Annotated in this window: 51 protein-coding genes (1 of these 51 running past the window's edge); 29 read left to right on the top strand and 22 right to left on the bottom strand. The window is 75.8% G+C overall.

The annotated features are described in order from the left end of the window. Positions 1-1,307, top strand: the 3' portion of a protein-coding gene (locus tag ACYVO2_RS10815; protein ID WP_461007460.1) for an acyl-CoA dehydrogenase family protein. The gene continues 358 nt to the left of window position 1, outside the view; the window shows 1,307 of its 1,665 coding nt (coding positions 359-1,665); the start codon falls outside the window, past its left edge; the stop codon is at positions 1,305-1,307. 64 nt (positions 1,308-1,371) lie between these two features. Here ACYVO2_RS10815 and ACYVO2_RS10810 read toward each other — a convergent pair whose 3' ends face one another. Beyond that, the gene (locus ACYVO2_RS10810; RefSeq protein WP_461007459.1) at positions 1,372-2,331 is read right to left on the bottom strand and encodes a carbohydrate kinase family protein; all 960 of its coding nucleotides are present in this window, start codon (positions 2,329-2,331) and stop codon (positions 1,372-1,374) included. A 357-nt stretch (positions 2,332-2,688) separates the two neighbouring features. Here ACYVO2_RS10810 and ACYVO2_RS10805 point away from each other — a divergent pair, with 357 nt between their 5' ends. The 11 genes from ACYVO2_RS10805 to ACYVO2_RS10755 all read left to right on the top strand — a co-directional run bounded on the left by ACYVO2_RS10805 (position 2,689) and on the right by ACYVO2_RS10755 (position 12,441). Further along, entirely contained in the window at positions 2,689-2,772 is an 84-nt protein-coding gene (locus ACYVO2_RS10805) for a putative leader peptide (protein WP_461007568.1), read from the top strand. A gap of 163 nt (positions 2,773-2,935) precedes the next feature. Then, the gene (locus tag ACYVO2_RS10800; RefSeq protein ID WP_461007458.1) at positions 2,936-4,720 is read left to right on the top strand and encodes a nitrite/sulfite reductase; all 1,785 of its coding nucleotides are present in this window, start codon (positions 2,936-2,938) and stop codon (positions 4,718-4,720) included. Further along, the gene (locus tag ACYVO2_RS10795; protein ID WP_461007457.1) at positions 4,717-4,917 is read left to right on the top strand and encodes a hypothetical protein; all 201 of its coding nucleotides are present in this window, start codon (positions 4,717-4,719) and stop codon (positions 4,915-4,917) included. Before ACYVO2_RS10800 ends, ACYVO2_RS10795 begins: the two co-directional genes overlap by 4 nt. Further along, positions 4,914-5,618, top strand: coding sequence for a phosphoadenylyl-sulfate reductase (locus ACYVO2_RS10790; RefSeq protein ID WP_461007456.1), 705 nt, complete (start codon positions 4,914-4,916; stop codon positions 5,616-5,618). Before ACYVO2_RS10795 ends, ACYVO2_RS10790 begins: the two co-directional genes overlap by 4 nt. 35 nt (positions 5,619-5,653) lie before the next feature. Continuing rightward, positions 5,654-6,205: an adenylyl-sulfate kinase gene (cysC, locus tag ACYVO2_RS10785; RefSeq protein WP_461007455.1), complete on the top strand. Its 552-nt coding sequence runs from the start codon at positions 5,654-5,656 to the stop codon at positions 6,203-6,205. Continuing rightward, positions 6,202-7,158 (top strand): sulfate adenylyltransferase subunit CysD, encoded by a 957-nt coding sequence (gene cysD, locus ACYVO2_RS10780; RefSeq protein WP_461007454.1) that lies wholly within the window; start codon positions 6,202-6,204, stop codon positions 7,156-7,158. The genes cysC and cysD overlap by 4 nt, the downstream gene beginning before the upstream one ends. Positions 7,159-7,160: 2 nt before the next feature. After that, positions 7,161-8,465 (top strand): sulfate adenylyltransferase subunit 1, encoded by a 1,305-nt coding sequence (locus tag ACYVO2_RS10775; protein ID WP_461007453.1) that lies wholly within the window; start codon positions 7,161-7,163, stop codon positions 8,463-8,465. Positions 8,466-8,701: 236 nt separating this feature from the next. Beyond that, positions 8,702-9,841: an aliphatic sulfonate ABC transporter substrate-binding protein gene (locus ACYVO2_RS10770; protein WP_461007452.1), complete on the top strand. Its 1,140-nt coding sequence runs from the start codon at positions 8,702-8,704 to the stop codon at positions 9,839-9,841. Between the two features lie 92 nt (positions 9,842-9,933). Further along, entirely contained in the window at positions 9,934-10,734 is an 801-nt protein-coding gene (locus ACYVO2_RS10765) for an ABC transporter ATP-binding protein (RefSeq protein WP_461007451.1), read from the top strand. Then, complete coding sequence (locus ACYVO2_RS10760; RefSeq protein ID WP_461007450.1) at positions 10,721-11,644, top strand: ABC transporter permease; 924 nt, start codon at positions 10,721-10,723, stop codon at positions 11,642-11,644. Before ACYVO2_RS10765 ends, ACYVO2_RS10760 begins: the two co-directional genes overlap by 14 nt. 11 nt (positions 11,645-11,655) lie before the next feature. Beyond that, complete coding sequence (locus ACYVO2_RS10755) at positions 11,656-12,441, top strand: sirohydrochlorin chelatase (protein ID WP_461007449.1); 786 nt, start codon at positions 11,656-11,658, stop codon at positions 12,439-12,441. Between the two features lie 134 nt (positions 12,442-12,575). Here the strand turns inward: ACYVO2_RS10755 and ACYVO2_RS10750 are convergent, their stop codons facing one another. After that, positions 12,576-13,370 (bottom strand): S1 family peptidase, encoded by a 795-nt coding sequence (locus ACYVO2_RS10750; protein WP_461007448.1) that lies wholly within the window; start codon positions 13,368-13,370, stop codon positions 12,576-12,578. 729 nt (positions 13,371-14,099) lie between these two features. Here ACYVO2_RS10750 and ACYVO2_RS10745 point away from each other — a divergent pair. Together ACYVO2_RS10745 and ACYVO2_RS10740 are read left to right on the top strand one after the other, a co-directional pair. After that, the gene (locus ACYVO2_RS10745; RefSeq protein ID WP_461007447.1) at positions 14,100-14,951 is read left to right on the top strand and encodes a SecDF P1 head subdomain-containing protein; all 852 of its coding nucleotides are present in this window, start codon (positions 14,100-14,102) and stop codon (positions 14,949-14,951) included. Between the two features lie 194 nt (positions 14,952-15,145). Then, positions 15,146-17,215 carry a PhoX family protein gene (locus tag ACYVO2_RS10740; protein ID WP_461007446.1) on the top strand — a complete coding sequence of 690 codons (2,070 nt, stop codon included), beginning with the start codon at positions 15,146-15,148 and terminating at the stop codon, positions 17,213-17,215. Positions 17,216-17,266: 51 nt separating this feature from the next. Here ACYVO2_RS10740 and ACYVO2_RS10735 read toward each other — a convergent pair whose 3' ends face one another. Genes ACYVO2_RS10735 through ACYVO2_RS10725 form a run of 3 tightly spaced genes read right to left on the bottom strand, consistent with a single transcriptional unit; the run spans position 17,267 to position 20,336 of the window. Continuing rightward, positions 17,267-18,583 carry an ABC transporter substrate-binding protein gene (locus tag ACYVO2_RS10735; protein WP_461007445.1) on the bottom strand — a complete coding sequence of 439 codons (1,317 nt, stop codon included), beginning with the start codon at positions 18,581-18,583 and terminating at the stop codon, positions 17,267-17,269. Further along, entirely contained in the window at positions 18,580-19,422 is an 843-nt protein-coding gene (locus tag ACYVO2_RS10730) for a carbohydrate ABC transporter permease (protein ID WP_461007444.1), read from the bottom strand. Before ACYVO2_RS10730 ends, ACYVO2_RS10735 begins: the two co-directional genes overlap by 4 nt. After that, a complete protein-coding gene (locus tag ACYVO2_RS10725; protein ID WP_461007443.1) occupies positions 19,419-20,336 on the bottom strand; it encodes a carbohydrate ABC transporter permease in 918 nt (305 codons plus the stop codon). Before ACYVO2_RS10725 ends, ACYVO2_RS10730 begins: the two co-directional genes overlap by 4 nt. A gap of 97 nt (positions 20,337-20,433) precedes the next feature. Here ACYVO2_RS10725 and ACYVO2_RS10720 point away from each other — a divergent pair, with 97 nt between their 5' ends. Continuing rightward, positions 20,434-21,306: a phosphotransferase enzyme family protein gene (locus ACYVO2_RS10720; RefSeq protein WP_461007442.1), complete on the top strand. Its 873-nt coding sequence runs from the start codon at positions 20,434-20,436 to the stop codon at positions 21,304-21,306. A gap of 30 nt (positions 21,307-21,336) precedes the next feature. Here the strand turns inward: ACYVO2_RS10720 and ACYVO2_RS10715 are convergent, their stop codons facing one another. The 4 genes from ACYVO2_RS10715 to ACYVO2_RS10700 all read right to left on the bottom strand — a co-directional run bounded on the left by ACYVO2_RS10715 (position 21,337) and on the right by ACYVO2_RS10700 (position 25,088). After that, positions 21,337-21,732, bottom strand: a complete 396-nt coding sequence (locus ACYVO2_RS10715) for a RidA family protein (protein WP_461007441.1) — start codon at positions 21,730-21,732, stop codon at positions 21,337-21,339. 294 nt (positions 21,733-22,026) lie between these two features. Further along, positions 22,027-22,512, bottom strand: coding sequence for an RrF2 family transcriptional regulator (locus ACYVO2_RS10710; protein ID WP_461007440.1), 486 nt, complete (start codon positions 22,510-22,512; stop codon positions 22,027-22,029). Positions 22,513-22,736: 224 nt separating this feature from the next. Then, positions 22,737-23,465, bottom strand: a complete 729-nt coding sequence (locus ACYVO2_RS10705) for an exonuclease domain-containing protein (RefSeq protein ID WP_461007439.1) — start codon at positions 23,463-23,465, stop codon at positions 22,737-22,739. Positions 23,466-23,855: 390 nt separating this feature from the next. Then, positions 23,856-25,088 carry an SAV2148 family HEPN domain-containing protein gene (locus ACYVO2_RS10700; RefSeq protein ID WP_461007438.1) on the bottom strand — a complete coding sequence of 411 codons (1,233 nt, stop codon included), beginning with the start codon at positions 25,086-25,088 and terminating at the stop codon, positions 23,856-23,858. Positions 25,089-25,483: 395 nt separating this feature from the next. Here ACYVO2_RS10700 and glgX point away from each other — a divergent pair, with 395 nt between their 5' ends. From glgX to treZ, 4 genes are all read left to right on the top strand, one after another. After that, positions 25,484-27,607 (top strand): glycogen debranching protein GlgX, encoded by a 2,124-nt coding sequence (gene glgX, locus ACYVO2_RS10695; RefSeq protein ID WP_461007437.1) that lies wholly within the window; start codon positions 25,484-25,486, stop codon positions 27,605-27,607. 63 nt (positions 27,608-27,670) lie between these two features. Further along, positions 27,671-30,133, top strand: a complete 2,463-nt coding sequence (treY, locus tag ACYVO2_RS10690; RefSeq protein ID WP_461007436.1) for a malto-oligosyltrehalose synthase — start codon at positions 27,671-27,673, stop codon at positions 30,131-30,133. A 98-nt stretch (positions 30,134-30,231) separates the two neighbouring features. Continuing rightward, on the top strand, positions 30,232-31,197 hold the full coding sequence (locus ACYVO2_RS10685) for an alpha/beta hydrolase (protein WP_461007435.1): 966 nt from the start codon (positions 30,232-30,234) through the stop codon (positions 31,195-31,197). A gap of 26 nt (positions 31,198-31,223) precedes the next feature. After that, complete coding sequence (treZ, locus tag ACYVO2_RS10680) at positions 31,224-33,038, top strand: malto-oligosyltrehalose trehalohydrolase (RefSeq protein ID WP_461007434.1); 1,815 nt, start codon at positions 31,224-31,226, stop codon at positions 33,036-33,038. A gap of 18 nt (positions 33,039-33,056) precedes the next feature. On the opposite strand, the gene ACYVO2_RS10675 is transcribed toward treZ, so the two are convergent. Both ACYVO2_RS10675 and zapE read right to left on the bottom strand, forming a co-directional pair. Next, positions 33,057-34,427 (bottom strand): alkaline phosphatase PhoX, encoded by a 1,371-nt coding sequence (locus ACYVO2_RS10675; protein WP_461007433.1) that lies wholly within the window; start codon positions 34,425-34,427, stop codon positions 33,057-33,059. Between the two features lie 189 nt (positions 34,428-34,616). Next, complete coding sequence (zapE, locus tag ACYVO2_RS10670; RefSeq protein WP_461007432.1) at positions 34,617-35,786, bottom strand: cell division protein ZapE; 1,170 nt, start codon at positions 35,784-35,786, stop codon at positions 34,617-34,619. On the opposite strand from zapE, the gene ACYVO2_RS10665 reads away from it, so the two are divergent. From ACYVO2_RS10665 to msrB, 4 genes are all read left to right on the top strand, one after another. Next, a complete protein-coding gene (locus ACYVO2_RS10665) occupies positions 35,785-36,558 on the top strand; it encodes a pyrimidine reductase family protein (RefSeq protein WP_461007431.1) in 774 nt (257 codons plus the stop codon). The two genes, zapE and ACYVO2_RS10665, sit on opposite strands and share 2 nt — an antisense overlap. A 178-nt stretch (positions 36,559-36,736) precedes the next feature. Next, entirely contained in the window at positions 36,737-37,201 is a 465-nt protein-coding gene (locus ACYVO2_RS10660) for an indole-3-glycerol phosphate synthase (protein WP_461007430.1), read from the top strand. Between the two features lie 154 nt (positions 37,202-37,355). Continuing rightward, the gene (gene murC, locus ACYVO2_RS10655; protein ID WP_461007429.1) at positions 37,356-38,750 is read left to right on the top strand and encodes a UDP-N-acetylmuramate--L-alanine ligase; all 1,395 of its coding nucleotides are present in this window, start codon (positions 37,356-37,358) and stop codon (positions 38,748-38,750) included. 10 nt (positions 38,751-38,760) lie between these two features. After that, the gene (msrB, locus tag ACYVO2_RS10650) at positions 38,761-39,171 is read left to right on the top strand and encodes a peptide-methionine (R)-S-oxide reductase MsrB (protein WP_461007428.1); all 411 of its coding nucleotides are present in this window, start codon (positions 38,761-38,763) and stop codon (positions 39,169-39,171) included. On the opposite strand, the gene ACYVO2_RS10645 is transcribed toward msrB, so the two are convergent. Beyond that, a complete protein-coding gene (locus ACYVO2_RS10645; protein WP_461007427.1) occupies positions 39,150-40,928 on the bottom strand; it encodes a cholesterol oxidase substrate-binding domain-containing protein in 1,779 nt (592 codons plus the stop codon). The two genes, msrB and ACYVO2_RS10645, sit on opposite strands and share 22 nt — an antisense overlap. 153 nt (positions 40,929-41,081) lie before the next feature. Here ACYVO2_RS10645 and ACYVO2_RS10640 point away from each other — a divergent pair, with 153 nt between their 5' ends. Further along, complete coding sequence (locus tag ACYVO2_RS10640; RefSeq protein ID WP_461007426.1) at positions 41,082-41,792, top strand: peptidyl-tRNA hydrolase; 711 nt, start codon at positions 41,082-41,084, stop codon at positions 41,790-41,792. Between the two features lie 63 nt (positions 41,793-41,855). On the opposite strand, the gene ACYVO2_RS10635 is transcribed toward ACYVO2_RS10640, so the two are convergent. From ACYVO2_RS10635 to ACYVO2_RS10610, 6 genes are all read right to left on the bottom strand, one after another. Then, complete coding sequence (locus tag ACYVO2_RS10635) at positions 41,856-43,013, bottom strand: ARPP-2 domain-containing protein (protein WP_461007425.1); 1,158 nt, start codon at positions 43,011-43,013, stop codon at positions 41,856-41,858. Next, a complete protein-coding gene (locus ACYVO2_RS10630; protein ID WP_461007424.1) occupies positions 43,010-44,470 on the bottom strand; it encodes a hypothetical protein in 1,461 nt (486 codons plus the stop codon). Before ACYVO2_RS10630 ends, ACYVO2_RS10635 begins: the two co-directional genes overlap by 4 nt. Positions 44,471-44,686: 216 nt before the next feature. Further along, the gene (locus ACYVO2_RS10625; protein WP_461007423.1) at positions 44,687-45,832 is read right to left on the bottom strand and encodes a spore photoproduct lyase family protein; all 1,146 of its coding nucleotides are present in this window, start codon (positions 45,830-45,832) and stop codon (positions 44,687-44,689) included. A gap of 136 nt (positions 45,833-45,968) precedes the next feature. Further along, positions 45,969-46,316, bottom strand: coding sequence for a DUF3140 domain-containing protein (locus ACYVO2_RS10620; RefSeq protein ID WP_461007567.1), 348 nt, complete (start codon positions 46,314-46,316; stop codon positions 45,969-45,971). Continuing rightward, positions 46,313-46,543 carry a hypervirulence associated TUDOR domain-containing protein gene (locus ACYVO2_RS10615; protein WP_461007422.1) on the bottom strand — a complete coding sequence of 77 codons (231 nt, stop codon included), beginning with the start codon at positions 46,541-46,543 and terminating at the stop codon, positions 46,313-46,315. The genes ACYVO2_RS10620 and ACYVO2_RS10615 overlap by 4 nt, the downstream gene beginning before the upstream one ends. Before the next feature lie 100 nt (positions 46,544-46,643). After that, complete coding sequence (locus ACYVO2_RS10610; RefSeq protein WP_461007421.1) at positions 46,644-47,051, bottom strand: cupin domain-containing protein; 408 nt, start codon at positions 47,049-47,051, stop codon at positions 46,644-46,646. A gap of 90 nt (positions 47,052-47,141) precedes the next feature. Here ACYVO2_RS10610 and ACYVO2_RS10605 point away from each other — a divergent pair, with 90 nt between their 5' ends. The 4 genes from ACYVO2_RS10605 to ACYVO2_RS10590 all read left to right on the top strand — a co-directional run bounded on the left by ACYVO2_RS10605 (position 47,142) and on the right by ACYVO2_RS10590 (position 51,267). Next, positions 47,142-47,627, top strand: coding sequence for a MarR family winged helix-turn-helix transcriptional regulator (locus ACYVO2_RS10605; protein WP_461007420.1), 486 nt, complete (start codon positions 47,142-47,144; stop codon positions 47,625-47,627). Between the two features lie 332 nt (positions 47,628-47,959). Then, positions 47,960-48,697: a DUF4142 domain-containing protein gene (locus ACYVO2_RS10600; RefSeq protein WP_461007419.1), complete on the top strand. Its 738-nt coding sequence runs from the start codon at positions 47,960-47,962 to the stop codon at positions 48,695-48,697. A gap of 57 nt (positions 48,698-48,754) precedes the next feature. Further along, positions 48,755-49,561 carry a TIGR04222 domain-containing membrane protein gene (locus ACYVO2_RS10595; RefSeq protein ID WP_461007418.1) on the top strand — a complete coding sequence of 269 codons (807 nt, stop codon included), beginning with the start codon at positions 48,755-48,757 and terminating at the stop codon, positions 49,559-49,561. A gap of 119 nt (positions 49,562-49,680) precedes the next feature. After that, a complete protein-coding gene (locus tag ACYVO2_RS10590) occupies positions 49,681-51,267 on the top strand; it encodes an alpha/beta hydrolase (RefSeq protein ID WP_461007417.1) in 1,587 nt (528 codons plus the stop codon). Between the two features lie 22 nt (positions 51,268-51,289). Here ACYVO2_RS10590 and ACYVO2_RS10585 read toward each other — a convergent pair whose 3' ends face one another. The 4 genes from ACYVO2_RS10585 to hemE all read right to left on the bottom strand — a co-directional run bounded on the left by ACYVO2_RS10585 (position 51,290) and on the right by hemE (position 55,681). Continuing rightward, positions 51,290-52,126 (bottom strand): alpha/beta fold hydrolase, encoded by an 837-nt coding sequence (locus ACYVO2_RS10585; RefSeq protein WP_461007416.1) that lies wholly within the window; start codon positions 52,124-52,126, stop codon positions 51,290-51,292. Positions 52,127-52,224: 98 nt separating this feature from the next. Next, a complete protein-coding gene (hemQ, locus tag ACYVO2_RS10580; RefSeq protein ID WP_461007415.1) occupies positions 52,225-52,956 on the bottom strand; it encodes a hydrogen peroxide-dependent heme synthase in 732 nt (243 codons plus the stop codon). Between the two features lie 30 nt (positions 52,957-52,986). Further along, a complete protein-coding gene (gene hemG, locus ACYVO2_RS10575; RefSeq protein ID WP_461007414.1) occupies positions 52,987-54,462 on the bottom strand; it encodes a protoporphyrinogen oxidase in 1,476 nt (491 codons plus the stop codon). Positions 54,463-54,628: 166 nt separating this feature from the next. After that, a complete protein-coding gene (hemE, locus tag ACYVO2_RS10570; RefSeq protein ID WP_461007566.1) occupies positions 54,629-55,681 on the bottom strand; it encodes a uroporphyrinogen decarboxylase in 1,053 nt (350 codons plus the stop codon). A gap of 151 nt (positions 55,682-55,832) precedes the next feature. Here hemE and ACYVO2_RS10565 point away from each other — a divergent pair. Then, on the top strand, positions 55,833-56,471 hold a 639-nt coding region (locus ACYVO2_RS10565; RefSeq protein WP_461007413.1), incomplete at its 3' end, for a DUF3000 domain-containing protein.

Genomic DNA, 56,471 nt, shown 5'->3' with positions numbered 1-56,471 from the left:
CGGAGTTCCTGGTGTGGACGCAGGCGGAGGCGGGGCACGGCTGCCCGGTGTCGATGACGCACGCGGCCGTCCCGGCGCTGCGCACCGACCCGGAGCTGGCCGCCGAGTGGGAACCCAGGCTCACCTCCCGGGTCTACGACCCGCAACTGCGCGACCCGGCCGCCAAGGGCGGGTGCCTGGCCGGGATGGGCATGACGGAGAAGCAGGGCGGCTCCGACGTGCGGGCCAACACCACCCGGGCGGTGCCCCTGGCGGCGGACGGCGAGTACCTGCTGACCGGGCACAAGTGGTTCTGCTCCGCGCCGATGTCGGACGTGTTCCTGGTGCTGGCCCAGGCGGGCGGGCCCGGCGGGGGGCGGGGCCCGACCTGCTTCCTGGTGCCGCGGGTGCTGCCGGACGGCACCCGCAACGTCTTCCGCATCCAGCGGCTGAAGGACAAGCTCGGCAACCGCTCCAACGCCTCGGCGGAGGTGGAGTTCGACGGCACCTGGGCGCGGCGGGTCGGCCCCGAGGGGCGCGGGGTGGCGACGATCATCGAGATGGTGTCGGCGACCCGCATGGACTGCGTGCTCGGCTCGGCGGCCGGGATGCGCCTGGCGGTGGCGCGGGCGGTGCACCACGCCCACCACCGCCACGCGTTCGGCGGGCCGCTCGTCGACAAGCCGCTGATGCGCAACGTGCTGGCGGACCTGGCGCTGGAGTCGGAGGCGGCCACCACGGTGGCGATGCGGCTGGCGGCCGCGTTCGACTCCGGCGGCGAGCAGGACCGGGCCTTCCGGCGGCTCGGCGTCGCGGTCGCCAAGTACTGGGTGACCAAGCGCTGTGCGCCGCACGCCGCCGAGGCCCTGGAGTGCCTGGGCGGCAACGGCTACGTGGAGGAGTCGGGCATGCCCCGGCTGTTCCGGGAGTCCCCGCTGAACTCGATCTGGGAGGGCTCGGGCAACGTCAACGCGCTGGACGTGCTGCGGGCCATCCAGCGCGAGCCGGAGTCGCTGAACGCGTTCCTCGCCGAGGTCGGCGCGGCCCGGGGCGCCGACCACCGGCTGGACGGCGCGGTGAAGGACCTGCTCGGCGAGCTGGCCGACCTGGAGGGCGTGGAGGCGCGCGCCCGGCGCCTGGTGGAGCGGATGGCGCTGGTGCTCCAGGGCTCGCTGCTGGTGCGGTACGCCCCGCCCCAGGTCGCGGACGCGTTCTGCGCCTCCCGGCTGGGCGGGGACTGGGGCGCGTCGTTCGGCACCCTGCCGGGCGGCCTGGACCTGAAGGCGATCGTGGAGCGGGCCCGCCCGGTGGAGCGGCCGGCGGCCTGACGGGCGGGCCGCGGACGCGCGGGTCCGCGGCGCCGCCCCGCGGCGTCCCCCTCACCCCACCGGCTCACCCCACCGGCAGCCGCTCCACCTCCTCCGCGCTCGGCGGGTTGGCCCCGCTCACGGTGCAGGTGAGGGCGGACACCCGCACGGCGAGGCGGACGGCCTGCTCCACCTCGTCCGCGGTGAGGGCGTCCAGGCGGCCGCCGAGGCGGTCGTGGCGGTGCAGCCAGTGCAGCAGGCCCGCGGTGAACGCGTCGCCCGCGCCCACCGTGTCGGCGACCTCGACCCGCGGGGCGGGCACCTTCACCCGCTCCCCGGCCAGCGAGGCGACCGCGCCCCGCGCGCCGCGGGTGACCACGACCAGGCCGACCCCGGCGGCGTGCCAGGTGTCGCACGCCTCCTCGAGCGGCATCCCCGGCCGCACCTGCGCCAGGTCGTCCTCGCTGAGCCGGAGGATGTCCGCCAGGGCGCACCAGCGCGGCAGGCCGGTGCGGTAGACCTCGGGGGGCACCAGGTGCGGGCGGACGTTGGGGTCGAGGCAGACGGTGACGCGGGGCCGCACCTCGGCCAGCAGGTCCTCCACCCGGGCGCCGCCCGGCTCGCGGACCAGCGCCAGGGACCCGGTGTGCAGGCACACGGCGCCGTCCGGCAGCCCGGCCCGCAGTTCGCCCGGCGTCCACTGCCAGTCCGCGGTGCCCTCGGCGTGGAAGGAGTAGCCGGCCCGGCCGTCGTCGTCGAGGTCGGCCACGGCCAGGGTGCTGGGCTCCGCGGCGCGGGGGCAGCCGCCCAGGTCCACGCCGGAGGCGGTCAGGTGGGCGCGGAACAGGCGGCCGAACACGTCGTCGGCCAGCCGCCCGAGGTAGTGGGTGGGTGTGCCGAGGCGGGCGAGGGCGACGGCGGTGTTGGCCGGGCCGCCGCCGGGCAGGACGCGCAGGCCCAGTTCACCTGGCCGCCCCCAGGCGGGTTCGACGAACGCGTCGGCGACGGCCTCGCCGAGTACGGCGACCGGGCTGCTCGAGGTCATCAACTGGCCTTTCTCGCGGGGACGGGACGTGGGCTGAGCTGCCTCAACTCTGCCCGATCCGTTGTCCGTCCGCCGAGGGGCCCGGCTTCCGGACGACGGCGGGCGGGCGCGGGCGCCCACCGGGGGCGGCGGCGGGCGGGGGTGGTGGCCCGCCGAGCGCGCGGGTACTGTCGAACCGGCTTTTGACCGCGGGCGCGGGGGCGCGCGGACCCGGCCGGGGCGCTGTTCCCACCCGGTTCCGGGGCTATTCCCGGGGCCCGGGTGATCCTCCCCACACCGTCTCACCATCCGAGCCATCTTTGTCCGGATGGCGGACATTAGTGGACTCCTTCAAGACCCGCGTGCGACGCTTTCGGCATGTCTCGCGCCGGTACTGCCTTGGTTGGGCGACTCCACGTCGATCTCGGCCGCATGTCCAGCGCCATCTGTCGGGCTTCGTAGAGCCCTTCGGCGCCCCCTCGCCATCCCCGACGACGCGGATGCGCGGGCACCGGTACCCCACGCGAGCAACCCGAGCGAGCCGCTCCCCCTTCGTGCCGCGACGGTGACGGGTGCCCTGCTTCCCTCCGCCCACCTGCCTTTTTGCCTCCTGAAGGACCCCGCCATGGCCGCCAGCCCAGATCCGACAAGCGACCCGAGCACGCCGCGCCCCGCCGCCGGGGACCGCGCCGCCGCGCGGCCGTCCGGCGCGTCAGGCGGCGGCGCGGCTCCCGGCGCCGCCCCGGCGCGGGGCCGCAAGCCCGGGCGGCACCGGGGCGAGGGCCAGTGGGCGACGGGCCACTACACGCCGCTGAACGCCAACGAGCAGGTCAAGAAGGACGACGACGGTCTCAATGTGCGGACACGCATTGAGACGATCTACGCGCACCGCGGCTTCGACTCCATCGACCCCGCCGACCTGCGCGGACGGATGCGCTGGTGGGGTCTGTACACCCAGCGCAAGCCGGGCATCGACGGCGGCAAGACGGCCGTGCTGGAGCCCCACGAGCTGGACGACGAGTACTTCATGCTGCGGGTCCGCATCGACGGCGGCCGGCTGACCGTCGCCCAGTTGCGCACCATCGGCGAGATCTCCCAGGAGTTCGCCCGCGGCACCGCCGACATCACCGACCGGCAGAACATCCAGTTGCACTGGATCCGCGTCGAGGACGTGCCCGAGATCTGGCGCCGCCTGGAGGCCGTCGGCCTGTCCACCACCGAGGCGTGCGGCGACACCCCGCGCGTGGTGCTGGGCTCGCCGGTCGCCGGGATCGCCGAGGACGAGATCATCGACGGCACCCCGGCCGTCGAGGAGATCAGCCGCCGCTTCATCGGCTCCAAGGAGTTCTCCAACCTGCCGCGCAAGTTCAAGACGGCGGTCTCGGGATCGCCGCTGCTGGACGTCGCGCACGAGATCAACGACGTGGCGTTCGTGGGCGTGCGCCACCCCGAGCTCGGCCCCGGCTTCGACCTGTGGGTCGGCGGCGGCCTGTCCACCAACCCCAAGCTGGGGGTGCGGCTCGGCGCCTGGGTGCCGCTGGAGGACGTGCCGCAGGTGTGGGCGGGCGTGGTCGGCATCTTCCGCGACTACGGCTACCGCAGGCTGCGCAACCGGGCCCGGCTGAAGTTCCTGGTCGCCGACTGGGGCGCGGCCAGGTTCCGCGAGGTGCTGGAGACCGAGTACCTCATGCGCGCCCTCGCCGACGGCCCGGCCCCGGAGCAGCCCGCCGAGCTCTGGCGCGACCACGTCGGTGTGCACCGGCAGCGGGACGGCCGCTACTACGTGGGCTTCGCCCCGCGCGTCGGCCGCGTGGACGGCACCACCCTGACCAAGATCGCCGAGCTGGCCGCGGCGCACGGCTCCGACCGGCTGCGCACCACCGTCGAGCAGAAGATGCTCGTGCTCGACATCGAGCAGGACAAGGTGGAGTCGCTGGTGGCCGGCCTGGAGGCGCTCGGCCTGAAGGTGAACCCCTCCCCGTTCCGGCGCGGCACCATGGCCTGCACCGGCATCGAGTTCTGCAAGCTCGCCATCGTGGAGACCAAGGGCCGCGGCCAGTGGCTCATCGAGGAGCTGGAGCGCCGCCTGCCGGACTTCGACGAGCCGCTGACCATCAACATCAACGGCTGCCCCAACGCCTGCGCCCGCATCCAGGTGGCCGACATCGGCCTGAAGGGCCAGTTGGTCACCGACGCGGACGGCCGGCAGGTCGAGGGCTACCAGGTCCACCTCGGCGGCGCGCTCGGCCTCGAGCCGGGCTTCGGCCGCAAGGTGCGGGGCCTGAAGGTCACCGCCGCCGAGCTGCCCGACTACGTCGAGCGCCTGCTGCGCCGCTACCGGGCCGGGCGCCAGGACGGCGAGCGCTTCGCCCAGTGGGCGGCGCGCGCGCCGGAGGAGGCCCTGTCATGAGCGAGCGCGCCGCCCCGTTCCACTGCCCGTACTGCGGCGAGGAGGACCTGCGCCCCTCCGAGCTGGGCCACGGCGCCTGGGAGTGCCGGGCCTGCGCCCGCGCGTTCCGGCTGTCGTTCCTCGGTCTGCTGGCCGCGGGCGCGGCCCGGCACGGCGACGGCGCCCCGCACACCGACCGGGAAGGGACCACCGCGTGAGCACCGCATCCCGCACCGAGGAAGAGCTGAGGGAGCTGGCGCTGCGCGCCGGCCGCGAGCTGGAGGACGCGCCCGCGGAGGAGATCCTGCGCTGGGCCGTCGAACGGTTCGGCGACCGCTTCTGCGTCACCTCCTCCATGGAGGACGCCGTCGTCACCCACCTGGCGTCCCGGGTCCGCCCCGGCGTGGACGTGGTGTTCCTCGACACCGGCTACCACTTCCCGGAGACCATCGGCACCCGGGACGCGGTCGCCACCGTGTACGACGTCAACGTCATCACCCTCACCCCGCGGCGGACCGTCGCCGAGCAGGACGCCGAGCACGGGCCGCGGCTGCACGACCGCGACCCGGACCTGTGCTGCGCCCTGCGCAAGGTCCGGCCGCTGGAGGAGGGCCTGGCGGGCTACGACGCCTGGGCCACGGGCCTGCGCCGCGAAGAGTCCCCCACCCGGGCGAACACCCCCGTCGTCGGCTGGGACGAGCGGCGCCGCAAGGTGAAGGTCGCCCCCATCGCCCGCTGGACGCAGGAGGACGTGGACGCCTACGTCGCCGAGCACGGGGTGCTGGTCAACCCGCTGCTGACGGACGGCTACGCGTCCATCGGCTGCGCGCCCTGCACCCGCAGGGTGGCGGCCGGGGAGGACGCCCGCGCGGGCCGCTGGGCGGGCCGCGCCAAGACCGAATGCGGGCTGCACGGATGACCGGCCGGGACACGACCACCCACCAGGAGCCGCACATGGACCGCACGGCGCTCGGCCGTGGAGCCACGATCTGGCTCACCGGCCTGCCCAGCGCGGGCAAGACCACCATCGCCCGGGCGCTCGCGGACCGGCTGCGCGGCGAGGGCCACCGCGTCGAGGTGCTGGACGGCGACGAGATCCGCGCGTTCCTCTCCGCCGGGCTCGGCTTCTCCCGCGAGGACCGGCATGTGAACGTGCAGCGCATCGGCTTCGTCGCCGAGCTGCTCGCCTCGCACGGGGTGAAGGTGCTGGTGCCGGTGATCGCCCCGTACGCCGACAGCCGGGACGCGGTGCGCAAGCGGCACGAGGCCGAGGGCACCGCCTACCTGGAGATCCACGTGGCCACGCCCGTGGAGGTGTGCGCGGACCGGGACGTGAAGGGCCTGTACGCCCGCCAGCGCGCGGGCCAGATCGCGGGCCTGACGGGGGTGGACGACCCGTACGAGGCGCCGGAGCGGCCCGACGGGCGCATCGAGGCGCACACCCAGACGGTGCAGGAGTCCGCCGCGGCGCTGTACGCGCTGCTCGCCGGAAAGGGACTGGTATGACGACCGCGGCTTCCGCCACCGGCGCGACCGGCCAGGCGCACGACGGGCCGGGCAACCCGTACGCCCTCAGCCACCTGGACGCGCTGGAGTCCGAGGCGGTGCACGTCTTCCGCGAGGTGGCGGGCGAGTTCGAGCGCCCGGTGCTGCTGTTCTCCGGCGGCAAGGACTCCATCACGATGCTGCACCTGGCGCTGAAGGCGTTCCGGCCCGCGCCGGTGCCGTTCGCGCTGCTGCACGTGGACACCGGGCACAACTTCCCCGAGGTCATCGAGTACCGCGACCGGGTGGTGGCCGAGCACGGCCTGAACCTGGTGGTGGCGAGCGTGCAGGAGTACATCGACTCCGGGAAGCTGCGCGAGCGCCCCGACGGCACCCGCAACCCGCTCCAGACCGTCCCGCTGCTGGACGCCATCGAGTCCGGCCGCTTCGACGCGGTGTTCGGCGGCGGGCGCAGGGACGAGGAGAAGGCCCGCGCCAAGGAGCGGGTGTTCTCGCTGCGCGACGAGTTCGGCGCCTGGGACCCGCGCCGCCAGCGCCCCGAGCTGTGGCAGTTGTACAACGGCCGCCACGCGCCGGGCGAGCACGTGCGCGTCTTCCCGCTGTCCAACTGGACCGAGCTGGACGTGTGGCAGTACGTCCTGCGGGAGAAGGTGGAGCTGCCCTCCATCTACTTCGCGCACGAGCGCGAGGTGTTCCGGCGGGACGGGATGTGGCTGGCGCCCGGCGAGTGGGGCGGGGCGAAGGACGGCGAGCCGGTGGAGCGCCGCACCGTGCGCTACCGCACCGTCGGCGACATGTCCTGCACCGGCGCCGTGGAGTCCGACGCCACCACCATCGAGCAGGTCATCACCGAGATCGCGGCCAGCCGCCTGACCGAGCGCGGCGCCACCCGGGCCGACGACAAGCTGTCCGAGGCCGCCATGGAGGACCGCAAGCGCGAGGGGTACTTCTAAGCATGAGCACGACCACCGACCTGGCGCAGGTCTCCGCGACCTCCCTGCTGCGCTTCGCCACCGCGGGCTCCGTCGACGACGGCAAGTCCACGCTGGTGGGGCGGCTGCTGCACGACTCGAAGTCGGTGCTGGCCGACCAACTGGAGGCCGTCGAGCACGCCTCGCGCCGCCGCGGGCAGGACGCCCCCGACCTGGCGCTGCTCACCGACGGGCTGCGGGCCGAGCGGGAGCAGGGCATCACCATCGACGTGGCGTACCGCTACTTCGCCACGCCGCGCCGCCGGTTCGTCCTGGCGGACACCCCGGGCCATGTGCAGTACACCCGCAACATGGTGACCGGCGCGTCCACCGCCGAGCTGGCCGTGGTGCTGGTGGACGCGCGCAACGGGGTGGTGGAGCAGACCCGCAGGCACGCCGCGGTCGCCGCGCTGCTGCGGGTGCCGCACGTGGTGCTCGCCGTCAACAAGATGGACCTGGCGGACTGGTCGGAGCGGGTCTTCCAGGACATCGCCGGCGAGTTCACCGCGTACGCGGCCTCCCTCGGCGTGCCCGACGTGACCGCGATCCCGATATCCGCGCTGGCCGGCGACAATGTGGTGGAGCCGTCCGCGCACATGGACTGGTACGGCGGCCCCACGCTGCTGGAGCACCTGGAGACGGTGCCGGTCGGCTCGGACCCGTCCGCCGAGGCGGCCCGCTTCCCGGTGCAGTACGTGATCCGGCCGCAGACCCCCGAGCACCGCGACTACCGCGGCTACGCGGGCCAGATCGCCGCCGGGGTGCTGCGCGTGGGCGACGCGGTGACGGTGCTGCCGTCCGGGCTGTCGTCCACCGTCGCCGGGATCGACCTGCTGGGCGAGCCGGTGGACGTGGCGTGGGCGCCGCAGTCGGTGACGGTGCGCCTCGCCGACGACCTGGACATCGCCCGCGGCGACCTGATCGCCCCGGCGGGCCGCGCGCCCGAGCCGGTCAAGGACGTCGAGGCGACCGTCTGCCACCTGAACGAGCGCGAGCTGCGCGTCGGCGACCGGGTGCTGCTCAAGCACACCACCCGCACGGTGCGGGCCGTCGTCAAGGACATCCCGTACCGGCTGGACATCGACACCCTCCAGCGGCGTCCCGCCCCCGGCGCCCTCGGCGTCAACGACATCGGCCGGGTGGTGCTGCGCACCGCGGAGCCGCTGGCGCTCGACCCGTACGCGGACTCCCGCCGCACCGGATCGTTCCTGCTGATCGACGCCGCCGACGGCACCACGCTGACCGCCGGCATGGCCGGGGAGGCGTTCGGCCGGGGAGGCCCGCGGTGACGGGCGCGGCGACGGCCGCCTTCGACACGTTCGACAAGCTCGGCGGCTGGATCGCCGGAGGACCGCTCGGCAGCGGCCAGGGCGGAGTGGCGCGATGTGCGCGCTGACGGCACCGGGCGCGCCCGCGCCCGCCGTCACCCCGCCCGCGGCGCCGGCGCGCCGTGGACGGCGCACGTCCGCAAGCCAGCCACGCTCCGGCCCCTGAGCCGGGCCCCGCCGAGAGGAAGCACCACGCCGTGACCGCCGCCCGACCGTCCGCCACCCCCTCCCGACGCCCGACCAGGACACGGCGCCTGCTGGCCGCCGCCGCGCTGCTGCCCCTGCTGGCCGCGCTCGGCGCCTGCGGCTACGGCTCGAAGGCGGACGAGGGCGACACCGACCCCGTCCCCGCGGCGGCGGGCGGCAAGAAGCTCTCCGCGTCCGAGGTGAAGATCGGCTACTTCGCCAACGTCACCCACGCCACCGCGCTGGTGGGCCTGGAGAAGGGCCTGTTCCAGCAGGAGCTGGGGGGCACCAGGATCAAGAAGTTCACCTTCAACGCGGGCCCCGCCGAGATCGAGGCGCTGAACGCGGGCTCGGTGGACATCGGCTGGATCGGGCCCTCCCCGGCGATCAACGGCTACGCGAAGTCCGGCGGCGAGAACCTGCGCATCATCGGCGGGTCCGCCTCCGGCGGCGTCTCCCTGGTGGTGGCCCCGGAGAAGATCAAGACGCCCGAGGACCTGAAGGGCAAGCGGATCGCCACCCCGCAGCTCGGCAACACCCAGGACGTGGCGCTGCTGAACTACCTGGCCGAGCGCGGCCACGAGGTGGACGCGCAGACCGGCAAGGGCGATGTGAAGGTCGTCCGCCAGGACAACAAGGAGATCCCCACCTCCTTCGAGCGCGGCGACCTCGACGGCGCGTGGGTGCCCGAGCCCACCGCGTCCAAGCTGGTGGCGGCCGGCGGCAAGGTGCTGGTCGACGAGCAGGACCTGTGGGCGAACGGCGAGTTCGTCATCACCAACATCATCGTCTCCCAGAAGTTCCTCGAGAAGCACCCGGACGTGGTGGAGGCGGTCCTGCGCGGCTCGGTGCGCACCAACGCCTGGATCAACGACAACCCCGGCCAGGCCAAGCGGATCGTCAACTCCGCGCTGGAGGAGCTGTCCGGCAAGCCGCTGCCCGCCGACGTGCTCGACCCGGCCTTCGCCCATGTGCGGTTCCTGGACGACCCGCTGGCCGCGACGCTCCGGGAGCAGGCCGACCACGCGGTGCGGGCGGGCCTGCTGGACAAGCCCGACCTGAAGGGGATCTACGACCTTCGCCCGCTGAACGAGGTGCTGAAGGCCGAGGGCAGGCCCGAGGCGGACGACGCCGGCCTCGGCACCGGCTGACCGACCCGCCGCGGCGGGCCGCCCCGGCGGCCCGCCGCCCCCGCCGAGCTGATCCGCAAGTCACGACCACCCGACCAAGGAGGCGACCCGCGATGGCGACCACCCTCGAGAAGGCCCGGCCCGGCAAGGCCGACGTGGTGACCGGCGCGCCCGCCGTCCGGCTCGCGCACGTGTCGAAGACGTTCGGCCGCCCCGGCGCGGCGCAGACCGTGCTGGACGACGTCAGCCTGGAGGTGGCGCCCGGCGAGTTCGTGTGCCTGCTCGGGGCGTCGGGCTGCGGCAAGTCCACCCTGCTGAACCTGGTCGCCGACCTGGACCGCCCGTCGGCGGGCAGCATCGAGGTCACCGGCGGCCGGCCCGCGCTGATGTTCCAGGAGCACGCGCTGTTCCCGTGGCTGACCGCGGGCCGCAACATCGAGCTGGCGCTGCGGCTGCGCGGGGTGCCGCGCGGCGAGCGCCGTGCCGAGGCCGAGCGGCTGCTGGAGCTGGTGCGGCTGAAGGGCGCCTACGGCAAGCGGGTGCACGAGCTGTCCGGCGGCATGCGGCAGCGGGTGGCCATGGCCAGGGCGCTGTCCCAGGCCAGCTCGGTGCTGCTGATGGACGAGCCGTTCGCGGCGCTGGACGCCATCACCCGGGACGTGCTGCACGGCGAGCTCACCCGGATCTGGTCCGAGACGGGCGTGTCCGTGCTGTTCGTGACGCACAACGTGCGTGAGGCGGTCAGGCTCGCGCAGCGCGTGGTGCTGATGTCGTCCCGTCCCGGCCGGGTGGCCCGCGAGTGGCGGGTGGACCTGCCGCAGCCGCGCCGTATCGAGGACGCCGCGGTGGCGGACCTGTCCATCGAGATCACCGAGCACCTGCGAGGGGAGATCCGCCGCCATGGCCAGCACTGAGGCCCCGGGGAAGACCGCGGGCGGGCCGGACGGGGGACGGGGCGAGGCGCCCGACCTCGCCGGCCTGGAGGCCGGGCTCGACGCGCTGGAGACGCCCACCACGGTCCGCGCCGGCCTGGGCAGCGTCCTGCTGAACAAGGCGCTGCCGCCCGTCGTCGCGATCGTGCTGGTGCTCGGCCTGTGGCAGGCCGCGGCCGCCGCCGACGTCAAGCCGGACTACATGCTGCCGGGCCCGCTCGACGTGTGGGACTCCCTGGCCGACATGTGGTACAAGGGCACGCTGTTCGAGATCATCTGGACCAGCGTCAGCCGGGGCGCGCTCGGCTTCCTCGTCTCCGTGGCCATCGGCACCCCGCTCGGGCTGCTGGTGGCGCGGGTGCGGGTGGTGCGCGCCGCCATCGGGCCGGTGCTGTCCGGCCTCCAGTCGCTGCCGTCGGTGGCGTGGGTGCCGGCCGCGATCATCTGGTTCGGCCTGAACGACTCGACCATCTACGCGGTGGTCCTGCTCGGCGCCGTGCCCTCCATCGCCAACGGCCTGATCGCCGGCGTGGACCAGGTGCCGCCGCTGTTCCTGCGGGCCGGGCGCACCCTGGGCGCCACCGGGCTGAACGGGGTGCGGCACGTGCTGCTGCCCGCGGCGCTGCCCGGCTACCTGGCCGGGCTCAAGCAGGGCTGGGCGTTCTCCTGGCGCTCCCTGATGGCGGCCGAGCTGATCGCCAACTCCCCCGACCTGGGCACCGGTCTCGGCCAGTTGCTGGAGAACGCGCGCACCAACTCCGACATGCCCGGGGTGCTGGCGGCGATCCTGCTCATCCTCGTCGTCGGCATCGGCATCGAGCTGCTGGTCTTCGCTCCGCTGGAGCGCCGGGTGCTGCGCGTGCGCGGCCTGCTCGCCTCCACCTCCAGGTGAGGCCCTCACCCGTGCGCACTGCCTTCCCCGGCTCCCCCGGCTCGCCCGGCGCCCCCGCGCCGCTGCTGCTGATCGCCCACGGCAGCCGCGACCCGCGGCACGCGGCCACCGTCGCGGCGCTGGCCGCCAGGGCCGCCCTGCTCCGGCCCGGGCTGCGGGTGGAGGTGGGCCATCTGGACCACTGCGCTCCCCAGGTGCACCAGGTGCTCGCCCGCCTGTCCGCCGAGGGTCACCGACATGTCGTCGCCCTGCCCCTGCTGCTGACGCGGGCCTTCCACGCCAAGGCCGACATCCCCGCCGTGCTGGCCGAGGCCGCATCCCGCCTGCCGCGCCTCGCGGTGACCGTGGCCGGGGTGCTCGGCCCGTCCCGGCTGCTGGTCGCCGCCCTGGAGCGGCGGCTGCGCGAGGCCGGGGTGCGGCCCGGCGACCGCTCGACCGGGGTCGTGCTGGCCTCGGCGGGCTCCACCGACCCGGAGGCGATCGCGGTGATCGATCATGTCGCGCGGGAGTGGCGGCGCACCGGTTGGTGCGCCGTGGTCCCCGCGTTCGCCTCCGCTCGCGGTCCCGACACGGCCGAGGCCGTGGCCGGTCTGCGCCGCCGGGGCGTCGCCCGGGTCGCCGTCGCCCCGTACGTGCTGGCGCCCGGGCTGCTGCCGGACCGGATCCTGGCCGGGGCGCGGCGGGCCCGCGCCGACGCGACGGCCGCCGTCCTCGGCGACGCGCCGGAGGTGGCACGGCTGGTGCTGCGCCGGTACGACGAGGCGGCGGCGCCCGGCACCGCCGCCCTCACCGCCTGAGCGGCCCCATCACCCGAGCGGCCCCATCACCCGAGCGGCCGCACCGCCCGAGCGGTCTGTCTCGGCCCCGGGGCGCGCGCCGGCCCGGGGCGCGGTGCGCCCCGGGCCGGTTCTCGCGGGTGGCCGGGCGGGCGTCAGCCGCCGAGCGAGGCCGCCGCCGTCCTGATGGCGGAGGCGAAGGTGCTCACCTCGGTGTACACACCCGGGTAGTTGGGCCGGGCGCAGCCGTTGCCCCAGCTCACGATGCCGACCTGGATCCAGGCGTTGTTGTTGTCCCGGCGGAACATCGGGCCGCCGGAGTCGCCCTGGCAGGTGTCCACGCCGCCGGAGGAGTACCCGGCGCAGATCTCCTCGCTCGCGATGAGGTCCGGGTAGGAGCGGCTGCACGTGGCGTCGCTGACGAACGGCACGCTGGCCTTGAGCAGGTACCGCTGCTGCGCGCCGCCCTCGGTGGCGGCGCCCCACCCGGCGACGGTGAAGGTGCCGGTGTTGTAGGTGGTGGTGGAGGCGATGGGCAGCGTGGCCAGGTTCGTCACCGGCTGCTGGAGGCGGATGAGCGCCCAGTCCTTGCCGGCGCCGTTGTAGCCCGGCGCCCGGTAGACGTAATTGGATCTGATCTTGATGGCGCTCGAGCTCTGGAGGTCCACGACGCCGAGGGTCGCGGTGATGCCGGTGTTCGTCCCGGTGGAGCCGACGCAGTGCGCCGCGGTGAGGACGAGCGTCGGCGAGTACAGCGAACCGCCGCAGCCCATCGACAGGCGCACCATGAAGGGGAACTCGCCCTGTGCCGCGCGGGTGCCTCCGACGACGGAGGGCGCCTCGGAGGGGCCGGGCTCCTTCGCCTGGGCGGGAGCCTGGAGACTGAGCGCCGCCAGCGTCACGGCCCCCATGGCCACGAGCCTCTTCCACGAGGCCAGCCACTTCTTCACGACAGGTGTTCCTTTCGGTCGGGGACCCCGCCAACGGCCGTGGCGGGGACGTGAGTCGAGGCGAACACGCCATCCGAACAGTGCGGTGCGGATGTTTCGCGACGGTGTCCTCGGTGTCGCTCACGTGTTGCCATATACATGCCAACCAGGAGGCCGTGCGGGGGCCTCGCACACTGACGGACGAGGTGGAACGGCGCGGGCTAACCCGCCCCCGGCACCTGCGGACGCTCCGGACCCGACTGCCGCGCACACACTGCGAAGGTCATCGCATGTACTCCCTCGGTGGAGAGATCAGGGCGCGGCGGGATGCTCGACTGCCGCAGGCGGACTGGCCGGTGGGCTTTCTCCGCGCTGAGGGAAGTATGAGGATCACTCACCTTGCTGGCAAGAGAGAGCGAGTGGGTGTCAGGTACGCGACGAAAAGTAGCGCCGGATCCGGCCTCTCGGGGGCGCGGGGCTCCACCCGGGGCGGCGGGGCCGCTCGGGCACCCCGGAGCACTCCCGCGCTCGCCAAACATGAACATGACCACACCTTCGCGAAGGGTCCCGCTGACGGCGTGTCGGCCATGTCCCGCCGGATTCCGGCCCGCCTCGGCCCGGTGCCGCAGGCGGCGGTTCCACCGGCCGGGGCGGGCGGCCGCGCCATGCGCGCCACGGCGGGTTCCCGGCCCTGTCACGCTTGTGTCACCGCCCGTGCCCCGCCCGCCGCGCCGCCCGACAATGGCCCGCATGGGTACCTCCCGGCCGTCCCGCGCGGCCCTCCTCGCCTGCGTCCTCGCCGCCGCCCTGGCCACCGCCGCCTGCTCCGGGTCGTCGGACGACTCGGGGAAGGACGACGCGTCCCCCTCCCCCACCGGGCCCCGGACCACGGTGGTGTTCGAGCCCGCGGCCGCGGCGGGCGAGCGGGAGCTGGCCGCCGTCGCCGAGCGGATCAGGAACCGGGCGCTCGCGGCCGGGCGCGAGGGCGTGGACGTCCGGGTGGCCGACGGGGCCGTCACCGTCTCGGCCGTCGGCGTCGGCCGGGACCGGCTGACCTGGCTGGGCCGCTCGGGCGACCTGGCGTTCCGCCCGGTGCTCGCCTCGCGCATGGGCACCGGGACCGCGGCGCCCGGCACCCCGCAGGAGCTGCGCGCGCTGGACTGCGCGGCCCCGCCCGGCCCCGCGGCGAAGAACGACAAGGCCCTGGCCTGCGCGGAGGACGGCACCGGCTACTGGCTGGAACCCGCCGCGCTCGGCGAGGAGGACGTCACCGCGGCGAAGTCCCGGTACGACCAGAACGGCGGGGGCTGGCTGGTGGACATGGAGCTGACCGACCGGGGCGGCGCGCGATTCGCCGAGCTGTCCGGGGACCTGGCGGCCCGGCAGCCACCCGGGAACCAGATGGCGATCGTGCTCGACGGGCACGTGCTGTCCGCCCCCGCGGTCCAGCAGCGCATCGAGGGCGGCAGGGTGCAGATCGCGGGCAGCCTCACCCGGGACGAGGCCGAGGAGCTGGCCGTCCTGATCACGGAGGGCACCCTGCCGGTGCCGCTGAAGCCCCCGCCGGGGCGGGAGAGCGCCTCCCCGGAGGCGAGCGGCTGACCCGGCGCGCGGGGCGGCCTGCCTCCTTCCGCGCGGCCGTCCCGGCAGGTCGAGGCCCCCTCGAACGGAAAACGCCAGGCGTTCACCGTTCGTTCACACCCAGGTCGCCGTCGGCTGGGCGGGCGGGCCTAGCGTCCGGGTGCACTGACGAACGACACCGCGTCGGCCCCCCGGCGCCGCACCCTGGAGGACACGTGCGCAAGCCGCTCCCGCTGCTGAGCTCCCACCCTGGCGGGCGCTCGGCGCTCACCTGCCGCTTCCGTTGCGGTGACGCCTGCTTCCACGAGGTGCCCAACACCTCCGGCAACGCCTACCTCGGTGACGTCGTCGCCACCGCGCTCTCCCGCCGCGGCGCGCTGCGGGCGGGCGCCGTGGTCGCGGCCGTCACCGCGGCGGGCGCCACCGGGGTCCTCGGGGCCGACCCGGCCGCCGCGCGGGGCGCCGCCGCCCCGGCGAAGGGCGGCGCCGCGGCCCGCCCGGCGCGCGGCCTGCGCTTCACCCCCGTCGCCCCGAACACCGCCGACGCGGTCGTGGTGCCGGAGGGCTACGGCCAGAACGTCGTGATCCGCTGGGGCGAGCCGATCCTGCGGGGGGCGCCCGACTTCGACCCCGACCGCCTGTCGGCCCGCGCCCAGGCCATGCAGTTCGGCTACAACAACGACTTCCTCACGCTGCTCGACCTGCCGGGCGAGTGCGACCGGCAGGTGCTTGTCGCCAACCACGAGTACACCGACGAGGTGCTGATGTTCGCCGGGTACGACCCGGCGAACCCCACCCGCGAGCAGGTCGAGATCGCCTGGGCCGCGCACGGCATGAGCGTCGTGGTGGTGGCCGAGGAGCGCCGCCTGGGCCGGCTGACCGCCGTGCGGCGGCACCACCTCAACCGCAGGATCACCGCGACCACGCCGTTCCGGCTGACCGGCCCGGCCGCGGGCAGCCCGCTGCTGCGCACCTCCGCCGACCCGAGCGGCACCCGGGTGCTGGGCACCCTGAACAACTGCGCGGGCGGCACCACCCCGTGGGGCACGGTCCTGTCCGGCGAGGAGAACTTCAACCAGTACTTCGCCAACGCCGCGTCCGTCACCGACCCGGACACCAAGGCCCGCCTGGCCCGCTACGGCATGACCGGCGCCGCCAGCGAGCGCAAGTGGGAGCGCTTCGACCAGCGGTTCGACCTGGCCAAGGAGCCGAACGAGGCGAACCGTTTCGGCTGGGTCGTGGAGGTGGACCCGTACGACCCGCAGTCCACGCCGCGCAAGCGCACCGCGCTCGGCCGGTTCAAGCACGAGGGCGCCGAGCCGCAGCTCACCCGCGACGGCCGCCCCGTGGTCTACATGGGCGACGACGAGCGGTTCGACTACATGTACAAGTTCGTCTCCGCCAAGCGCATGATGCGCGGCGGGAGCCGGGCCGCCCGCGAGCACAACCTGACACTGCTGGACGAGGGCACCCTGTACGTCGCGAAGTTCACCGGGGACAGCCCCGCGGGCGACTTCGACGGCACGGGCAGGCTCCCCGCCGACGGCGAGTTCGACGGCAGCGGCCAGTGGATACCGCTGGCCAGCGGGAAGAAGTCGTTCGTGCCCGGCATGACCGCCGACGAGGTCTACGTGCACACCCGGCTCGCCGCCGACAAGGTGGGCGCCACCAAGATGGACCGCCCCGAGGACGTCGAGCCGAGCCCGCGCACCGGCCGGGTGTACGTGGCCCTGACGAACAACACCAACCGCGGCAAGGCGGGCGTGCCGGGCGCCGACGAGGCCAACCCGCGCAACGCCAACAAGCACGGGCACGTCCTGGAGCTCACCGAGAGCGGAAACAACCCGGCGAGCGAGCGGTTCGCCTGGAAGCTGCTGCTGGTGTGCGGCGACCCGCAGGACCCGGGCACCTACTTCGCCGGGTTCCCCAAGGACCAGGTGAGCCCCATCTCCTGCCCGGACAACGTCACCTTCGACCCGCACGGCAACCTGTGGATCTCCACGGACGGCAACGCCCTGGGCACCCACGACGGCCTGTTCGGCGTGGCCGTGGAGGGCCCGCGGCGCGGCCAGGTCCGCCAGTTCCTCACCGTGCCGAACGGCGCCGAGACCTGCGGTCCGATCGTGCAGGACCGGCGGGTGCTGGTCGCCGTGCAGCACCCGGGCGAGGTGGACGGCGCCAGCGTCGAGAAGCCGGCGTCCGCGTGGCCCGACGGCCCCGGCAAGCTGGTGCGCCCGGCCGTGGTGAGCGTGTGGCGCCAGGACGGCGGGGACATCGGGGTCTGACCCCACCCCGGTCCCCGCACGGGCGCCCTCCGCGAGGCGGGGGGCGCCCGCTCAGCGCTGGTAGCGGGCCAGCACGCGGTTGCCGTCCCGGACCAGCGCGCGGCGCAGCCCGTCCAGGTCGGTGCCGCCGCTGTAGTACTCCTGGAAGGCGGGGGTGGCGATCTTGTCCTTCCACTCCGGGTAGCCCCGCACGGCCAGCGCCGGGGCGGGCCGCAGGTGCGGGGCGAGCGCGGTGCCGGTGCGCCAGCCGTGCTCGGCGGTGTTCAGCGACGGGTCGGCGAGCGCGGTCCGGCCGGTCGGCAGCATCCAGTCGCCCTTGGCGAGGCGGACCATGTTGTCCGGGGCGAGCAGGAAGTCGAGGAACGCGACGGCCTCGCGGGGGTGGTCGCTGTCCGCGGCGACCGACAGCGTCTGCGGGCTGGCCCCCTGCTCCTGCCCGGTGGTGCCCGGCCCGGCGGGGCCGCGCGGGGCGGGCAGCACCACCCAGTCGAAGCCCTCCGGCGCCTGCTGCGCGATCTGCTGGCGGTAGGACAGGCCGAGCGGCACCATGGCGTACTTCCCGGCGAAGAACCCGGGCAGCGTGTCGGAGCCGCTCATCAGCAGCGTCTCGCGGGCGGCGCTGCGGTCGTCGTTCATCTGCCGGCGCACCAGCGCGGGGACGCGGGCGTCGGCGGCGCCGAACCGGATCCGCACCTTCCCGTCGGCGCCGCGGTGGAAGACCCGGCCGCCGGTGCCGAGCGACAGGTTCAGCGTGGCGCTGACCGGCTCCTTCAGCGGCCACGCCACCCCGTGCACGCCCGGTCCCGTCAGCCGCTTCGCGGCGGCGGCGAACTCCTCCCACGTCCACGGGTCCCGCACGGTGGGCAGGGGCACGCCGGCGCGCTCGAGCAGCGTCCTGTTGGCCATCACCACGCGTGGCTCCTGGAGGAAAGGCACGCCGTGGATGCCGTCGCCGAACCGCACCGTCCGCCAGCTCTCCTCGGGGATCTCGCGGCGCAGTCGCTCCGGGAGCAGGCCGGTGAGGTCGGCGAGGTGGCCGCCGTAGGCGAAGTCGGCGAGGTCGTCGGCGGCGTCGTGCACGATGTCGGGCGCCTCGCCGCCCTCGAAGGAGGTGAGCAACTGGTCGTGGACGGTGTTCCAACTGCCCTGCACGTACTGCACCCGCACACCGGGGTGGGTGCGGTTCCACTCGTCCACCAGCTCCCTGGTGGCCTCGACCGACTCGCGCTGCCAGGCCAGGGACAGGAACCGCAGCGTGACCCGCCCTTCCCCGTCCCCTTCGCCCCCGCCCCCGCAGCTCGCGGCGAGCAGGGCCAGCACGGTGAGCAGCGCCGCCGCCCGCGCCCGCGCCACCCGGGCCCGGCTCACGACTTCACCGCCCCGGCCAGCAGCCCCGAGGTCAGCCTGCGCTGGAGGACGGCGAACAGCGCCACGCTGGGCACGGTGGCCAGCAGCGACGCCGCCGCCAGCGGCCCGAGGTCCACCGCCCCCTCGGCGCCCAGGAACCTGGTCAGCACCACCGGCAGCGTCTGCTTCTCCGGGGTCTTCAGCAGCACCAGCGCGAAGAAGAACTCGTTCCACGCGGTGACGAACGCGAACAGCAGCGTCGCCACCAGACCGGGCGCGAGCAGCGGCAGCACCACGCCGGTCAGCGTCCGCAGCCGCCCGGCTCCGTCCACGGCCGCCGCCTCCTCCAGCTCGCGGGGCAGCGCCCGCACATACCCGGCGAGCATCCACACCGCGAACGGCAGGCTCCACACCACGTACACCAGCACCAGGCCCGGCAGCGCGTCGATCAGGCGCAGCTCCCGCAGCACCAGGAACAGCGGGATGATCACCAGCACGAACGGGAACGCCTGCCCCACCAGCACCCACCCGGTCACGGCCCGCCCGAACACCGACCGGTACCGGGCCACCACCCACGCCACGGGCACGGCGAGCAGCACCGCGAGCACCGCGGAGCAGGACGCCACCAGCAGGCTGTTGCCCGCCGCGCGCAGCAGCGGCTGCTCGTCGAACGCGGCCCGGAAGTTGTCCAGGGTGGGGTCGTCGGGGATCCAGCCGGGGTGCACGCTCGCCAGCTCCCGGGGTGGCTTGAACGCGGTGGAGGCCAGCCACACCAGGGGGAAGGCGAGGAAGACCAGGTAGCCGAGGAGCGCCGTGTACTTGCCCGCCCGCCCCAGCGCCCCGCGGCGCCGCCGCCTCACCGCTGCTCCTCCCCCGCGAGCCGCCCGCGCAGATACAGCGTCAGCAGCACCGCCACGCAGGCCACCAGCACGCACCCCATGGCCGCCGCGTACCCGTACTGGCCGTAGGCGAACGCCTCCTCGTAGGCGAACAGCATCGGCAGCCTGGTGCGCCCGCCGGGGCCGCCGCCGGTCAGGACGTACACCAGGGCGAAGGCGTTGATGTTCCAGATGAAGTTCAGCGCGGTGATCGCGAGGGCCACCGGGCGCAGCGCGGGCCAGGTCACCGCCAGGAAGCGGCGCCAGGCCCCGGCGCCGTCCACGGCCGCGGCCTCGCGCAGCTCGCGGGGCACGTTCTGCAACCCGGCGAGCAGCACCACGGTGGTCACGGGCAGGCCCGCCCACACCCCGACGGCGATCACCGCGGGCAGCGCCACCGACAGGTCGCCGAGCCAGTTGACGCCGTCGTCGGCCAGCGCCAGGTCGCGCAGGGTCTCGTTGAGGATTCCGGCGTCCGGGTGGTACACCAGCCGCCACATCACGCCGACGACGACCTCGGGCATCGCCCACGGCACGATGGCCAGCGCCCGGGCCAGCCAGCGCAGCCGCAGGTCCTGGTCGAGCAGCAGGGCGAGGCCGAGCGCCAGCAGGAACTGCGGGACGGTCACCCCGACGGCCCACACCAGGCCGATGCGGAACGACTCCCAGAACAGGGTGTCGTGCCGCAGGTCCCGGAAGTTCAGCGTGCCGATGAACTCGGTGGGCTCGGTGCGCCCGTACTGCGCGTCGGTGAACGCCAGCGCCACCCCGTACAGCAGCGGCCCGACGCTGAGCACGAGGACGGGCAGCAGGGCGGGCAGGAGCAGGAACCACGCGCCGCGGTCGAGCACCGGCGCGCGCCCGCGCGCGGCGGGAGCGGTGGCTGCTGCGGTCACTCGTCCCCCATCCCCGGCGCGCCCCGGCGCGCACCCGTTCCCGCGGACTTCGCCATGGTCATCAGTGGGCAGGGCCGCGTCAAGTTACCCTGCGTGGATGGAGGGCATGTCGTGGTCGCAGGACCGGGCGCGGGAGCTGCTGCGCGCGGCCGGGTTCGAGGCGGGGCGGGCACGGGCGCTGTCGCTGGGCGAGAACGCGGTGTTCGCGCTCGCGGAGGGCCCGGTCGCCAAGGTCGGCCGGGCGCCGGAGCTGGCCGCCAGGGCCGAGCACGAGCTGCGCGTGGCGGACTGGCTCGCCGGGCGGCAGGTGCCCGCGGTGCGCCCGGCGCGGCCCGAGCCGCTGCTGGTGGACGGGCACCCGGTGACGCTGTGGGAGCCGCTGCCCGACGCGGTGCGCCCGCCCGGGGCCGCCGACCTCGCCGCGCTGCTGCGGGTGCTGCACGCCCTGCCGGACCCGCCGTTCCCGCTGCCGCGCCGCGACCTGCTCGGCGGGGTGGAGCGCTGGCTGCGGCTGGCCGGGCCGCACATAGACCCGGCGGACGCGGCGTTCCTGCGCCACCGCCGCGACGAGTTCGCCGCGGCGGTGTGCGAGGTCAAGCCGGTGATGAGCCCGGGGCCCGTGCACGGCGACGCGCTGCCGCGCAATGTGTGGGTGGGGCCGAACGGGCCGGTGCTGCTCGACCTGGAGACGGTCTCCCACGACCTGCGCGAGCACGACCTGGTGGTGATGGCGCTGGCCAGGGACAGGTACGGCCTGCCGGAGCCGGAGTACCGGGCGTTCACCGACACCTACGGCTGGGACGTGGCCGAGTGGGACGGCGCGCTGGTGCTGCGCGGCGCCCGCGAGACGGCGGGCGCCGCGTGGATCGCCCAGCACGTGCCGGGCGACCCGCGGGCGCTGGCCGAGTTCCGCCGCCGGGTGGCCTCGCTGCGGGAGGGGGACACCCGGGTCAGGTGGCAGTCGTTCTGACCCGGGTCGGCCCTCGCGGGCCGCCGCCGGTCAGGGCCTGACGGCGACGGCGTCGATCTCGAAGAGCATGCCGGGCAGCGCGAGCGACGCCACCCCGATCAGGGTCTGCGTGGGCGGGCGCTCGCCCCAGATCCGCCCGACGGCCCCCGCGAGCACGGCCAGCTTCGCGGCGTCGTGGTCCACCACATAACTGCCGAGCCGCACGACGTGCCGGTGGTCGAGCCCGACCTCCTTCAGCGCGGTGCCGAGGTTCGCCAGGGAGCGCTCGACCTGCTCGGCGAAGTCCGGCGAGGTGACCTGGCCGGTGGCGTCGGAGGCGTACTGCCCGGCGATGAACACCAGCTCTCCCGACACGGTGGCCACATGGCTGTAGCCGAAGGGCACGGGGTCGTGGAGGGCGGCGGGGTTGAGGATGGTGTGGGGCATGGGTGGCTCCGTTTCCGGGTGGGGTGTCGGTCGGGTCGTTGGGACGGGCTCACGGGGCGGGGTCGCCGTCGGGTCGGGCCGTACGGGGCCGAGGTCCGGCGGACGGGCGCCGGGGTTCGGCGGGCCCCGCCCCGCACGGCCGCTCCCGCTCCTCGTCGACGCCCGGCCCGCGGCAGCGCGCCGCGATAACAGGACAAAAATCATCCAGAATTCTCCCCGTTCAAAGCCCCTCCTCGGAGGGGCGGTGATCAGTGTGGGCGATGATCAGTGCGGGCGGCGCCCGCCCGCGCGGGCTCAGCCCGGCGCGTCGGCGAACCAGCGGCGGGTGCGGGCGGGCACGCCGGGGGCGTCCCGCTCGACCCCGGCGATGACGTCGGCGAGGGTCTGCGCGGCCAGCTCCTTGCGCCACGCGAGCTCGGCCCGGCGCATCGCCTGGTCCAGCACGCAGGGTGTGCCGTAGTCGTCGGACGGGAGGGCGGTGGGCGCCTGCTGGCGGATCTCGGCGCAGCGGAACGCCGGGTCGGGGCCCTCGATGGCCGCCACCACGTCCATCAGCGTGATCCGCTCCGGCGCCCGGGCCAGCCGGAATCCCCCGCCGGGCCCCCGGGACGAGGTGACGATGCCCGCCCTGGCCAGCGCTTGGAGCTGCTTGTTGAGATAGGCGGGGGGCAGCTCGTAGAAGGCGGCCAGCTTCGCCGCCGTGACCGCCTGGCCGGGCTCGACCCAGGCCAGGTTCAGGCAGCAGTGCATGGCCCACTCCACGCCCTCGCTCATCCGCATAACTGGATATTAGATGTCCTGAATACCGCTCGGCAACCCCCCTCGCGCCCGGCGGACCCCGGGAGGGGCCCGCCCGCACCGGCACCGCCCCCGCCGCCCCCGCACCTCCGGCCGTCCGCGCCGGAGCGGCGTCCGGCGCCCGGCGCGGTACGCCGCACGGCGGAGGAGCTCCCGCGCACCGGTCCGCACGCCCGGCGGGGACGGCGGGGACGGCCGGGCGGACCCTAGGCCGGTTCCGCCGCCGCCCACCGCGGCTCGCGCAGGGGCCAGCGGCCGTCCACCACGGCCTGCGGGTCCTTCGCCCGGCGCAGCCACTCCTGGAAGCCCGCGGCCCAGTCCGCGTGCCAGGTGATCTGGGTGCGGTGCAGGTCCCACGGCTCCTTGGCGGCCACCTGGGGGTGGCGCTCCGCCAGGGCGACGGCGACCCGCACCGCGGCCAGCGCGTCGGCCGCCGCCTCGTGGGCGCCGTCCAGCACCACCCCGTACACCTCGCACGCCGCCTCCAGGGTCCGTCTGCCCTTGCGGAAGCGGTCCACCGCGCGGTCCACCGTCAGCGGGTCCACCACCGGGCCCACCTCGCCGCCCAGGCGCGCGGCGAGGGACGGCAGGGCGTGGCGGCGCAGCTCGGCCGAGAGCAGGCTCAGGTCGAACGCGGCGTTGAACGCGACGACGGGCGTGCCCGCCGCCCAGTGCGCGGCGAGCGCGGCGGCTATCTCCTCGACGGCCGGTCGGGCGGGGCGGCCCTCGGCGCGGGCCCGCTCCGTGGTGATGCCGTGGATGGCCGCCGCGTCCTCCGGCACGGGTATGCCGGGGTCGAGCAGCCAGTGCCTGGCCTGGAGCAGCTCGCCGTCCTTCACCTCGGTCAGCGCGGCGGTGACGATCCGTGAGCTCTCCGGGTCCGTCCCCGTCGTCTCCAGATCGAAACCGACCAGCAACTCCTGATGCCACCCCATGTGTGTGCTTCCTTCCCTTAACCACCCCGTTGGACTCCATCATCCCAAGCACCACTGACACCGGGCCCGGCACCGGGCACGCGCGGCGGCGCCCGCGCGCGGCGGACGGGGCGGAGGAGCGGGGCAACCGGGGCCCGGACCGGGGCCGTTGAGGTGCCGCGGGACCGGGAGGGACGGCACCGCGGGGCCGTCCGGGGCCGTCCGGGGAGCGCCGCGAGGGCGGCGGGACGGCACACCGGGCCGAACACCCCGGGGAGGCACGGGAGTTCCCGGCCGAACGGACACGGCAGTCCCGTCGGCGGACGGGGCGGACGGGGCGGACGGCCCGCCGAGGCCCGCGGCGCCCCCTCCCGGGGCGCGGGCGGCCCGCACCGCCGGGGGCACCCGCGGCTACGACACCGGCCGCGAGTCCGTCCACACGCCTTCGAACTCCTCGCGGTAGATCTCGAAGAGCCCGTGGTCCACCGAGGTGTCGCCGTGCACCAGGTCCCGGCCGCCGCCCCGCAGCACGAAGGCGGGCGACTCCACGCCGCGGGCGCGGCGCAGGTAGGGCTGGACTATGGCCACCCCCTCGGGGCTGTCCCCGTCCACCAGGTAGGCCGTGAAGCGCGGGGTCTCGTCGAACACGCGGATCTCGAAGCCCGCGGTGTCCCGCAGCCGGGCCCGCACCCGGCGCATGTGCATGATGTTCATCTCCACGGACCGGCTGAGCTCGCCCCGCCCGAGCCCGAGTTCCCGCTCGCGGCGGCGCACCGCGCTGCTGGCCGGGTTGAGGAACAGCAGCCGGGCCCGGCACCCGGCCTCGGCGAGCCGGACCAGGCGGCGGCCGGGGTAGTTCTGCACCAGCAGGTTCAGCCCGATGCCGATGGCGTCCAGCCGGTGCGCGCCGCCGAACATGTCCTCGACCGGCAACTGGCGCTGGAGCCTGACCCGGTCCGGGTGCACCCCGACCACGTCGGCGTACCGGTCGCCGACCAGTTCCTCGACCACGTCCACCGGCAGCCGCGTGCCCTCGGCGCCGCCGCCCGCGCCGAGCATGTCCAGCAGCCGCCGCGCCGCCCGCTCGGCCTGGGCGAGCACGGTCTCCGACAGGGCCCGGTTGCGGGACACGACGTGCCGGGCCACCTCCAGCTCGTCCAGGGCGAGTTCGAGCTCGCGGCGGTCGGGCAGGAACGGGTCGAAGCAGGGCCAGTGCTGCACGATGAGCTCGCGCAACTGCGGGAGGGTCAGGAAGACCAGCAGCTCGTCGTCGGCGGGGTCGAGCAGATAGCCCTTGCGGCGGCTGACCTCGCGGACGGCGGCGGCCCGCTGCACCCACTCGTGCCCGGCGGGCCCGGCGGCGGCCACCACCCACTCGTCCCCGTGCACCGGCTCGTAGATGGGGCGCAGGGCGGCGTCCACCACGGCGCGCAGGCGCTGCTCGACCAGGTTCAGCCACACGTAGGCGCGGCCCGCGCGTCGGGCCCTGCGGCGTACCTCCGCCCAGTCGGCGGCTGCCCAGTCCAGTTCGGTGCCTATCTCGGTGGGTCGGGGAGCGGACACGGTGCCGGCTGCCCCCTCGCTGCGGCTGGAGTTTCCCTGGTGGCCGCCGTCGGAGGAGGGGAGGACCAGTCCCGAGGACACTACCGGCACCCGCCTTCCCACGGCCTGTTCGCAGGCCGTCGCGACCGTCTGCCGTCCGGCAGCGATCAAGAGTACTGAACTCGCGGGCGCGTGCGCAGCCCGATCCCCCCTCGGGATCGCCGGATCCTGTGTCGGTGTTGTGGCGCCCGCGCGCGGGCCGCGCCGCCGCCCGGCGCGGTCCGCGCAAACGGGCGAAGATGTTCCGAAAACCGTCCGGCTCCGCCCCTTGTGAGCGAGGATGCGCGTGTGCGGCACGTCACGGGGCAGATTCTCGTCGGCGGGCCGGTGCGGGGCAGTGACAAAGGAGTCGCTCCGCAGGCAAGGGCTCGTGCCCCGGGGACGCCCGCAGCGGCGGCGCCGGGGCATCGTCGTCAGGAAGAGATTGGGCCACCGAGATGAAGGTCTGGCCGGGGCGGGCCTATCCGCTGGGCGCCACGTTCGACGGCGCCGGCACCAACTTCGCGGTCTTCTCCGAGGTCGCGGAGCGCGTCGAGCTGTGTCTGCTGTCCGACGACGGCTCGGAGACGGCGGTGGAGCTGAAGGAGTCGGACGCGTTCGTCCGGCACGCCTATCTGCCGGGGGTGATGCCGGGGCAGCGCTACGGGTTCCGGGTGCACGGCCCCTACGACCCGCGGTCGGGGCGGCGCTGCAACTCCTCCAAACTGCTGCTGGACCCCTACGCCAAGGCGATGAGCGGCACCATCGGCTGGGACGAGTCGGTGTACGGCTACCACTTCGGGCAGCCCGACTCCCGCAACGACCTGGACTCGGCGCCGCACACCATGACGTCCGTGGTGGTCAACCCGTACTTCGACTGGGGCAACGACCGGCCGCCGCAGCACGGCTACCACGACACGGTGATCTACGAGGCCCACGTCAAGGGCCTGACCATGCTCCACCCGGACCTGCCGGAGGAGATCCGCGGCACCTACGCGGCGCTGGCGCACCCGGCGGTCATCGGGCACCTGGTGGAGCTCGGGGTCACCACGCTGGAGCTGATGCCCGTGCACCAGTTCGTCCACGACCACCGCCTGGTGGACACGGGGCTGGCCAACTACTGGGGCTACAACACCATCGGCTTCTTCGCCCCGCACGGCGCCTACTCCTCGCTCGGCGACCGGGGCGGGCAGGTGCAGGAGTTCAGGACGGCGGTCAAGGCCCTGCACGAGGCGGGGATCGAGGTGATACTCGACGTCGTCTACAACCACACCGCCGAGGGCAACCACCTGGGCCCCACCCTGTCCTTCCGGGGCCTGGACAACGCCTCGTACTACCGGCTGGCCGAGGACCGCCGCTACTACGAGGACACCACGGGCACCGGGAACACGCTGCTGATGCGCAGCCCGCACGTGCTCCAACTGATCATGGACTCGCTGCGCTACTGGGTCACCGAGATGCACGTGGACGGCTTCCGGTTCGACCTGGCGGCGAGCCTGGCCCGCCAGTTCCACGAGGTGGACCGCCTGTCGTCGTTCTTCGACCTGGTGCAGCAGGACCCGGTGGTCAGCCAGGTGAAGCTGATCGCCGAGCCGTGGGACGTCGGCGAGGGCGGCTACCAGGTGGGCAACTTCCCGCCGCTGTGGACGGAGTGGAACGGCAAGTACCGCGACACCGTCCGCGACCTGTGGCGCGGCGAGCCGGCGACGCTGGCGGAGTTCGGCTCCCGGCTGACCGGCTCCTCCGACCTGTACCAGGACGACGGCCGCCGCCCGCTGGCGTCGATCAACTTCGTCACCTGCCACGACGGCTTCACCCTGCACGACCTGGTCAGCTACAACGGCAAGCACAACGAGGCCAACGGCGAGGACAACCGGGACGGCGAGAGCCACAACCGCTCGTGGAACTGCGGCGCCGAGGGCGGGACCGACGACCCGGGGGTGCTGGCGCTGCGCGCCCGGCAGATGCGCAACTTCGTCGCCACGCTCATGCTCTCCCAGGGCGTGCCGATGCTCAGCCACGGCGACGAGTTCGCCCGCACGCAGGGGGGCAACAACAACGCCTACTGCCAGGACAACGAGCTGTCCTGGGTGCACTGGCCCGAGCGCGGGGAGACCTCGCCGGCCACCCGCATGCACGAGTTCACCCGCACCATGGTGTGGCTGCGCCGGGACCACCCGGTGCTGCGGCGGCGCCGCTTCTTCCGCGGACGCCAGGTGGCCGGGTCGCACGACGACCTGTCGGACATCGCCTGGTTCACCCCGGAGGGCGAGGAGATGACGGCGCGCGACTGGCAGGTGGCGTACGCCAAGTCGCTGACGGTGTTCCTCAACGGCAACGCCATCTCCGAGCCGGACGAGCGCGGGGAGCGGATCAGCGACGACTCCTTCCTGCTGATGTTCAACGCCAGTGAGAAGCCGCTGGACTTCGCGGTGCCCGACGCGCACGGCGCTCAGTGGCAGGTGGTGGTGGACACGGCGCTGGACGAGGGAGTGCCGCCGGGCGCCGGCGCGAAGCTGCGGGCGGGCGACCGGCTGACGGTGACGGACCGGTCGGTGGTGGTGCTCCAGCGGCCCGCCTGACGGGCGCCGCGGGCTCGCCCGGAAGGCGGTGGTGCGCGGACGGCGCGCGGGTAGGTGTCACCCATGACCACGCCGCCGTCGCCGCCCACCGCCACCTACCGGGTGCAGCTCACCCCCGACTTCCCGTTCGCCGCCGCGGCGGACGTCGTGCCGTACGCCGCCGCGCTCGGGGTGTCCCATCTGCACCTGTCCCCGGTGCTCCAGGCGGCGCCCGGGTCCACCCACGGCTACGACGTGGTGGACCACTGCCGGGTCAGCGCCGAACTCGGCGGCGAGGAGGGGCTGCGCGCCCTCGCCCGCACGGCCCGCGAGCACGGGCTCGGCCTGGTGCTGGACATCGTCCCCAACCACATGGGCGTGCCGGCGCCCGAGCACCTCAACCGGCCCCTGTGGTCGGTGCTGCGGGACGGCCCCTCCTCGCCGTTCGCCCGGTGGTTCGACATCGAGTGGGAGGCGCACGGCGGCCGGGTGCTCATGCCGTTCCTCGGCGCCCGCCTGGGGGAGGAGCTGGGCAGTCTCTCGCTGGAGACCCTCACCCTGGAGGACGCCGAGGGCCGGCCCCGCGAGGAAACGATCCTCCGGTACCACGACCACACCTTCCCGGTCCGCCCCGGCACCGAGCACCTGCCGCTGCCCGAGCTGCTGCGCCGCCAGTGGTACCGCCTGGCCTGGTGGCGGGTGGCCCCCGCCGAGCTGAACTACCGGCGCTTCTTCACCATCACCGGCCTGATCGGCCTGCGCGCCGAGGACCCCGAGGTGTTCGCCGCCACCCACGCCGTCCCGCTGCGCCTGATCGCCGAGGGCGTGGTGGACGGCCTGCGGGTGGACCACCCCGACGGCCTGGCCGACCCCCGCGGCTACCTGCGCCGCCTCGCCGACGCCACCGGCGGGCGCTGGACCGTGGTGGAGAAGGTCCTCACCGGCGACGAGCAACTGCCCCGCGACTGGCCCTGCGCCGGCACCACCGGCTACGACGCGCTGCGCCGTGTGGACGGGCTGTTCGTCAGCCCCGCCGGGGCCGCCGAGGTCACCGGCGGGTACGGCGCGTTCACCGCCGCCGACACCGGGCGCGCCGAGAGCTGGACGGAGACCGCCCGCCGCTCCTCCCGGGAGCTGCTGGCCGGGGAGCTGGCCGCCGAGGTGGAGCGCCTGACCCGGCTCGCCCACCGGATCTGCGCCGCCGAGGTGGCGCTGTGCGACCACGCCTACCCGTGCCTGCGCACCGCCGTGGTGGAGCTGCTGGCCTCCTACCCCGCCTACCGGCCCTACGTGGTGCCGGGCGAGCCCGCCCCGGACGAGGCGGTGCGGCTGATGGACGCCGCCGCCGACTTCGCCGGGTACGCGTTCGTGGTGCCGGAGGAGGCCGCCGCCGTGGACGTGGTGCGGGACCTGGCGCTCGGCGCGCTCGGACGCGGCCCGGAGAAGGACGAGTTCGCGGCGCGCTTCGCCCAGGTGTGCACGGCCGTGCGCGCCAAGGCGGTGGAGGACACCGCGTACTACCGGTGGTTCCCGCTGCTGTCGCTGAACGAGGTCGGCGGGGAGCCCGGCGCCCCGGGCTGCGACCCGGACGAGTTCCACGCGTTCTGCGCGCTGCTCCAGCGGGACCGGCCCGCCACCGGCACCGCGCTGTCCACCCACGACACCAAGCGCAGCGCCGACGTGCGGGCCCGGCTGGCCGTGCTCACCGAGGTGCCCGAGCGGTGGCGGGAGTGGCTGGCCCGCGTCCACGGCGCCCACGCCCACCGGCACCGCGCCGGCCTGCCGGACCGGGCCGCCGAGTACCTGGTGTGGCAGACCCTGCTGGGCCTGCCCGCCCCGGCCGACCCCGACCGCGTCACCGCCGCCGTCCGCAAGTCGCTGCGCGAGGCGGGCCTGCGCACCAACTGGACCGCGCCCGACCCGCGCTACGAGGAGGCCGTGCTGGACTTCGCCGCCGCGGCGGCCACGCACGCCTCGCGGGCCGCCGAGGAGCTGCTGGGCGACCACGCCGCGGCGGTGCGGGCCAATGTGCTCGGCGCGGCGCTGGTGCACCTGACCATGCCGGGCGTGCCGGACGTGTACCAGGGCACCGAGTCCACCCGGTACGACCTGGTGGACCCGGACAACCGGCGCCCGGTGCCGTTCCCCGAGCTGGCGAAGGCGCTGGCGAGGCTGGACGGCGGGGGCGGTCCGGACGGCCTGGCCGGGGAGAAGCTCCGCCTCACCGCGACCGCCCTGCGCCTGCGGCGGGCCCGCCCCGGCTGGTTCGGCGCGGCGGCGGGCCACACCCCGGTGCACGCCCGCGGCCCGGCGGCCGCCCACCTGGTGGCGTTCCACCGCGCCGGGGCGGTGCTGCCCGCCGTGACCCGCCTGTCCCACCTGCTCCAGCGGGCGGGCGGCTGGCGGGGGACGGTGCTGCCGCTGCCCGAGGGCGACTGGACGGACGCGCTGACGGGGCGGGCCTTCACCGGGCCGATGCCCGTCGCCGAGCTGCTGGCGCAGGCGCCGGTGGCGCTGCTGGTGCGCGACGGCGCCCCCGCGGCGTGATCCCGGCGGGCCGGGGCACCCCGGGGCCCGGCGCACGCCTCACCCGCGCTCCGGCGGGTATGCGGGGCTGCGTGGGAGACGATCACCGTGGGAACCCTGTGACCGCGCGCCCCGCCGCGGGGCCGCCGGTCCCCATCGAGGACGAGCTGACGGCGGTGCTGCGCGGGCCCGCCGGGCCGCGGCCCGGTCTCGCGCCGGAGGGCATACCCGAGCTGCGGCAGGCCGCGGCGCTCGGGCGGGCCGACCCCGAGGTGCTCGGCCCGGTCGAGGACCGGGTGGTGCCCTGGCGGCCGGAGGTGACGCTGCTGGTGCGGCGGCCCCGGCGCCCGGGCGGGCCGGTGCTGTACCACGTGCACGGCGGCGGCATGGTGGCGGGCGACCGGTGGTGCCTGCCCTCGGACGTGCTCGTCTGGGCGGAGCGGTTCGGTGCCCTGCTGGTGTCCGTGGAGTACCGGCTCGCGCCCGAGCACCCGCACCCGGTGCCCGTCGAGGACGCCTACGCGGGCCTGGCCTGGACGGCCGCGCACGCCGCGGAGCTGGGCGGGGACCCGGGGAAGCTGGTCGTCGCCGGGGCCAGCGCCGGGGGCGGGATCGCCGCGGCGCTGGCCCTGATGGCCCGGAACCGGGGCGGGCCCCGCCTCGCCGGCCAGGTGCTGCTCTCCCCCATGCTGGACGACCGCAACGACACCCCGTCCAGCCACCAGATGGCCGGCCGCGGGCTGTGGGACCGCACCGCCAACGCCACCGGCTGGAGCGCCCTGCTCGGCGACCGGCGCGGCCGGCCCGGCGTCCCGCCGTACGCCGCGCCCGCGCGGGCCCGCGACCTGTCCGGGCTGCCGCCCGCCTACCTGGACGTGGGCGCCGCGGAGACCTTCCGGGACGAGGCCGTGGCCTACGCCACCGGGCTGTGGCAGGCGGGCGGGCAGGCCGAGCTGCACGTGTGGCCGGGCGCCTTCCACGGATTCGACGAGCTGGTGCCGGGCGCTGCCGTCTCCCGGGACGCCAAGCGGGCCCGGGTGGCCTGGCTGGAGCGGCTGCTGGGACTCCGTACGCGCGGCGGCTGAGGGGAGCGCGGGTTTTGCGGGCAGGGATGGAGCAGGAGGCGTCAGAGAGGAGTCCTGCCGTGGACGGGACGCGGGAGTTCAGGGTGTGGGCGCCGCGGGCGCGCAGCGTGGAGGTGCAGGTCGGGACCGAGCGGCACGCCATGCGGCCGGAGGAGCGGGACGGCGGGTGGTGGTCCGCCGCGGCGCGGGCCGGGCACGGCGACTCCTACGGGTTCCGGCTCGACGGCGGGCCGCTGCTGCCCGACCCGCGCTCACGGCGGCAGGCCGAGGGCCCGGACGGGCCGAGCCGGGTGGTGGACCACGAGCTGTTCCCCTGGCGGGACCGGGGCTGGGCGGGGCGGGCGCTGCCCGGCGGGGTGGTGTACGAGCTGCACGTGGGCACCTTCACCAGGGAGGGCACGTTCGACGCGGCGGCGGCCCGCCTGGACCACCTGGTGCGGCTCGGGGTCACCCATGTGGAGCTGATGCCGGTGTGCCCGTTCCCCGGGCGGCACGGCTGGGGGTACGAGGGGGTGTCGCTGTGGGCGGTGCACGAGCCGTACGGCGGCCCCGACGGGCTGAAGCGGTTCGTGGACGCGGCCCACGGCAAGGGGCTCGCGGTGCTGCTCGACGTGGTGCACAACCACTTCGGCCCCTCCGGCAACCACCTCCCCGCGTTCGGCCCCTACCTCACCGACCGGCACGTCACGCCCTGGGGCGCCGCGGTGAACCTGGACGCGCCGGGCTCCGACGAGGTGCGCGCCTACCTCGTCGGGAGCGCGCTGGCCTGGCTGCGCGACTACCACCTGGACGGGCTGCGCCTGGACGCCGTGCACGCCCTGGCCGACGGCCGGGCCGTGCACTTCCTGGAGGAGCTCGGCGCCGAGGTGGACCGGCTCGCGGCGGTGCTCGGCCGCCCGCTCACCCTGATCGCCGAGTCCGACGTCAACGACCCGCGGACCACCACGCCGCGCGACGCCGGGGGCCTGGGCCTGCACGCCCAGTGGAGCGACGACTTCCACCACGCGCTGCACGCCGCGCTCACCGGGGAGCGCCAGGGGTACTACGCCGACTTCGCCCGCGCGCCCCTGGCCGCGCTGGCCAGGACGCTCACCCGGGTGTGGCTGCACGACGGGACGTACTCCTCCTTCCGGGGGCGCGGGCACGGGCGGCCGGTGGACCGGCGGGCCACCCCGGCCCACCGCTTCCTCGCCTACGCGCAGACCCACGACCAGGTCGGCAACCGGGCGTTCGGCGACCGTCTTTCGGCGAGCCTGTCCCCCGGGCTGCTCGGGGTGGGCGCGGCGCTCGTGCTCACCTCACCGTTCACGCCGATGCTGTTCATGGGCGAGGAGTGGGCGGCCGGCACCCCGTGGCAGTTCTTCACCGACCACACCGACCCCGGGCTGGGGATCGCCGTCAGCGAGGGGCGGCGCAGGGAGTTCGCCGAGCACGGGTGGGCGCGCACCGCCGACGGCCGGGCCGGGCACCTGCACCCCGAGGACATCCCCGACCCGCAGGACCACGCCACCTGGCGGCGGTCCTGCCTGGACTGGGACGAGCCGGGGCGGGTCCCGCACGCGTCGGTGCTGGAGTGGTACCGGGAGCTGATCGCGCTGCGCCGGGCCGTCCCCGAGCTCGCCGACCCCGACCTGACCCGGGTGCGGGTGGAGTTCGACGAGCTCGGCCGGTGGCTGGTGGTGCACCGGGGGCCGGTGCGGGTGGCGGTGAACCTCGCCAACGAGCCCCGCACCGTCCCCCTGGGCGCCCCGGTCCGCGAGGTGCTGGCCACCTCTGTGCCGTGCGCGCCCCAGGGGGAGGAGCTGCTGCTCGCGCCGGAGTCCGCGGCGGTGGTGCGGTGAGGGGGCCGGGGGCCGGGGTCAGTCCCGCCAGGGGCCGGTCACCGCGAACGTCGTACCCGGGGTATAGCAGTTGAGGTACATGGTGCGGCCGTCGGCGGAGAAGGTGACGCCCGCGAACTCGCCGTACTCCGGCTCCTCCGGCGTGCCGGTGTTCTGCCGTCCGCGCGCCATCGGGTACACCGCGCCGGAGCGGTCCACGCCGTACACGTGCTGCTCGCCGCTGCCGTCCTCGCACACCATCAGGCCGCCGTGCGGGCTGAGGGCTATGTTGTCGGGCGACTCGCCGAGGTCCGCGGGGGTGGTGCCGGGGCCGAAGCACACCTCCAGGGTGAGCCGGTTGGCCCTCGGGTGGTACGACCACACCTGGCCGTGGTGGTCGGCGCCCGACCCCTGGGAGGTGCGCGCGAAGGACGAGACGAAGTAGGCCCGGCCGTTGCCCCAGTACGCCCCCTCCAGCTTCTGGGCGCGGGTGATGCCGCGCGGCCCGTAGTCCTGGAGCCGGGTCGGGGTGTGCCGGGCGAGCGGGTCGGGGACCGGCACCCACTCGATGCCGTCGAAGGCGGTCCCCGGCTCGTCCACCACGGACAGGTCCGGCAGCCCCGGCACCCGCATCGCCTCCAGCCTGCCGCCGGCCCGCAGGCTGCCCGGGCCGCCGAGGGGCCGGTGGGGCAGGAAGCGGTAGTACAGGCCGAACGGGGCGACGAAGGCGTCCTCCGTCTCGTAGACCGCGCCGGTGCGCGGGTCCACGGCGACCGCCTCGTGCGGGAAGCGGCCCATCGCGGTCAGCGGGTGCGCGCCGCTGCGGCCCGGGTCCCGGGGATCGACCTCGAAGACGAAGCCGTGGTCCTTCTCCAGACCCGAATCGCCCGCGACGGCGTCGGTCTCCTCGCAGGTCAGCCAGGTGTGCCAGGGGGTGGGGCCGCCCGCGCAGTTGACGGCGGTGCCGGCCAGGGCGACCCGCTCGCCGACCGGGCGGCCCGCGCGGTCCAGCGCGATCAGGGTGCAGCCGCCCTCGCCCGCCGGGTCGTAGGTCAGGCCGGGCACCGCCGGGACGCGCAGGCGCGAGCCGGGGCGGTTCTCGTGGTTGCGCACCAGCAGCGTGCCGCCGCGCGGCCCGGGGAAGACGGCCATCCCGTCGTGGTTGCTCGGCACCGGGCCCTCGCCGGAGCTCATCGGCTCGCCCTCGCGGGACAGCACCCGGTAGCGGAAGCCGCGGGGCAGGTCGAGCAGGCCGTACGGGTCGGGGACGAGCGGGCCGTACCCGCCGCGCGCCCCGACGGCGGCCGCGGCGGGGTGGCCGGTGAACAACTGGTCGAGCGCTCCGGCGAAGGCTATGCCTGCGCCCACGGCGCCGGTTCTGGCGAGCACGTCACGACGTGAGACGACCATGCGGACCTCCTGCTGGCGGACAGGACGGACGGGACCGCTCGGGTATAGCACGCTGAGTTCCGGGGAGGAACGGTCCGCGCGCACCCGCTTCGCCCGGGGCGCCCGGGAGGCGGGCGTCCGCGCCGGGACGGGCCGGGCCCGCCCGCCCCTCCCCCGCCGCGCTCGGCCGCCCGGCTCGGCCGCCCCCGCTCAGCCGCCCGCCGCCAGGCGCTCGCTGTCCCGGGCCAGGGCCACCAGGCGGGAGATGGCGCGCAGGTACTTCTTGCGGTAGCCGCCGCGCAGCATGTCCTCGCCGAACACCTCGTCGAACGGCACCCCCGAGGCCATCACCGGCAGCTCCCGGTCGTACAGCCGGTCGGCGAGCACCACCAGGCGCAGCGCGGTGGCCTGGTCCGGCACCGGCCGCACCCCGCGCAGGAACACCGCGCTCACCCCGTCGCACAGCACCCCGTACCGGCTGGGGTGCACCCGCGACAGGTGGTCCAGGAGGGCGCCGAAGTCGTCCAGGGACGCGCCGGGGGTGCGCCGCGCGGCCGCGGTGACCTCCTCGTCGGAGCGCGGCGGCGGGGCCTGCGGCAGCCCGCGGTGCCGGTAGTCCTCGCCGTCGATGCGGACGGAGGTGAACCGCGCGGCCAGGCCCTGGATCTCCCGCATGAACGCGTCGGCGGCGAACCGGCCCTCGCCGAGCCGGTCGGGCAGGGTGTTGGAGGTGGCGGCCAGCCGCACCCCGGCGTCGGCGAGCCGGCCCAGCAGCGTGGAGACCAGGACCGTGTCCCCGGGGTCGTCCAGCTCGAACTCGTCGATGCACAGCAGCCGGTGCCCGGACAGGGCGCCCACGGCCTGCTGGAAGCCGAGGGCGCCCACCAGGTTCGTCAGCTCCACGAACGTGCCGAACGCCTTGGGGCCGGGGGAGGCGTGCCACAGCGAGGCGAGCAGGTGGGTCTTGCCGACGCCGTAGCCGCCGTCCAGGTAGACGCCGGTGGGCCCGGCCGGGGCGGCGGGGGCGCGCCGGAACCAGCGCCGCAGCCCGCCGGAGCCGTCCGCGCCACCTGGGCCGAACGCGCCGTCCAGGGACGCCGCGAACCCCTCCAGGACGCGCACCGCCGCGGCCTGGCTGGGCTGCGCCGGATCGGGGTGGTAGGTGGCGAAGCGCACGCCGTCGAAGCGCGGCGGCGGCACCATGTCGGCGACCAGGCGCTCGGCCGGCACGCGCGGCAGGCGCGAGGTCAGCGCCACGGGGGCGGGGGCGGCGCCGTCGCCCGCGCCGGGCGGGGTGTGCCCGGGACGGGTGGGTTCGGAGGGCTGCGGTGCGGAGGACACAGCCCTCAACCTTACGTCGCGTGCAACACTGCCGGACATGCGCCGTCTGCTCCCCTCCCAGCCGCCCGGCGTTCCGGACGCCGACCCGGGCGCCATCGACGCCCTCGCCGATCTGTACGCCTACCCGGAGGCGGTCGCCTCGGGCCGCCCGTGGCTGCGCGCCAACATGGTCTCCAGCCTGGACGGGGCCGCCCACCACGAGGGCCGCTCGCACCCGCTGTCCAGCCCGGCCGACATGCGGATCTTCGGGGTGCTGCGCGGGCTGGCGGATGTGGTGCTGGTCGGCGCGGAGACGGTGCGCCGGGAGGGGTACGGGCCGGCGAGGGCCAGGGAGGTGTTCGCCGAGCGGCGCGCCGCGCTCGGGCAGAGGCCCGCCCCGGCGGTGGCCGTGCTCAGCGCGAGCCTGGACCTGGACCTGTCCGCGCCGCTGTTCACCGAGGCGCGGGTGCCCACGCTGCTGTTCACCGGCGCCGCGGCGCCCGCGGAGCGGCTGAGCGCGGCGCGCGGCGCCGCCGAGGTGGTGGTGGCGGGCGACGGCGCGGGGGCCGAGCCGGAGCGGGTGGTGGCGGCGCTGGCCGAGCGGGGCCTGACCCGGCTGCTGACCGAGGGCGGCCCGCGGCTGCTGGCCCAGTTCGCCGCCGCCGACCTGCTGGACGAGCTGTGCCTGACGGTGGCGCCGGTGGCCGTCTCGGGCGAGGCGGCGCGGATCGTCAACGGCCCGGAGGCGGTCGGCCCGCACCGGTTCGCGCTGGCGTCGCTGCTGGAGGAGGACGGGTTCCTGTTCACCCGGTACACCCGCGCCCGTCGGTGACGCGCCGCCCGCGTGTCCGTCCGCACATGCCCCTCCGGGCGTTGTCCGTCCCGGGCGTGTCCGTCCGCGCGTGTGCGGCCGCTTTCCGGGCAGGATCCCGGCAGGATGGGTCCGGTGGACGCGGGCCGGTCCGGTCGGCCCGGCGGGCCCGGCCGGCAAGCGAGAGAGAAGGGCGCACGTGTTCACGACCGTGTTGATGATCGAGAAGCCGCTCGTCCCCGCCGACGTCGATCTGCTCACCGGCCTGCACGACGGCGAGCAGGTGGCGTTCGTGGTGCTGATGCAGCCCCGCGGCGACCAGGACCGGCTGCTGCGGGCCCTGGACGACGTGGCCCTGGGCCGGCTCGGCCAGGTGATGCGGGAGACGGACGAGGAGGAGGAGGCCGCGCTCCCGGTGGCGGTGCGCTCGCTGGAGCACAGCCTCGCCGCGCTGCGCGCCGGCGGGGCCGAGGCGACCGGGCGGGTGGTGGAGGACGATCCGCTGAAGGTGCTGCGCTCGGTGGTCGAGGAGAGCGGCGCCGACGAGGTGGTGGTGCTGACCTCGCCGCACCTGGTGGAGGAGTTCTTCCACCGCGACTGGGCGTCCCGGGCCAGGCACAAGGTCGGGGTGCCGGTGCTGAAGCTGTTCGCGCACAACGAGTAGCGGCGCGGCCGGGACGGGCGGCGGCCCGGGGCTGCGTCCCCGGGCCGCGCCGGTGGTGCAGAATCTAAGGCGTTCCGGCGGACCGGCCTGCCCTGCCGCAGCCGTCCCGCCGGTCCGGCACCCGTCATCCAGCTCGACCCCGGGAGACACGCACATGGCACCGGCCTTGATGGACCGCCCCCACTTCGTCGGCATCGGCGGTGCGGGCATGTCGGGCCTGGCGAAGATCCTGGCGATGCGCGGGGCGAAGGTCGCGGGCAGCGACGCCAAGGAGTCCGCGACGGTGCTGGCGCTGCGGCAGCTCGGGGTGCGCGTGCACGTCGGGCACGCCGCGGAGCACCTGGCCGCCGACGCCACCTGCGTGGTCGTCTCCAGCGCCATCCGCGACGACAACCCGGAGACCCGCGCCGCCGCCGAGCGGGGCGTCCCCGTGGTGCACCGCGCCGACGCGCTGGCCGCGCTGATGGAGGGCCGCCGTGCCCTCGCGGTGGCGGGCACCCACGGCAAGACCACCACCACGAGCATGCTCGCGGTGAGCCTGTCCAGCATGGGCCTGGACCCGTCGTTCGCGATCGGCGGCGACCTGAACGAGCCCGGCTCCAACGCCCACCACGGCACCGGCGAGATCTTCGTCGCCGAGGCGGACGAGTCCGACCGCAGCTTCCACCGGTACGCGCCCGAGGTCGCGGTGGTGCTGAACGTGGAGCTGGACCACCACGCCAACTACGCCTCCCTGGAGGAGGTGTACGAGTCGTTCGCCGCCTTCGTGGACCGGATCGTGCCCGGGGGCACCCTGGTGATCTCCGCGGACAACCCCGGCGCCCGCGAGCTGGCCTCCCGGATCACCCGCGCCGACGTGTCGGTGGTGCGGGTCGGGGAGAGCGCGGACGCGGACGTTCGGGTGCTGAGGTACACCCCGCGCGGTCTGGCCGGCGAGGTCGCCGTCGCCCTGCCGGAGCGGTTCGGCGGCGGTGAGCTGACCGTGTCGGTGTCCGTGCCCGGGCGGCACTACGCGTCCAACGCGGTGGCCGCGCTCGCCGCGGGCGCGGCCCTGGGCGTGGACCCGCACCGGCTCGGCCCGGCGCTGGCCCAGTACACGGGGGTGCGGCGCCGCCTCCAGCTCAAGGGCGTGGAGAACGGCGTGTCCGTGATCGACTCCTACGCGCACCACCCCACCGAGATCGCCGCCGACCTGGAGGCGATCCGGGAGAACGCGGGCGAGGGGCGGGTGCTGGTGGTCTTCCAGCCGCACCTGTTCAGCCGCACCCAGCAGCTCGGCGAGGAGATGGGCCACGCGCTGGCGCTGGCCGACGCCGCCGTCGTGATGGACGTCTACCCGGCCCGCGAGGACCCGGTGCCCGGTGTGACCAGCGACATCGTCATCCGCGCCGCCGCCGCCAAGGGCGCCGAGGTGCACGCCGCCCCCTCCATGGCGCAGGTGCCGGACACGGTGGCGCGACTGGCCAGGCCCGGGGACCTGGTGCTGACGATGGGCGCGGGCGACGTGACCTTCCTGGGGCCCGAGATTCTCTCCAGGTTGCGGTCGTAGCCTCGGGACCATGGGATACGAGGTCGAGAAGTCCGAGGCCGAGTGGCGTGCCCAGCTCACGCCCGAGGAGTACCGGGTGCTCCGTGAGGCGGGCACCGAGCGCGCCTTCACCGGCGAGTACACCGACACCAAGACGCCCGGGATCTACTCCTGCCGGGCCTGCGGGGCGGAGCTGTTCCGCTCGGAGACGAAGTTCGAGAGCCACTGCGGCTGGCCCTCGTTCTACGACCCGGCGGACTCCGACGCCGTGGAGCTGATCGAGGACCGCTCGTACGGGATGGTCCGCACCGAGGTGCGCTGCGCCAGGTGCGGCTCCCACCTCGGCCACGTCTTCGAGGGCGAGGGGTACCCCACCCCGACGGACCAGCGGTACTGCATCAACAGCATCTCCGTGCGCCTTCAGCCCGCGGACGAGGGGTAGGCGGCGCCCCGGGCCGGCGCGGGTCGGCCCAGCAGCCGGTCCAGGAAGGCGTTGCCGAAGACACCCGCCGGGTCGTGGCGGTCCAGCACCGCGCGGGCGGTCGCCCACCCGTCGAACGCGTCCGGGATCCAGCCGGACAGCGCCGCCGTGTCCGTCCACGGCCCGGCGCCGGTGTAGGCCCAGCCCTTGCTCCACTCCGGGCGGACGGCGGCGTACCCGCCGGTGTACCGGCCGACGATCCACCGCTCCAGCTCGGCGAAGAAGGGGGCCGCCCCCGGTGTGCCGGGGGCGGTGGCGAAGTCGATCCACACCACGGTGTCCCACTCCGGCCGGTCGGCGCGGGGCCGGGCGGGCGAGAGCAGGGCGGGCGGGCCGTGGCCGCCCGCCCCGTCCACCCCGCTGATCCTGATCTCGATCGGCCCGTTGACCGGGAAGGAACCCCGGTCCCGGTGGGCGCGCAGCAGCCGGGTGTACTCCGTCCAGAACTCGTGCAGCACCCGCTGCGCCGAGGACCGGGCGGTCAGCACCGCCCAGCCGCCCTCGTGGATGCGCAGCGTCGTCGGCTCCACGTACAGCAGGGAGTTCTTGGACCAGCCCCACACGTCCCAGGTGCCGGTGGTGATCAGCCCGGAGCCGACCAGCGCCATGGCGAGGTTGGCGAACTCGGGGGTGCGGCGGGTGTCGCCGGAGACGATCCCGGTCAGCAGGTCGGACATCTCCTCGGTGACCCGGTTGGCGAAGGCGTACGGGTAGGGCCGGTCGAGTTGCCTCGCCCCGGCCGGCCTGGTCGGGGCGAGGCTCCACACCTTCAGCCACGGCACGGTGGTGAACGGGAACCAGATCGCCTCCACCCGTCCGGTGGCGTCCAGGTGGGAGGCGAGGGTGCGCCCGCCGCCGCCCGGTGCGGCGAAGACTGACTCCACGGGCACGTCGAACCAACTGCGGCAGCGCAGCCGCCGGTTGGCCGCCGCCCGGAGGGTGACCTCGGTGACGAACGCCCGGCCGAGGTGGACCAGGAACGCCGCGGTGTCGGGTTCGCCGCGGGTGAAGGTGCGCAGGGCGTGGCGGCCCGCGGCGGGGTCCCACACCACGGCGGTGAGCGAGGTCACCAGGTCGCCGAGGGTGCCGAACCCGGATCCCGCGGGCGGGCGCTCGCTCGCGGTGGGCACCCCGGTGCCGTGCGCGCCGACGGCCAGCGCCCCGCCGACGGTGAGGTCGCCGGGCGCGGTGGTGGCCGCCAGGCCGTACCCCTCCTGCTCCAGCCTGGTCAGGACCGTCTCCACGGTGGCGCCCGCCTGGGCGGTGACGGTGGCCGGGTCGCCGCCGGAGACGGTGACGCCGGTGAGGTGGGTGGTGGTGTCCACCAGCACGGTCCCGGTGGGGTCGGCGCCCGCGGGCAGGGTGAGCGGGGACCAGTTGTGGGCCCGGCCGCGGGCGCGCACCCGGTACCCGGCGGCGCGCGCCCAGTCGGCGACGGCGAGCACGTCGCCGGGGGTGCGGGCGGTGGCCGTCCACACGCCCTCCACCACGGTCTCCAGCGACCAGTTGCGGAACACCTGCTGGGCGAGCGGGATCCCGGCGGGGAAGCCCGGCGGGACGGCGAGGGTGCCGGCGGCGGCGCCCGCGGGGAGGCGGTACGCGGGGATCCAGGCCGTGGCCGCCGCGGCGAGCAGGGCGCGGCGGGTGGGGCGCGGGGCACCCGGAAGGGCCGGCCTTCCGGGTGCTCGGGGCAGTCGTCGTGCGGGATCGCAGGGCATGGCGGGCCGTCCTCGGGGCGCGCGGGGCGGGACTCGGATGCCTGACGCGTCGTCAGGTACGGGGAGCGTAGGGGCGCCGCCTCCAGGTGGGAAGGGACGCGCGGGCCCGGGGCGGCGGCGGGCGGGCCGGGGGCGGTTTGGCATTCTTGATCGGTGACCAGTCCGACCACCCCGCCGCCGGCCGCGGGTCCGCGCGCCGGCGGGCGGGACGCCGCGCCGCAGTTCGTGCTTCCCCTGGTGGTCCGCGTCGAGCGGGCCGCTCCCCCGGCGCGCACGGACGCCCTCCAGACGGCGGCCCGCGCCGTGCTGACGCTGCTCGCCGACCCGAGGGCGCGCGGCGAGGGCGAGTGGGCCGGGGCGGTGCGCGGCTGGGAGGACGGGCGCATCCGCAAGGTGGTGCGCAGGGCGCGCGGCGCGGAGTGGCGGCGCGCGGAGGCACTGCCCGGCATCACCGTGCACGGCGAGGACGCGCGGGTGCGGGTGTTCCCGCCCGTCCCGCTGGACGACTGGCCGCGCGACCTGGCCCGGCTCCAGGTGTCCGGCACCGAGCTCACCGACCCGCAGCCGCCGCCCCTGCCGCCCGCGGGCGCCCCCGTGCTGTGGCTGAGCCCCGACGTGGCCATGACCGCGGGCAAGGCCATGGCGCAGGCCGGGCACGCGGCGCAGCTCGGCTGGTGGAGGCTGCCCGAGGCGGCGCGGCGGGCCTGGGCGGCGGACGGGTTCCCGCTCGCGGTGCGGGTCGCGGCGGCGGACCGCTGGGCGGCGCTGGCCGGGAGCGGGCTGCCGGTGGTGCGGGACGCCGGGTACACCGAGGTCGCGCCCGGGTCCCTGACGGCCGTGGCGGACGTGGCCGCGCTGCTGTGACGGCGTGGCCCGCCCCGGGGCCGCGCCCCCGCCCGCAGCCGCGCGTCGATCCGGGGCCGCGGCTCAGCCCGGGGCCGTCCCGCGGCGGGCGGCCGCCCGCGCGCCGTCCAGGACGTCCTGCCGCAGCAGCGCGCCGAAGCCCGCGTTCTCCATCCGCAGCAGGAACTCATCCCGCCCGATGCCCATCGAGGCGGCGGCGGCCGGCGGGCTCCAGTCGTGCGCGGCCAGCCGCTGGAGCAGGTGGCCCCGCCTGACCTGCTTCTCCGACAGGCGGAACGTCTTGAGATAGGCCACCCGGCCCTTGGGGTCGGTGATGGTCTCCCCGATGTGGTTCTCGGCGCCGCGGGTGAACGGCGGCAGGAAGCGGGACAGGGTGAACGGGCCCGCCCGGTACACCCGGCGCACGTCGTAGCGCGTCTCCAGCAGCGCGGGGGCCATCACGGTGTCGTGGAAGGCGGCCCACTCCCGCTGCGCCCGGCCCGCCGCGGCGCGCAGCTCGGCGAGCGACCCGATCCGGGTGTCGTCGAGGCGGGCCCGGAACTCCGGCACCGGCGCCCCGTACAGCCCGTACTGGTGGACGAGCTCGCCGTACAGGTCCCGCAGCAGGGTGCCGTGCAGGGCGGGGTAGTCGTCCGGGTGCGGCACCGCGAAGGCGGCGGCGAGGGCGTCCGCGACGTACACCAGCACCCCGCTCTGCCCGGGGTGGATCTCGAACGCGCGCAGGGCGTCCTCCAGGCCCGTCACCTCCGCGCCGGTGTACGCCTGCTCGGCCCGCGGGGAGAGCCCCTGGGCGACGGCCCGCCCGGACCACTCCTCCCACACCACCTCGGGCCCGCCGAAGTGCAGCGACAGATAGCCCTCCAGGGCCAGGTGCAGCGGCAGGAAGCGCAGCCGGTCCCGGGCGACGCGGCGGGCCATGCGGCGGTGCGGGCGCACCGGCACGCACCCGACCGCGCGCCGCTGCCCCTCCTCGGCGAGCTGGGTGCCGTACGCGGCGGCGGGCTGCCCGCCGGCGGCCCAGGTGGCGACGAAGCCGTGCGGGATGTACGAGCAGTAGGCGGTGCGCCGGTCCAGGGCGACCAGGCCGGGCTCGTCGCCGTACAGCCGGGCGTCCAGGCGCAGGCCCTCCACGGGGCGCTCGCGCAGCAGCGGGACCAGGCGCACCCCGCCCCACACCTGAGACGGGCCGGCCGCGAGCCCCGACAGGTCGAGCCGGGTCACCGCGCCTCCTCCCGCACGGGCGCGTCCAGGTACCGGGCGACGCGCCCGGCCAGGTGGGCGCGCAGCTCCGGCAGGGACGCGCGGCCCTCGGCGAAGCGGGCGAGCCCGGCGAGCGCGGGCAGGTCCTCGGCGTCGCGGATCCCGGCGGTGGGCACGGTGGGCGCCAGTCGCCGCACGTCCAGGCCGTCCGCGTCGTACACCGGGTTCACGTGCAGCACGGCGGTGCGGTGGTGCGGGTCCAGACGGGTGCGCCACACCCGCAGCACCTCGCCGGCCAGGCCGGGCGGGGCGTTGTCCCAGCCGTCGGAGACGACCACGAGCCGGTCGGGGGGCTCGGCGAGCGCGTCCAGGATCCGGGTGCCCAGCGGGGTGCAGCCGTGCGGGCGGACCAGCAGCGCGTCGCGGTGGCCCGAGGTCCACCACGACCGGTGGGAGGCGGCCAGCGCGCGCAGCAGGAAGTGGCAGGCCAGGGCGACCGCCAGGGGGCGGCGGCGCTTGACGCCCGAGCCGTGTGCGGAGTGGCTGTCGTCCAGCACGGCGTGGACGGTGCCCCAGGTGCCCGCCTCCGCGCCCGCGGCGCGGCGCGCGGCGGCGTCCAGGGCGGCGGTCAGCTCGGCGCGCCGCCGGTCCCGCTCCCGCGGCGGCAGGCCCAGCACGTACACGGCCAGGCGGGTCAGGGGGACGGTGGCGAGGTCGGCGCCCACCGCGGCGACCCCCCGCTCCCGGGCGGACTCGGTCAGCCGCAGCCGCTCCAGGCGGGTCAGCCGCGGCGCGATCCGCTCCAGGAAGATCGCCCGCTCGATGCCGTGCCGGGCCGCGAAGCCCTCGGCGACGGTGTACGGCAGCTCGTACAGCGCGGCCTGCTCGTGGTGGGCGCGGCGCCACGTGTCCAGCACCGGTGTGTCCCAGCGGGCCCGGCCGCGCGGGGCGAACAGGAACGGGCCGACCTCGTCGTGGAGGGCGCCGGGGCGCAGATGGGCGTGGCGCAGCGCGGTCTTCAGGCCGGAGCGGTACTTCACGGCGTCGAAGGCCGGGTCGGGGCGGGCGGCCAGCCAGTCGCGGATGACGGCGCGGGTGCGGCGGTTGTTCACGCCCTCGGCGCGCAGGGTCCGGATGAGGCCGTACACGCGCTGCGGCGGCAGGTCGGCCAGGTGGCGGGCGATCAGGCGGCCCTCGGTGCGGCGCTGCTCCGGCGGGGTGTCGGCGCCGGTGCGCAGCAGGTTGCGGATGACCAGGGCCGCGTTGTGGTGGTTGATGCCCAGGGCCAGGGCGGCGGTGTAGACGTCCCGGTAGTTGCCGAGCATGTAGGCGTGCAGGAACTCCAGGGACAGCCGCTGCTCGTCCCCGGTGGAGTGGAACTCGCGCTGGCCGGTGGCGGTGATCGCGGCGTTGACGAACAGCAGGACGTCCTCGGCGGCGACCAGGTCCGCGTAGGTGTCGATGGCGGCCTCCCCCATGGCGCGCTGGCGCCGCGGGCCGGGTGCCCCGGGCGCGGCGGGTGGTGGGGCCGGCCGGGGAGAGGGGGCGCGAGCTGCGAAGGGTCGCTTACAGAACGATTCCGGAAGTCGCACCGGAGTCCCGCGGCCGGCCCGGGAACGGTAACACCCGTGCGGGTGAGGGTTCGCGGCGTTTTCCGCGGCGGGGGCCGCTTCCCGGGGCGGGGCGGGTCCGGGTCAGAAGGCGTAGCGGACGCGCAGCCACGGCGCGTGCTCGGCGATCAGGCGGTGGACGGCCTCGACCGCGTCCGCCTTGGCGTCGTTGCGGTAGCGCACGTTCCGGCCGCCGCTCTGCGAGCGCTTGGCCTGCTGGATCCCGGGCCGCCACAGCACGTCCTCGGCGCGCGGGTGCCAGGCGAGGTTGACCCGGTGCAGGTCCTCGTTGTGCGTGAGGGTGATCACCTCGGCGGCGGCCTGCCGCTTCACCCGCGCCGGCAGCACGTCGTCCATCTGCCGCAGCAGCTCGGCCCAAGCCGCCTCCCAGCCCGGGCGGAGCACCACCGGGGAGAGGTTGAAGTGCACCTCGTAGCCCGCGTCGAGGAAGTCGCCCGCCGCGGCGATCCGCTCCGCGACCGGGCTGGTGCGCACGTCCAGCAGCCTGGAGTCGTCGGCGGGCATCACCGAGAAGCGGATCCGGGTGCGCCCGCGGGGGTCGAGGGCCAGCAGGTCGGGGTTGACGAACTTGGTCGCGAAGGACGCCTTGGCGGTGGTCCCGTGCCGGAAGGCGCGCACCAGGTCGGCGGTGTTGTCGCAGATCAGGGCGTCCGCGGCGCAGTCGCCGTTCTCCCCGATGTCGTACACCCAGGCCCGCGGGTCGCACTGGTTCGGCTCGGTCTTGGGCCCCTGCCGGGCGATGTGGCGGTTCAGGTGGGCGATGATCCGGTCGATGTTGGTGAACACCGTGATCGGGTTGGCGTACCCCTTGCGGCGCGGCACGTAGCAGTAGGCGCAGGCCATGGCGCAGCCGTTGGAGGGGCCGGGGGCGATCCAGTCGGCGGACCTGCCGTTGGGGCGGACGGTCAGGGTCTTGCGCTCACCGAGGACCAGGGTGTGCCGCTTGACCCGCACCCAGTCGGCGGCGTTGCCCTCGTTGCCGTGCAGCCCGGGGATCCGCCAGTGCGAGGCCACCTCGACCACCCGGGCGCCGGGGAACCGGGCCAGGATCTGCCTGCCCCGCGGGGAGGCCGCGGCGGCGGGCTCGGCGTGGATCTCCCGCACGTCGAGCAGTCGGCGGGCCCGCGGCGAGTCCCGGAACGCGGAGACCGGGCCGGGGGGCGACAGCTCGTCCAGGTCGAACAGGGCGTCGGGGGGCGGGTGGGACATGGTGGCTCCGTGGTGCGCGCTCGACCGCCGCGGAAGGCGAAGATCGCCCCTGACCTGGGCGAACCCACGGAGGCCCGCCCTCCACTGTACGGGGCGGGGCGGGCGTCCGGGGCGGTCGGCGGCGGGGGCGGCGGGCTCAGCCGTCACGCTTCGGGTCGTGGCCCCAGTTCATCAGGGAGTGGCGCCAGGTGGTGTCGGTGATGTCGCCGGGCGGGCGCTGGGCGAGGTGGCGCTTGATGAAGCCCACGGTCTTCCGCATGTGCGCGAGGTCGTCGTCGTCCAGGTCGGCCTCCTTCGTCCGCAGCAGCCGCACGATCCGGCGCCCGGAGGCGTGGCCGGTGCTCTCCCCGCCGCCGGGGTGCTGCCCGGCCCGCTCGGACTCCTCCCGCTCCAGCCACTTCTCCAGCCGGGCGGGAGGGAGGTTGACCAGGTCCCGGAAGGCCGCCACCGTCCGGTCGCGGTCGTCGGCGCCGCCCACGGTCAGGACCCCTTCTGCTTCTTCAGGGCCCCGGGGCGGTGCACCGCCGCCCGGCCCGACTTCTCGCTGCGCACCCGGTACTGCGGATCCTCGGCGGACGCGTCCACGGTGCAGCCCGCCTCCTCGGTCCGCGAAGTGATCTCCTTCTCCACCTCGCCCTCGGCGGTGGAACCGTGGCTTCTCCAGGAGACCCGGTCACCGGGCCGCAGCCGCTTGCCGCTCTTCTTCGCCATGACACACCTCGCTTCACATGGACGGGCGGCCCTTTTGCCACTGTATAACCCGAATGATCCACCCCGTGGAGCGAGGGTCGCGGCCGCCAGCCGCCCCCGGCTACGCGGTCCAGGCGGGCAGCAGGCCGTCCCCGCGGGGGACGGCGCAGCCCGGTGCCACGTCGACGCCAGGGGCGTGGACGAGGCCGCCCGCGGGCGCGGCGACCACGGCGGCGAAGCGGGATCCGGGGGCGGTGCGGACCCGGCGCACGGCACCCGGCGGCAGCACGAGGGTGTCGCCCGCGGCCACCTCGTGCGCCCGCTCGCCGACCTCGACGGTGGCGGCGCCCGCCAGGCAGGTCCACACCTGCTCGACGTCGCAGGTGTGGACGGGCCCGCTCTGCCCGTCCGCCATCTCCACCCGCCACACGGAAAGGCCGCTGCCGCCCTGGGTCGGCGATGCGAGGGTGGTCATGACGGCGTTGGGGGTCCGGGTCCGCCGGGCGTCCGCGTCGCGGATGACAGTCATGGGAGCACTCCGTAAAATGGACAACGTGTTTGTCGATATGGTGAACCTGGTTGTCGGATCTGTCAACGCGCGAACCCCGGGAGCGCACCGGTGACCGCCGACCCGCCGGACCACGACCCGCCCGGCTACGAGCTTCCCCTGCGGCTGCTGCTCGGCTTCCGCGTCCTGATCGACGACCTGCACGCGGAGTTGGCCCGCCAGGGCCACCCCGAGGTGCGCCCGACCTACGGCTTCGCGCTCCAGGCCATCGGCTCCGAGGGCACCACCGCGGCGGACCTCGGCCGCAGGCTCGGGGTGACCAAGCAGGCGGCGGGCAAGACCATCGAGGCCCTGGAGCGCCTGGGCTACGTGGAGCGCGGCACCGACCCGCGCGACGCCAGGCGCAGGATCGTCCGGCCGACCGAGCGCGGCGTCGACTGCCTGGCCAGGTCGGCCCGCATCTTCGACGACCTGCGCGCCCGCTGGGCCCGCACCCTGGGCGAGGACCGCCTGCGGGCCCTGGAGGAGGACCTGCGCAGGGTGACGCCGCGGGAGGCGTTCCGGCTGGACGCGCCGGGGTGGTTCGGGGGGATGTGAGGGCGGGCCGGGGCACGCGCCGACCGGGCCCCGGCCGCCCTCCCCAGGAAAACGGACTCCGCCCCTCCTTCACCGTGTGAGACCGAACACTCCACACCCCCTCCATATCCCGCCCATTCCACAGCACACGGGACCAACGCCGCCGCGCGCGCACCCGAGGCGATCGGCCGGTCGTTCCGTTGAGCGAATCCGGGCGGTTCCCGCGTACTAATGTGCGGTCCGCATGCCGGGAGACCGGGCTACGGGGCGCACGGCCGTGCGCGCGTGCGCTGACCTCCCGTCGCCCGCTCCCTCCCGGTGCCGCGGCTCACGCTGCCTCACAAGGAGGGCACATGCGCTCTGTCACGGGAACCGGTCTGGTGGTCGGCGCGCTCGCCGTCACGCTCATCGCCCTGCTGTTCCCCGTCTGGTCCTTCGACACCGAGAAGGCCAAGGCCGCCACGGCCAAGGGGATCGCGTTCAGCGACGACGGGCGCGGCACGTGGGACACCCAGTTCGGGCCGCTGACGGCCAGGGACCGGGCCTTCGTCCGGGCGGTGCGGCTGGCCGGCCTGTGGGAGCTGCCCGCGGGCCAGCTCGGCGGCCGCAAGGGCACCACCCAGGAGGTGAAGGTGGCCAGCGAGCACCTCATCGAGGGCCACACCGAGCTGGACCGGCTGGCGCTGGACACCGCCCAGGCCCTCCAGGTCGACGTGCCCAACGAGGCCACCGGCCAGCAGAAGGGCTGGCTCGCCGAGATGAGCGCGGCCGAGGGCAAGGCCTTCGACCTGGTCTTCGCCAACCGGCTGCGCCGGGCGCACGGCAAGGTGTTCCTGCTGGTCGCGGACGTGCGGTCGAACACGGAGAACTCCAAGGTGCGCGCCCTGGCCGACCGCACCAACACGATCGTGCTGGACCACATCACCGTCCTGGAGAACACCGGCATGGTGGACTTCGACTCGCTCGGCTCCAGCGACCTGCCGGCCATGCCCAACGCCACGGCCACCCCCGTCGCCCCGGACGGCTCCTCGCTGCCGGCCGGCGCCCCGGCCGGGACCCCGACCGCCCAGAGCACGCGGATGACGCCGTGAGGACGGGCGGCGCGCACCCCTGCCGCGCTGTCGGTGGCGGCAGGTACAACTGACGCCATGTGGGTGCTCTTCCTGCTGACCGCCTGGGCCGCAGCGGTGGCGTCGTGCGCGTGGGTGTGCCACGCCTCGGTCACCGCCGACCGGCGGCAGCGCTCCGCCCCGGCGCCGTCCGTCGGCCCCGCGGGCGACCGCGGCCTGCACGTGACGGCGTTCCTGTCCGGCGGCCCGCACCGGGTCGCCGACCTCACGCTGGTCCTGCTGTCCCGGCAGCGCCGGCTGCACCTGGCCCGCACCGGCTGGGCCACGGTGCTCGACGCGCCCGCCCGGCCGCCCGCGCCGCGCGGCCCCGACGCGCTGGAGCTGGCCCTGCTCGACGCCGTGGGCCCGGACGGGCAGGCGCCGGTGCCGCGGATACGGGCCGCGTTCGCCGCCCAGGAGGCGGTCCGCTCGCTGGAGCTGCGCCTGGTCGCGGCGGGGCTGGCCGTGCCCGGGGCCGCCCGCAGGGCCGTGCGGGACGCGATACGCGCGGTGCGGGCGTCGGCGGTCCTGGCGGTGGCCATGTTCGTCCTCGCGGCGGCGCTGCGCCCCGGCGGGGCGGACCCGGCGCTGGCCGGCTGGTTCGCGATACCGCTGCTGATGTCCCTGGGCTGCCTGGCCGTCGCCCGCGCCGAGCTGGGCCCCGGTGTCCGCTGGGCGTCGGCGCTGGGCGCCGACCGGCTGCGCGGCGAGCCGATCCCCGCCCCGCGGGCCGCGGACGCGGACGAGCTGGCCGCGCTGGCCGCGCACGGCCCGGCCGCGCTGCGCGACCCCGAGCTGCGCGAGGCGCTGACCGCCGGCGGCCGGCCGTACGCCGACCGGGTGTAGCGGGGCCCGCACCGGCCGGGACACGGACGCGGGACCGCCCCCGGCGCCGCCCGCCCCTGCGAGGATGCGCCCACGCCCGGCCTCCCCGGTGGCCGGGGTTCGCGGGAAGAGGTGGGTGCGTGAGAGCGGCGGTGCTGTGCGGGGTCAGCGGGGTGCTCGCCGTGGCGGGACTGCTGTCCGCACCGTCCGGCGACCCGACCGGGCGGGCCGCCGGGGCCAGGGCCGACGCCGAGGCCCGGGGCGTCGCCGCGGCGGCGCGGCGGGCCTCGGCGGAGGGAGCCGGCTTCGGCGCCTGCCCGCCCGGGGCCCGGCTGCCCGCGGCCGTGCGGTGCGCGGTGGTGCGGGTGCCGCTGGACTACGCCAGGCCCGACGGGGACCGGATCGGCCTGCTGGTCAGCCGGGCCGCGGCCACCGGGCCGCCCTCCGCCCGCCAGGGCGCCCTGGTGTTCAGCCCGGGCGGGCCCGGCGCCTCCGGGCTCGCCTTCCCGGCGCGCGCAGTGCGGGGCGGGCCGCTGTGGCGGCGACTGGCCCGGGCGTACGACCTGGTCGGCTTCGAGCCGCGCGGCCTCGGCCCCGACGCCCGGGTGAGCTGTGCGCGGCCCGGCGAGCACGCCGCGGCGCCGACCCGGGACCCGGCCCCCGCCTCCGCCGCCGCGACCGACCGCCGCGTCGCCGACGCCCGGGCGTACGCGCGGGGCTGCGCCCGGCGCTCGGGCCCGCTGCTCGCCCGCATGAGCACCGCCGACGCCGCCCGCGACCTGCATGTGCTGCGGGCCGCGCTCGGCGAGCGGCGGCTCACCTTCCTCGGCGTCTCCTACGGCACCTACCTCGGGGCGGTGTACGCCACCCTGTTCCCCGACCACGTGCGGCGCATGGTGCTGGACAGCGCGGTGGACCCGGCGCCCGACCGGATCTGGTACCGCAACAGCCTGGCCCAGCACCGGGCGGCGCAGCGCCGCTGGACGGACTTCCTGTCCTGGGCCGCGGCCCACCACGACGCGCTCGGGCTCGGCCGCACCCCGCACGCCGTGCAGGGCGCCTACGACCGGGTGCGCCGCGAGCTGGCCCGCACCCCCGTGCGGGGCGTGGTGGGGCCGGGCGAGCTGCACGCCGCGTTCCTGCTCGCCGTCCACCACGACGCGGCCTGGCCCGGCGGCGCGCACGCCCTGGCGCGGTACCTGGGCGGCGACCCGCGGCCGCTGCTGCGCCTGGCGGGCAAGCACCCGGCGCTGGCCGCGGACGCGGAGACGCAGGCCGCCGCGTACACGGCGGTGCAGTGCGCCGACGGGCCGTGGCCCCGCGATCCGCGGGTGTGGGTCCGCGACGCCGCCCGGCTCGCCCGCGACGCGCCGTTCCGGGCCTGGGCCGGCACCTGGCTGCACCTGCCGTGCGCCTTCTGGCCCCACCGGCCGGCCCGCCCGGTGGACGTGGGGGCGGGAGCGGACCGGCTGCCGCCGGTGCTGGTGCTCGCCGCGGAGCGGGACGCGGCCACCCCGTACCGGGGCGCGCTGGAGCTGCGGCGCAGGCTGCCCGGCGCGGCGCTGCTCACCGAGCGGGGCGCGGGCTCCCACGGGGTGACGGACCAGGGCAACCCGTGCGTGGAGCGCCGCGTCACCGCGTATCTGCTGCGCGGCGAGCGCGGCCCGGCCGTCGCGGACTGCCCGCCGCACCCGGCCCCGGCCCCGCTGCCCGCCGTACGGGGCTGACCGGCGGCGCCGGGGGTCGGGGTCAGGAGTCCGGAGTCGGACCGGCCGCGGGTCGGGCCGGGGCCGTCGCCCGGTCCAGGAAGGAGCCCACGGCCGCGGCGAACCCGTCGGGGTCGTCGTCGTACAGCCAGTGGCCGCAGCCCGGCAGTTCGACCAGCTCCGTGCCGGGCCGCTCCCGCGCCATCCGCCGCGCGGTGGCCGGGGACAGGATGAAGCTGTGCTCGGCCCGCAGCAGCAGCGCGGGCTGCCGCGAGGCCCGCCACACCGCGCGGTGGTCCCCGGCGAACGCCCGCTGCGAGGCCATCATGTCGGCGGTGTCGAACAGCAGGCCCCAGCCGTCGAGGAACTCCACCGCGCTGTCCAGGAAGTACCCCGCGTCCGGTATGCCGTGCGCCTCGATGGCGGCGCCCAGCGCCTCCCGGGAGGGGGCGCGGCGCGGCCAGGCGGACACGTCCAGCACGGGGTGGGTCTCCGGCTCCTGGTTGAGCACGGTCATGTCGGCCACGATCAGCGCCGACACCAGGTCGGGGTGCCGGGCGGCCAGGTGGTGGGCGACGGCGCCGCCCATGGAGTGGCCCAGGACGGCGGCGGGCGCCGCGCCCAGCTCCCGCAGGAACGCCGCCGCGTCCTCGGTGTACTCCCGCGGGGTGACCTCGCCGCCGCCGTCGGACAGGCCGTGGCAGCGCTGGTCGAGGGCGACGACGCGGTAGCGCCCGGCGAGCGCCCCGGCCAGCCGGGTGAAGATCCGGCCCCGGCCGAAGTGCCCGTGCAGCGCCAGCAGCACGGGCCCTGGCCCGCCGAAGTCCAGCCAGGCGAAACGGCGCCCGCGCAGGCGGAGGTAGGACTCGGCGGGGGGCAAAGCGGTATCTCCTCCGGTGACGGCCGGCGGGCGACGGGCGGCAGGTGACGGCGGCCGGGGACGGCAAGGGGCCGCGGCGGCGGTGCCCCCGCCCGCGGCTAGGCCAGGCCCGCCACGAGGTCCGCCACCGACTTGCGGCGGCCGGTGAAGAAGGGGACCTCCTCGCGGACGTGCCGCCGCGCCTCGGAGCCCCGCAGGTGCCGCATCAGGTCCACGATCCGGTGCAGCTCGTCCGCCTCGAACGCCAGCAGCCACTCGTAGTCGCCCAGGGAGAACGAGGCCACGGTGTTGGCCCGCACGTCCGGGTAGCCGCGCGCCATCCGGCCGTGGTCGGCCAGCATCCGGCGGCGGTCCTCGTCGGGCAGCAGGTACCAGTCGTAGGAGCGCACGAACGGGTAGACGCTGACGTAGTCGCGGGGCTGCTCCTCGGCGAGGAACGCCGGGATGTGGCTCTTGTTGAACTCGGCGGGGCGGTGCAGCGCCATGTTGGACCACACCGGCTCCACGGCCCGGCCGAGCCGGGTGCGGCGGAACTCGTTGTAGGCGGTCTGGAGGGCGTCCGCGGTCTCCGCGTGCCACCAGATCATCAGGTCGGCGTCGGCGCGCAGCGCGGAGACGTCGTAGGTGCCGCGGACCGTGACGTCCCTGGCGGCCAGCTTGGCGAACAGGTCCTCGACCTCGGCGGCGTAGCCGTCGCGGTCCTCGGGCAGCGGCTCGCGCAGCCGGAACACCGACCACAGCGTGTACCGGATGACCTGGTTCAGGTCGCGGGCCTTCTTCCTCGTGCCCCCGTTGGTGTCCTCGGCGGGGGTGGCAGCGCTCTCGGTCATGGCCTCATTGTCACCCGCGCGGCCCGGCGCTCAGCCGCCGCCCCCCGCGGGCCGCTCGCCGTCGCCGAGCAGCGCCTCGGCGGCGCGGCGGGCACTCGCCACGCACGCCGGGATGCCGACGCCGTCGTACACCGCGCCGCACACGGCGAGCCCCGGCAGCTTGCCGACCTCGGCGCGCACCCGCGCCACCAGGTCGGTGTGCCCGACGGCGTACTGCGGCAGCCCTTCGTTCCACCGGGTGACCCGCGCGGCCACGGGCGCCGCGGTCAGCCCGATGGCGTCGGCCAGGTCGGCCCGGGACAGCCGCACCAGGTCGGTGTCCTCGCGCTCCAGGTCGGCGCTCTCCCCGTACCGGCCCACGGAGGTGCGCAGCACCACCGTCTCGTCGTCGGCCTCGTCGATCCACCGCCACTTGCGGCTGGCGAACGTGGACGCCTTGATGGTGCGCCCGTCCACCGGCGGCACCAGGAAGCCGCTGCCCTCGGGCACGCACGCCGCGTCCCGGCGCCGGAACGCCATGGTGACCAGCGCCATGCTCGCGTACTCCACGCCCGCCAGCCCGGCCGCGGCCTGCGGGGCCTCCACGCGCAGCAGCGCGGCGGCGGCGGGCGCGGGCACGGAAAGCACCACGGCGTCCGCCTCCAGGATGTCGCGGCCCCGGGGCCGGTCCACCACCAGGCGCCAGCGGCCGCCGCGGCCCGGCCGCTCGGCGGTGCGGCGCAGCTCCCGCACCGTGGTGTCCGTCTCGACGCGCGCGCCCTCGGCCCGGCAGGCGTCGGCGATCGCCAGGGGCAGCTTCCCGACACCGCCGCGCAGGCCCATGAACACCGGGCCCTCGCCGCGCGGGGCCCGCCCGCTCACCCGGCGCACGGCCGCGGCCAGGGAGCGCTCCTCGCGGGCCGCCTCGTACAGCTTCGGCAGGGCGGTGCGCAGCGAGATCCGGTGGGCGTCGCCCGCGTACACGCCGCCGAGCAGCGGCTCCACCAGGCGGTCGACGACCTCGCGGCCCATGCGGGCGGCCACCAGGTCCCCGACGGAGACGTCGTCGCCGAGCGGGGCGCGCGGCAGCACCCGGTCCAGCGGCAGCCGCGCCAGCCCGCGCGGGGAGAGCACGCCGGAGTTGGCCAGGGCCGCCAGGTCGCCGGGCACGCCCATCAGGTGGCCCTTGGGCAGGGGCCGCAGGGCGCCGCGGGTCCACAGCGCGCCGCCGGAGGCCGCGGGCGGCTGGAGGTCGTCGCCGAGTCCGACCGCCCGGGCCAGGTCCACGGCCTCGGGGCGGCGGGCCAGCATCGACTCCGCGCCCAGATCCACCGGGACTCCGGCGATCTCGTCCGCGTGGAGCTTGCCGCCGAGCCGGGAGGACGCCTCCAGGACGGTGACCTCGGCGCCGCCCCGCAGCAGGAACCACGCCGCCGCGAGCCCGGACACACCCCCTCCCACGACGACCACGCGGGGTGGGCCGAACGGCCCGGGGGCGGACGGCGTCCGCGACGGCGAATCGTTCATGCCTCCACTGTCGCAGACGGGCCCGCGCCCGGCCGGGCCGACCCCGCGACGGTTCCGCGCCGCCCCGCGCCCACGAGCGGCCCCGCCGCGGCCCGTTCGCCGTGAGCGAACAGCGCGCGGGGCAGAGGGGGATGCGGAGGGGGATCCGGCGGCAGGCCCTGGTTTTCTAGGCGCGCGTCGCGGTGTGCACGTACTCCACGAGCCGGGTCAGGGCGTCGGGGTCGGTGGTGGGCAGGACGCCGTGGCCGAGGTTGAACACGTGCCCCTCGACCCCGCGCGCGGCCCGGAGCACCTCGGCGGCCTTGGCCTCGACCACCTCGCGCGGCGCGAACAGCACGGCCGGGTCGAGGTTGCCCTGGAGCGCCCGGCCGGGGCCGACCCGCCGGGCCGCCTCGTCCAGCGGCACCCGCCAGTCCACCCCGACCACGTCGGCGCCCGCCTGCCCCATCAGGCCCAGCAGCTCGCCGGTGCCCACACCGAAGTGGATGCGCGGCACGCCGAGCCCGGCCACCGCGTCGAAGACCTTGGCGCTGGCGGGCAGCACCGAGCGGCGGTACTCCTCGGGGGCCAGCGCGCCCACCCAGGAGTCGAAGAGCTGCACGGCCGAGGCACCGGCCTCGATCTGCACCCGCAGGAACGCCGCGGTGATGTCGGCCAGCCGGTCGAGCAGGTCGCGCCACAGCCCGGGGTCGCCGTACATCAGCGCCTTGGTGTGCTCGTGGTGGCGGGAGGGACCGCCCTCGACCAGGTAGCTCGCGAGGGTGAACGGCGCCCCGGCGAAGCCGATGAGCGGCGTGCCGCCGAGCTCGGCGGTGAGCAGGCCGACGGCCTCGGTCACATAGGGCACGTCCCCGGGCTCGAGCGGGCGCAGCCGGTCCAGGTCGGCGCGGGAGCGGAACGGCTCGGCGACGACGGGGCCGACGCCCGGCTTGATGTCCAGGTCCACGCCGACGGCCTTGAGCGGCACCACGATGTCGCTGAAGAAGATCGCCGCGTCCACGTTGTGCCGCCGCACCGGCTGGAGGGTGATCTCGGTGACCAGGTCGGGCTGCATGCAGGACTCCAGCATCGCGGTGCCCTGGCGCAGCCGGCGGTACTCCGGCAGGGAGCGGCCCGCCTGCCGCATGAACCACACCGGCGTGTGCGGCACCGGCTCGCGGCGGCACGCCCGCAGGAACGCCGAGTCCCGCACCCGGTCCGCCGCGTCCGCCGCGTCCACGGTGCTGCCTGCCCGGGTGCCGTCCGCTCCGGCCGTTCGCTGTTCCTGGTATCCGCTCACGCCCTGCATCTTCGCATGCTCCATGCGGGCGACCCGCCCACGCGCGCGGCCTTGCGCCGCTCGGGGCCCTTCGCGGCCTAGTCTTCCGGGCATGGCAGCGGTCAGCGGGCACCTCGAGGACGGGAACGGCACCCCTCCGCGGTTCCGGCGCGCGGTGGACTCCCTGCGCGCCGCGGAGCCGCGCCCCGAGGTGGAGCTCAGTCCCACCCGCGCCCCGGCGCGGCTCGCGCCCTACGCGCACGCGCTGACCGGCGCGGTGGTGGTGGGCGAGGACGAGCTCGCCGACGGGCGGTTCGTGCTGCTGCACGAGCCCGAGGGGCACCGGGCGTGGCAGGGCACCTTCCGCCTGGTCACCCTGGTGCGGGCCGAGCTGGAGCCGGAGATGGCGGCGGATCCGCTGCTGGCCGAGGTGGCCTGGTCGTGGCTGACCGGGGCGCTGGACGCGCGCGGCGCCGCGTTCGGCGAGCCCAGCGGCACGGTGTCGCGCTGCTCCTCGCACTTCTTCGGCGGCCTGGGCGACCGGCCGGTGTCCACCACGGTGGAGATCCGCGCGTCGTGGACCCCCGAGGAACCCGCCGCGGGCCCCGACCTGACCGTGCACCTGGCCGCCTGGTGCGACCTGCTGTGCGCGAGCGCGGGGCTGCCGCCCGCCGTGCCCGGCGACGGGGGCGGCCCCGGCGGCTCCGGCGGGGGCGGCGGCGTGCTGCCGCTGCCGCCGCGCCGCGGCACC

This window comes from Streptomyces capparidis (assembly GCF_054782095.1).
The sequence above is the reverse complement of the archived record's forward strand: the minus strand, read 5'-3'. Positions and strand labels throughout refer to the sequence as shown.

Bases quoted from the DNA above. Each gene is read 5' to 3' on its own strand.
- hemG (WP_461007414.1), bottom strand. From the start codon at position 54,462: ATGAACGATTCGCCGTCGCGGACGCCGTCCGCCCCCGGGCCGTTCGGC.
- ACYVO2_RS10715 (WP_461007441.1), bottom strand. From the start codon at position 21,732: ATGCCCCACACCATCCTCAACCCCGCCGCCCTCCACGACCCCGTGCCC.
- glgX (WP_461007437.1), top strand. From the start codon at position 25,484: ATGAAGGTCTGGCCGGGGCGGGCCTATCCGCTGGGCGCCACGTTCGAC.
- ACYVO2_RS10765 (WP_461007451.1), top strand. From the start codon at position 9,934: ATGGCGACCACCCTCGAGAAGGCCCGGCCCGGCAAGGCCGACGTGGTG.
- ACYVO2_RS10600 (WP_461007419.1), top strand. From the start codon at position 47,960: ATGCGCTCTGTCACGGGAACCGGTCTGGTGGTCGGCGCGCTCGCCGTC.
- cysD (WP_461007454.1), top strand. From the start codon at position 6,202: ATGACGACCGCGGCTTCCGCCACCGGCGCGACCGGCCAGGCGCACGAC.
- murC (WP_461007429.1), top strand. From the start codon at position 37,356: ATGGCACCGGCCTTGATGGACCGCCCCCACTTCGTCGGCATCGGCGGT.
- ACYVO2_RS10625 (WP_461007423.1), bottom strand. From the start codon at position 45,832: ATGTCCCACCCGCCCCCCGACGCCCTGTTCGACCTGGACGAGCTGTCG.
- ACYVO2_RS10720 (WP_461007442.1), top strand. From the start codon at position 20,434: ATGGAGGGCATGTCGTGGTCGCAGGACCGGGCGCGGGAGCTGCTGCGC.
- ACYVO2_RS10615 (WP_461007422.1), bottom strand. From the start codon at position 46,543: ATGGCGAAGAAGAGCGGCAAGCGGCTGCGGCCCGGTGACCGGGTCTCC.
- ACYVO2_RS10805 (WP_461007568.1), top strand. From the start codon at position 2,689: ATGTCTCGCGCCGGTACTGCCTTGGTTGGGCGACTCCACGTCGATCTC.
- ACYVO2_RS10710 (WP_461007440.1), bottom strand. From the start codon at position 22,512: ATGCGGATGAGCGAGGGCGTGGAGTGGGCCATGCACTGCTGCCTGAAC.
- ACYVO2_RS10675 (WP_461007433.1), bottom strand. From the start codon at position 34,427: ATGGTCGTCTCACGTCGTGACGTGCTCGCCAGAACCGGCGCCGTGGGC.
- ACYVO2_RS10610 (WP_461007421.1), bottom strand. From the start codon at position 47,051: ATGACTGTCATCCGCGACGCGGACGCCCGGCGGACCCGGACCCCCAAC.
- treZ (WP_461007434.1), top strand. From the start codon at position 31,224: ATGGAGCAGGAGGCGTCAGAGAGGAGTCCTGCCGTGGACGGGACGCGG.
- ACYVO2_RS10705 (WP_461007439.1), bottom strand. From the start codon at position 23,465: ATGGGGTGGCATCAGGAGTTGCTGGTCGGTTTCGATCTGGAGACGACG.
- ACYVO2_RS10665 (WP_461007431.1), top strand. From the start codon at position 35,785: ATGCGCCGTCTGCTCCCCTCCCAGCCGCCCGGCGTTCCGGACGCCGAC.
- ACYVO2_RS10645 (WP_461007427.1), bottom strand. From the start codon at position 40,928: ATGCCCTGCGATCCCGCACGACGACTGCCCCGAGCACCCGGAAGGCCG.
- hemQ (WP_461007415.1), bottom strand. From the start codon at position 52,956: ATGACCGAGAGCGCTGCCACCCCCGCCGAGGACACCAACGGGGGCACG.
- ACYVO2_RS10745 (WP_461007447.1), top strand. From the start codon at position 14,100: ATGGGTACCTCCCGGCCGTCCCGCGCGGCCCTCCTCGCCTGCGTCCTC.
- ACYVO2_RS10595 (WP_461007418.1), top strand. From the start codon at position 48,755: ATGTGGGTGCTCTTCCTGCTGACCGCCTGGGCCGCAGCGGTGGCGTCG.
- ACYVO2_RS10810 (WP_461007459.1), bottom strand. From the start codon at position 2,331: ATGACCTCGAGCAGCCCGGTCGCCGTACTCGGCGAGGCCGTCGCCGAC.
- ACYVO2_RS10800 (WP_461007458.1), top strand. From the start codon at position 2,936: ATGGCCGCCAGCCCAGATCCGACAAGCGACCCGAGCACGCCGCGCCCC.
- msrB (WP_461007428.1), top strand. From the start codon at position 38,761: ATGGGATACGAGGTCGAGAAGTCCGAGGCCGAGTGGCGTGCCCAGCTC.
- ACYVO2_RS10775 (WP_461007453.1), top strand. From the start codon at position 7,161: ATGAGCACGACCACCGACCTGGCGCAGGTCTCCGCGACCTCCCTGCTG.
- treY (WP_461007436.1), top strand. From the start codon at position 27,671: ATGACCACGCCGCCGTCGCCGCCCACCGCCACCTACCGGGTGCAGCTC.
- ACYVO2_RS10760 (WP_461007450.1), top strand. From the start codon at position 10,721: ATGGCCAGCACTGAGGCCCCGGGGAAGACCGCGGGCGGGCCGGACGGG.
- ACYVO2_RS10630 (WP_461007424.1), bottom strand. From the start codon at position 44,470: ATGGGGGAGGCCGCCATCGACACCTACGCGGACCTGGTCGCCGCCGAG.
- ACYVO2_RS10795 (WP_461007457.1), top strand. From the start codon at position 4,717: ATGAGCGAGCGCGCCGCCCCGTTCCACTGCCCGTACTGCGGCGAGGAG.
- cysC (WP_461007455.1), top strand. From the start codon at position 5,654: ATGGACCGCACGGCGCTCGGCCGTGGAGCCACGATCTGGCTCACCGGC.
- zapE (WP_461007432.1), bottom strand. From the start codon at position 35,786: ATGTCCGGCAGTGTTGCACGCGACGTAAGGTTGAGGGCTGTGTCCTCC.